Source organism: Nocardia sp. NPDC019219 (assembly GCF_040632645.1).
Taxonomy (GTDB): Bacteria; Actinomycetota; Actinomycetes; order Mycobacteriales; family Mycobacteriaceae; genus Nocardia; species Nocardia sputorum.
The window spans coordinates 1-57280 of sequence record NZ_JBEYCG010000012.1 but is presented as its reverse complement, the minus strand read 5'-3'; the positions used below and the strand labels follow the sequence as shown (position 1 = coordinate 57280).

The 57280-nt window shown below is 68.1% G+C and carries 52 protein-coding genes and 2 pseudogenes (1 of these 54 cut by a window edge); 31 read left to right on the top strand and 23 right to left on the bottom strand.

All coding sequences use genetic code 11. The features are described 5' to 3' along the window. The 4 genes in view from lpdA to ABZ552_RS21925 are tightly spaced (at most 19 nt apart) and all read left to right on the top strand, a layout consistent with a single transcriptional unit that may run on beyond the window. On the top strand, positions 1–430 hold the 3' portion of the coding sequence (gene lpdA / locus ABZ552_RS21940; RefSeq protein ID WP_357439357.1) for a dihydrolipoyl dehydrogenase. The gene continues 1022 nt to the left of window position 1, outside the view; only the last 430 of its 1452 coding nucleotides appear in the window; the start codon falls outside the window, past its left edge; its stop codon occupies positions 428–430. Between the two features lie 11 nt (positions 431–441). Then, complete coding sequence (gene pdhA, locus ABZ552_RS21935) at positions 442–1587, top strand: pyruvate dehydrogenase (acetyl-transferring) E1 component subunit alpha (RefSeq protein WP_357439354.1); 1146 nt, start codon at positions 442–444, stop codon at positions 1585–1587. A 19-nt stretch (positions 1588–1606) separates the two neighbouring features. Continuing rightward, on the top strand, positions 1607–2590 hold the full coding sequence (locus ABZ552_RS21930; RefSeq protein ID WP_281880175.1) for an alpha-ketoacid dehydrogenase subunit beta: 984 nt from the start codon (positions 1607–1609) through the stop codon (positions 2588–2590). 19 nt (positions 2591–2609) lie between these two features. After that, entirely contained in the window at positions 2610–3878 is a 1269-nt protein-coding gene (locus tag ABZ552_RS21925) for a dihydrolipoamide acetyltransferase family protein (protein ID WP_357439350.1), read from the top strand. A 162-nt stretch (positions 3879–4040) separates the two neighbouring features. Here ABZ552_RS21925 and ABZ552_RS21920 read toward each other — a convergent pair whose 3' ends face one another. Next, entirely contained in the window at positions 4041–4514 is a 474-nt protein-coding gene (locus tag ABZ552_RS21920) for a DUF1801 domain-containing protein (protein WP_281880173.1), read from the bottom strand. Positions 4515–4562: 48 nt separating this feature from the next. Next, positions 4563–4919 (bottom strand): VOC family protein, encoded by a 357-nt coding sequence (locus tag ABZ552_RS21915; protein ID WP_357439346.1) that lies wholly within the window; start codon positions 4917–4919, stop codon positions 4563–4565. A 216-nt stretch (positions 4920–5135) separates the two neighbouring features. Here ABZ552_RS21915 and ABZ552_RS21910 point away from each other — a divergent pair, with 216 nt between their 5' ends. Continuing rightward, entirely contained in the window at positions 5136–7934 is a 2799-nt protein-coding gene (locus ABZ552_RS21910; protein WP_357439343.1) for a LuxR C-terminal-related transcriptional regulator, read from the top strand. A 21-nt stretch (positions 7935–7955) separates the two neighbouring features. Here the strand turns inward: ABZ552_RS21910 and ABZ552_RS21905 are convergent, their stop codons facing one another. Continuing rightward, on the bottom strand, positions 7956–8204 hold the full coding sequence (locus ABZ552_RS21905; RefSeq protein WP_281880170.1) for a hypothetical protein: 249 nt from the start codon (positions 8202–8204) through the stop codon (positions 7956–7958). 18 nt (positions 8205–8222) lie between these two features. Here ABZ552_RS21905 and ABZ552_RS21900 point away from each other — a divergent pair, with 18 nt between their 5' ends. Continuing rightward, positions 8223–8879, top strand: coding sequence for a hypothetical protein (locus tag ABZ552_RS21900; RefSeq protein ID WP_281880169.1), 657 nt, complete (start codon positions 8223–8225; stop codon positions 8877–8879). Between the two features lie 257 nt (positions 8880–9136). Further along, on the top strand, positions 9137–10375 hold the full coding sequence (locus ABZ552_RS21895) for an MFS transporter (RefSeq protein WP_357439341.1): 1239 nt from the start codon (positions 9137–9139) through the stop codon (positions 10373–10375). A 13-nt stretch (positions 10376–10388) separates the two neighbouring features. On the opposite strand, the gene ABZ552_RS21890 is transcribed toward ABZ552_RS21895, so the two are convergent. From ABZ552_RS21890 to gabD2, 3 genes and pseudogenes are all read right to left on the bottom strand, one after another. Continuing rightward, entirely contained in the window at positions 10389–11408 is a 1020-nt protein-coding gene (locus ABZ552_RS21890) for an ABC transporter substrate-binding protein (RefSeq protein WP_281880166.1), read from the bottom strand. Between the two features lie 282 nt (positions 11409–11690). After that, positions 11691–12374 carry a type 1 glutamine amidotransferase domain-containing protein gene (locus ABZ552_RS21885; RefSeq protein ID WP_357439338.1) on the bottom strand — a complete coding sequence of 228 codons (684 nt, stop codon included), beginning with the start codon at positions 12372–12374 and terminating at the stop codon, positions 11691–11693. Between the two features lie 73 nt (positions 12375–12447). Then, positions 12448–12645 (bottom strand): annotated as a pseudogene (gabD2, locus tag ABZ552_RS21880) (succinic semialdehyde dehydrogenase); the annotation flags it as partial. Positions 12646–12876: 231 nt separating this feature from the next. Between gabD2 and ABZ552_RS21875 the strand changes: the two are divergent. From ABZ552_RS21875 to katG, 5 genes are all read left to right on the top strand, one after another. Continuing rightward, positions 12877–13638, top strand: a complete 762-nt coding sequence (locus ABZ552_RS21875) for an enoyl-CoA hydratase (protein ID WP_357439336.1) — start codon at positions 12877–12879, stop codon at positions 13636–13638. A gap of 430 nt (positions 13639–14068) precedes the next feature. Further along, on the top strand, positions 14069–14590 hold the full coding sequence (locus tag ABZ552_RS21870; protein ID WP_281880160.1) for an SRPBCC family protein: 522 nt from the start codon (positions 14069–14071) through the stop codon (positions 14588–14590). Positions 14591–14602: 12 nt separating this feature from the next. Continuing rightward, on the top strand, positions 14603–15772 hold the full coding sequence (locus ABZ552_RS21865) for a zinc-dependent alcohol dehydrogenase (RefSeq protein ID WP_281880159.1): 1170 nt from the start codon (positions 14603–14605) through the stop codon (positions 15770–15772). A 448-nt stretch (positions 15773–16220) separates the two neighbouring features. Beyond that, positions 16221–16664: a Fur family transcriptional regulator gene (locus ABZ552_RS21860; protein WP_281880158.1), complete on the top strand. Its 444-nt coding sequence runs from the start codon at positions 16221–16223 to the stop codon at positions 16662–16664. 35 nt (positions 16665–16699) lie between these two features. Then, positions 16700–18931, top strand: coding sequence for a catalase/peroxidase HPI (gene katG, locus ABZ552_RS21855; protein WP_357439332.1), 2232 nt, complete (start codon positions 16700–16702; stop codon positions 18929–18931). Positions 18932–19126: 195 nt separating this feature from the next. On the opposite strand, the gene phoU is transcribed toward katG, so the two are convergent. Further along, entirely contained in the window at positions 19127–19792 is a 666-nt protein-coding gene (gene phoU, locus ABZ552_RS21850; protein ID WP_281880156.1) for a phosphate signaling complex protein PhoU, read from the bottom strand. 271 nt (positions 19793–20063) lie between these two features. On the opposite strand from phoU, the gene ABZ552_RS21845 reads away from it, so the two are divergent. Both ABZ552_RS21845 and ABZ552_RS21840 read left to right on the top strand, forming a co-directional pair. Continuing rightward, entirely contained in the window at positions 20064–20900 is an 837-nt protein-coding gene (locus ABZ552_RS21845; RefSeq protein ID WP_281880155.1) for an MBL fold metallo-hydrolase, read from the top strand. Positions 20901–21475: 575 nt separating this feature from the next. Further along, positions 21476–21730: a hypothetical protein gene (locus ABZ552_RS21840; protein ID WP_281880153.1), complete on the top strand. Its 255-nt coding sequence runs from the start codon at positions 21476–21478 to the stop codon at positions 21728–21730. 14 nt (positions 21731–21744) lie between these two features. On the opposite strand, the gene ABZ552_RS21835 is transcribed toward ABZ552_RS21840, so the two are convergent. Beyond that, positions 21745–22716: a YafY family protein gene (locus tag ABZ552_RS21835; RefSeq protein WP_281880152.1), complete on the bottom strand. Its 972-nt coding sequence runs from the start codon at positions 22714–22716 to the stop codon at positions 21745–21747. A 62-nt stretch (positions 22717–22778) separates the two neighbouring features. On the opposite strand from ABZ552_RS21835, the gene ABZ552_RS21830 reads away from it, so the two are divergent. From ABZ552_RS21830 to ABZ552_RS21780, 11 genes and pseudogenes are all read left to right on the top strand, one after another. Continuing rightward, positions 22779–23915 (top strand): epoxide hydrolase family protein, encoded by a 1137-nt coding sequence (locus ABZ552_RS21830; protein WP_357439326.1) that lies wholly within the window; start codon positions 22779–22781, stop codon positions 23913–23915. A gap of 82 nt (positions 23916–23997) precedes the next feature. Beyond that, a complete protein-coding gene (locus ABZ552_RS21825) occupies positions 23998–24354 on the top strand; it encodes a hypothetical protein (protein ID WP_357439323.1) in 357 nt (118 codons plus the stop codon). 10 nt (positions 24355–24364) lie between these two features. Then, on the top strand, positions 24365–25360 hold the full coding sequence (locus ABZ552_RS21820; RefSeq protein WP_281880147.1) for an NAD(P)H nitroreductase: 996 nt from the start codon (positions 24365–24367) through the stop codon (positions 25358–25360). Positions 25361–25448: 88 nt separating this feature from the next. Further along, positions 25449–25859: a hypothetical protein gene (locus tag ABZ552_RS21815; RefSeq protein WP_281880146.1), complete on the top strand. Its 411-nt coding sequence runs from the start codon at positions 25449–25451 to the stop codon at positions 25857–25859. After that, positions 25856–26863, top strand: a complete 1008-nt coding sequence (locus tag ABZ552_RS21810) for a hypothetical protein (RefSeq protein WP_281880145.1) — start codon at positions 25856–25858, stop codon at positions 26861–26863. Before ABZ552_RS21815 ends, ABZ552_RS21810 begins: the two co-directional genes overlap by 4 nt. Before the next feature lie 164 nt (positions 26864–27027). Next, positions 27028–27684 carry a DUF2267 domain-containing protein gene (locus ABZ552_RS21805; protein WP_281880144.1) on the top strand — a complete coding sequence of 219 codons (657 nt, stop codon included), beginning with the start codon at positions 27028–27030 and terminating at the stop codon, positions 27682–27684. A 192-nt stretch (positions 27685–27876) separates the two neighbouring features. Then, a complete protein-coding gene (locus ABZ552_RS21800) occupies positions 27877–28533 on the top strand; it encodes a response regulator transcription factor (protein WP_281880141.1) in 657 nt (218 codons plus the stop codon). 145 nt (positions 28534–28678) lie between these two features. Further along, positions 28679–30451: a GAF domain-containing sensor histidine kinase gene (locus ABZ552_RS21795; RefSeq protein ID WP_281880139.1), complete on the top strand. Its 1773-nt coding sequence runs from the start codon at positions 28679–28681 to the stop codon at positions 30449–30451. A gap of 46 nt (positions 30452–30497) precedes the next feature. Then, a complete protein-coding gene (locus ABZ552_RS21790) occupies positions 30498–31526 on the top strand; it encodes a methyltransferase (protein WP_281880138.1) in 1029 nt (342 codons plus the stop codon). Between the two features lie 334 nt (positions 31527–31860). Further along, entirely contained in the window at positions 31861–34425 is a 2565-nt protein-coding gene (locus ABZ552_RS21785; RefSeq protein ID WP_281880136.1) for an AAA family ATPase, read from the top strand. Further along, positions 34308–34583: pseudogene (locus ABZ552_RS21780) on the top strand (epoxide hydrolase N-terminal domain-containing protein); the annotation flags it as partial. The gene ABZ552_RS21785 and the pseudogene ABZ552_RS21780, both read left to right, overlap by 118 nt. Before the next feature lie 29 nt (positions 34584–34612). On the opposite strand, the gene ABZ552_RS21775 reads toward ABZ552_RS21780, so the two are convergent. The 14 genes from ABZ552_RS21775 to ABZ552_RS21710 all read right to left on the bottom strand — a co-directional run bounded on the left by ABZ552_RS21775 (position 34613) and on the right by ABZ552_RS21710 (position 49072). Further along, on the bottom strand, positions 34613–35653 hold the full coding sequence (locus ABZ552_RS21775; RefSeq protein ID WP_281918336.1) for a hypothetical protein: 1041 nt from the start codon (positions 35651–35653) through the stop codon (positions 34613–34615). Then, the gene (locus tag ABZ552_RS21770) at positions 35650–37041 is read right to left on the bottom strand and encodes a cytochrome P450 (RefSeq protein WP_357439316.1); all 1392 of its coding nucleotides are present in this window, start codon (positions 37039–37041) and stop codon (positions 35650–35652) included. The genes ABZ552_RS21775 and ABZ552_RS21770 overlap by 4 nt, the downstream gene beginning before the upstream one ends. A 410-nt stretch (positions 37042–37451) precedes the next feature. Further along, positions 37452–37766 (bottom strand): hypothetical protein, encoded by a 315-nt coding sequence (locus ABZ552_RS21765; protein WP_281880133.1) that lies wholly within the window; start codon positions 37764–37766, stop codon positions 37452–37454. 910 nt (positions 37767–38676) lie between these two features. Next, positions 38677–39108: a hypothetical protein gene (locus ABZ552_RS21760; RefSeq protein WP_281880132.1), complete on the bottom strand. Its 432-nt coding sequence runs from the start codon at positions 39106–39108 to the stop codon at positions 38677–38679. Between the two features lie 33 nt (positions 39109–39141). Further along, positions 39142–40479, bottom strand: coding sequence for a hypothetical protein (locus ABZ552_RS21755; protein ID WP_281880131.1), 1338 nt, complete (start codon positions 40477–40479; stop codon positions 39142–39144). Further along, positions 40476–40862: a hypothetical protein gene (locus ABZ552_RS21750; protein WP_281880129.1), complete on the bottom strand. Its 387-nt coding sequence runs from the start codon at positions 40860–40862 to the stop codon at positions 40476–40478. The genes ABZ552_RS21755 and ABZ552_RS21750 overlap by 4 nt, the downstream gene beginning before the upstream one ends. After that, positions 40862–41050: a hypothetical protein gene (locus tag ABZ552_RS21745; RefSeq protein ID WP_281880128.1), complete on the bottom strand. Its 189-nt coding sequence runs from the start codon at positions 41048–41050 to the stop codon at positions 40862–40864. The genes ABZ552_RS21750 and ABZ552_RS21745 overlap by 1 nt, the downstream gene beginning before the upstream one ends. Continuing rightward, a complete protein-coding gene (locus tag ABZ552_RS21740; RefSeq protein WP_281918335.1) occupies positions 41047–42909 on the bottom strand; it encodes a hypothetical protein in 1863 nt (620 codons plus the stop codon). Before ABZ552_RS21740 ends, ABZ552_RS21745 begins: the two co-directional genes overlap by 4 nt. A 90-nt stretch (positions 42910–42999) precedes the next feature. Beyond that, the gene (locus ABZ552_RS21735; RefSeq protein ID WP_281880125.1) at positions 43000–43875 is read right to left on the bottom strand and encodes a lysophospholipid acyltransferase family protein; all 876 of its coding nucleotides are present in this window, start codon (positions 43873–43875) and stop codon (positions 43000–43002) included. 18 nt (positions 43876–43893) lie between these two features. Beyond that, positions 43894–44574, bottom strand: a complete 681-nt coding sequence (locus ABZ552_RS21730) for a hypothetical protein (protein ID WP_281880123.1) — start codon at positions 44572–44574, stop codon at positions 43894–43896. Continuing rightward, a complete protein-coding gene (locus ABZ552_RS21725; RefSeq protein ID WP_281880121.1) occupies positions 44574–45134 on the bottom strand; it encodes a hypothetical protein in 561 nt (186 codons plus the stop codon). The genes ABZ552_RS21730 and ABZ552_RS21725 overlap by 1 nt, the downstream gene beginning before the upstream one ends. A gap of 151 nt (positions 45135–45285) precedes the next feature. Then, positions 45286–46632, bottom strand: coding sequence for a glucarate dehydratase (gene gudD / locus ABZ552_RS21720; protein WP_281880120.1), 1347 nt, complete (start codon positions 46630–46632; stop codon positions 45286–45288). Then, the gene (locus ABZ552_RS21715; RefSeq protein ID WP_281880119.1) at positions 46629–48023 is read right to left on the bottom strand and encodes an MFS transporter; all 1395 of its coding nucleotides are present in this window, start codon (positions 48021–48023) and stop codon (positions 46629–46631) included. The genes gudD and ABZ552_RS21715 overlap by 4 nt, the downstream gene beginning before the upstream one ends. 125 nt (positions 48024–48148) lie before the next feature. Continuing rightward, entirely contained in the window at positions 48149–49072 is a 924-nt protein-coding gene (locus ABZ552_RS21710; RefSeq protein ID WP_281880118.1) for a LysR substrate-binding domain-containing protein, read from the bottom strand. Between the two features lie 104 nt (positions 49073–49176). Between ABZ552_RS21710 and kdgD the strand changes: the two genes are divergently transcribed. Together kdgD and ABZ552_RS21700 are read left to right on the top strand one after the other, a co-directional pair. Next, on the top strand, positions 49177–50091 hold the full coding sequence (kdgD, locus tag ABZ552_RS21705) for a 5-dehydro-4-deoxyglucarate dehydratase (protein WP_281880116.1): 915 nt from the start codon (positions 49177–49179) through the stop codon (positions 50089–50091). Further along, positions 50091–51692 carry an aldehyde dehydrogenase (NADP(+)) gene (locus tag ABZ552_RS21700; RefSeq protein WP_357439306.1) on the top strand — a complete coding sequence of 534 codons (1602 nt, stop codon included), beginning with the start codon at positions 50091–50093 and terminating at the stop codon, positions 51690–51692. Before kdgD ends, ABZ552_RS21700 begins: the two co-directional genes overlap by 1 nt. Before the next feature lie 119 nt (positions 51693–51811). Here the strand turns inward: ABZ552_RS21700 and ABZ552_RS21695 are convergent, their stop codons facing one another. Further along, positions 51812–52069, bottom strand: a complete 258-nt coding sequence (locus ABZ552_RS21695) for a hypothetical protein (RefSeq protein ID WP_281880114.1) — start codon at positions 52067–52069, stop codon at positions 51812–51814. A 326-nt stretch (positions 52070–52395) separates the two neighbouring features. Between ABZ552_RS21695 and ABZ552_RS21690 the strand changes: the two genes are divergently transcribed. The 4 genes from ABZ552_RS21690 to ABZ552_RS21675 form a co-directional block, all read left to right on the top strand. Then, on the top strand, positions 52396–53142 hold the full coding sequence (locus ABZ552_RS21690; protein WP_281880113.1) for a GntR family transcriptional regulator: 747 nt from the start codon (positions 52396–52398) through the stop codon (positions 53140–53142). Positions 53143–53145: 3 nt separating this feature from the next. Then, positions 53146–53871, top strand: coding sequence for a cache domain-containing protein (locus ABZ552_RS21685; RefSeq protein ID WP_281880112.1), 726 nt, complete (start codon positions 53146–53148; stop codon positions 53869–53871). A 217-nt stretch (positions 53872–54088) separates the two neighbouring features. Next, positions 54089–54304 (top strand): hypothetical protein, encoded by a 216-nt coding sequence (locus tag ABZ552_RS21680; protein WP_357439302.1) that lies wholly within the window; start codon positions 54089–54091, stop codon positions 54302–54304. Positions 54305–54766: 462 nt separating this feature from the next. Further along, positions 54767–57280: amino acid adenylation domain-containing protein (locus tag ABZ552_RS21675; protein ID WP_357439299.1), on the top strand; the 2514-nt coding region annotated here is incomplete at its 3' end.

The following is a 57280-nucleotide window of genomic DNA, read 5'->3' as shown; positions in this document are numbered from 1 at the left end:
CACCGCCGCCGATGCGATCGCCGGTCAGCCGGCGCGCATCGACTACACCGCGATCCCCGCCGCCACCTTCACCCACCCCGAGATCGCCGGCGTCGGGCTCACCGAGGCGAAGGCCCGCGCCGCCGGGCACGACGTCGTCACCGTGCGTTTCCCCTTCGCGGCACTCGGCCGGGCCCAGACCTTCGGCGACACCGAGGGCTTCGTCAAGATCGTTGCCGGACGGCGGCATCGCGAAGTGCTCGGCGTGCACATCATCGGCCCGTCGGCCAGTGACCTGATCGCCGAAGGCGCACTGGCCATCTCGCTGGAGGCGACCCTCGACGAACTCGCCGACACCATCCACGCCCACCCGACCCTCGGCGAGATCGGCATGGAGGCGGCCATGGCCGGACTCGGACTGCCCGTGCACATCGCGCCCAGGAAGCGTTGAGGAGACCCGCCGTGACCACCAGCACCACCTCTCGCAAAACGAGCCGCAAGACGACGCGGCCCGAGGCCATACAGTCCCCCGCACCGAGCCGGACGAACGGCGGCCCCGCGCGAACCTCGATGGATCAGGCCGACGCACGCCTCGCTGCCGAGGATCCCGATACGCTACGCGGGCTCTACCGCGACATGCTGTTCGTGCGCCGCTTCGAGGAGCGCACCGCGCAGAGCTACCAGCAAGCCAAGATCGGCGGATACTGCCATCTCAACCTGGGTGAAGAGGCCACCGTGGTCGGGCTCGGCGCGGCCATGCGCCCCACCGACTATCTGTTCACCAACTACCGCGAGCACGGCTACGCGCTGGCCAAAGGCATCGAGCCCGGCCGGGTCATGGCGGAACTGTACGGCCGTTCCACCGGCACCTCGAAGGGCTGGGGCGGTTCCATGCACATGTACGACACCGCCACCCGCATGCTCGGCGGTTATGCCATCGTGGGCGGCCAGGTTCCGCTGGCCGTCGGCGCGGCGCTGGCCATCGACTACCGCGGCGGCGACGACGTGGTGGTGTGCCAGATGGGCGAGGGCACGACGAACATCGGTGCCTTCCACGAGTCGCTGAACATCGCGGCCCTGTGGAACCTGCCGGTGGTGTTCCTGGTGATCAACAACCAGACCGGGATGGGCACCACGGTCGAACGCTCCTCCGCGGAACCGGATCTGTGGAAGCGCGCCGCCTCCTACCGCATGCGTGGCGAGCGCGTGGACGGCACCGATGTCCTCGCCGTCCGCGAGGTAGCCGGTGAGCTGATCGAAACCGCGCGGCGGGAGCGCAAACCCGCGCTGCTCGAGGCGGTCAGTCACCGTCTCAAGGGTCATTCCGTGGTCGACCCGGCGAAATATCGCACCGAGGAAGCGGTGGCGACCGCCCGGAGCAACGATCCCGTCGACCGCTGGCGTGACGCACTGCTGGCCGCCGGTGTGCTGGACGATCAGTCCGTGGCCGCGCTCGACGCCGAGGTGGCCGCCGGGGTCGCCGCGGCGGTGGAATTCGCCGACGCCAGCCCGCATCCCGAGCCGTCGAGCCTGTTCGACTTCACCTACGCGACGCCCGTGGCCGGCGACTCGCGCCGCCTGCCCGCCGACCCGATCTTCACCGCTTAAGGACCTCACCGTGGCTGTCATGACCTATCGGGAAGCGCTGCGCGAAACCCTCCGCGAGGAGATGCGGCGCGACGACGATGTCTTCCTCATCGGGGAGGAGATCGGCGTCTTCGAAGGCTCCTACAAGATCACCGCCGGACTGCTGGCCGAATTCGGCGAGAAGCGGGTACGCGACACTCCCATCGCCGAAGAGGGCTTCGTCGGCGCCGCCATCGGTGCCGCCATGCTCGGCCTGCGTCCGGTCGTCGAGATCATGACGATCAACTTCTCGCTGCTGGCGCTGGATCAGATCGTCAACCACGCCGCGAAGATCTACGGCATGTTCGGCGGCCAGACCAGCGTGCCGATGGTCATCCGCACCCCGGGCGGCGGCGGCCAACAGCTCGGCGCGACGCATTCGCAGAACGTGGAGCTGTACTACGCGTTCGTGCCAGGCTTGAAAGTGGTCGCGCCGAGCACCCCGGCCGACGCGCGAGCGCTGCTCAAGGCCGCCATCGAAGACGACGATCCGGTGCTGTTCCTGGAAAACCTCTCGCTCTACAACACCAAAGGCGAAGTGCCGGAGGATCTTCCGGCCGCGCAGATCGGCAAGGCCGCGGTTACGCGGACCGGCTCCGACATCACGCTGATCGGCTACTCCCGTATGGCCACGGTGTGCTCGGAGGTCGCCGAACGCCTCGCCGCCGACGGTTTCTCGGCCGAGGTCGTCGACCTGCGCAGCCTTCGTCCGCTGGACCGCGCCACCCTCGTCGAGTCCGTCCGCAAGACCGGCTGCGCCGTGATCGGCGAGGACGACTGGCTCACCTACGGTATCGGCGCAGAGGTCGCCGCCTCCATCTCCGACGGCGCCTTCGACTATCTGGACGCCCCGGTGCGCCGGGTGGCCATGGCCGAAGTGCCGCTCCCCTACGCCAAGCCGCTCGAACGGCTCGCCCTGCCGTCGGCCGATTCGCTGTACACCGCCGCCGTGGAAACCCTCACGGCCGTCGGCAAGCGGCGCTGAGACACCAGAGGACGCATACATGCCCGAAATCACCATGCCCCGCCTCTCCGACACCATGGAGGAAGGCGTCATCGTCTCCTGGCTCAAGCAGGTGGGCGAGCCGGTCGAGCGAGGCGAAGTCCTCGCGGAGATCGAAACCGACAAGGCCCTCATGGAACTGGAGGCCTACGACGACGGCGTGCTCGAGCAGATCCTCGCCGCAGAGGGTGCGCGGGTGCCGATCGGGACGCCCATCGGGCTCATCGGCGACGGCAGTCGAGCCGCCGCGAACGGCTCGAGCGTTAGCGCACCCGCCCCGGCCGTCATCGCGCAGGCTGCCCGCGATAGCGGGGCCGTGCCGGATACTCGTGCGGTTGCGGCTGCCCCCGTCCGCGAATCCGTCGCCGACTCCCGCGGAACGGCGGACCGGAAGAAGTCGTCGCCGCTGGCGCGCAAGATCGCCGACGAACTCGGTGTCGACATCTCGCGCGTGGTGGGCACCGGTCCGGGCGGACGTGTCATCCGCCAGGACGTCGAGTCCGCCCACCGCGCAGCCCAAGTCGACCCACCGACCCCAGCCGCCCCCGCTCCCACGGCGAAATTCTCGGCTTCGGCCCAGGGCGACTACGAGGAAGTTCCGCTGACCGGCATCCAACGGGTGTCGGCCACGCGACTCACCGAGAGCAAACAGCAGGCTCCGCACATCTATCTGACCGCCGCGATCGATGTGACCGAGCTGTTCGGGTTCCGTGCCCAGGTGAACGACACCCTGGCACCGACCGGCACGAAGGTCAGCGTGAACGATCTGCTGATCAAAGCCGTCGCCGTGACGCTGCGGAGCAATCCTTCGGTCAATGTCTCGTTCGCGGGTGAGAAGCTCTTGCGGCACCATGGCGTTCACCTCGGCATGGCGGTCGCGACGCCTGCAGGGCTCCTCGTCCCGGTGTTGCGCGACGCGGATCGAAAGAGCGTGTCGCAGATCGCCGCCGAAAGTCGTGACAAAGCCGAACGCGCCCGCGAGCGCAAGTTGCGCGCCGACGAAATGAGCGGCGGCACCTTCACCATCTCCAACCTGGGAATGTTCGGTATCGAGCACTTCACCGCCGTGATCAACCCGCCGGAGGCCGCCATCCTGGCCGTCGGGGCCGCCACCGACGAACTGCGCCTGGACGACGGCCAGGTGGTGACCCGGAAGATCCTGCGCGTCACCATGTCCGCCGACCACCGCGTCATCGACGGAGCCGTGGCCGCGCAGTTCCTGCAGCAGCTGAAAGAGCTGCTCGAACATCCCCTCCGCATCGTGACCTGACGTCGGCCGACCGTTCGCCCGCCGCGGTTCCAGCGAACGCCGCACCGCAGCGATCGCCCTCTTCCATAGCTACTCAGTAAGACGCGCGGCGCGCAAGTTCGGTTCCATCCAGGCGTGAGAGTGTGGAACCGAACAGCGCTGCGGCAGTGGCGGGCGCGGTGGTCAGCTCACCGCCTTCTTCACCAGATCGCCGATCCTCGCCTCGTCGGCCGCGGTCAGCTTCGTCAGGGCGAAAGTCGTCGGCCACATGGTGCCGTCGTCGAGGTTGGCGATGTCGTTGAAACCGAAGGTGGCGTAGCGCGATTTGAACTTCGCCGCACTCTGGAAGAAGCAGACGACCTTGCCGTCCTTGGCGTACGCGGGCATGCCGTACCAGAGTTTCGGGGACAGGTCCGGAGCGCTGGCTTTGACGACGGCGTGCAGCCGCTCGGCCATGACACGGTCGGATTCCGACATCCCTGCGATCTTCGCGAGCACGTCGTTCTCCCCGTCCGCCTTCGCCGCCCGCGAGCCCCGGCGCGCGGCCGTCTTCAGCTCTGCGGCGTGCTCTTTCATCGCGGCTCGTTCCTCGTCGGTGAATCCGACGGAGGCCTTGGTCTTGGCGCTGGTGCGTACGGTGGTCTTCTGCGCGGTCATGAGCTGGTTTCCTTCGTGGCGTTCGGATGAGGGGGTGGAGTTCGGCGCTCAGCGGTCCTGGATGAGCCCGAGGACGTTGCCGTCGGTGTCGGTGACAGTCGCCACCAGGCGGCCGCCGCCGACGTCGTGCGCGGGCTCGGTCACGGTGGCGCCCGCCGCGGTCACCTCCGCGAGCTTCGCCTCGATGTCCGGCACGTGCCAGTAGGCCACCGGCGCCGTCATCCCTTGCGGCCCGGCGTCCGGTACCAGCCCGATGTGCTGGCCTTCGGCGTCGAAGCCGACGTAGTAGGACGTGTCGGTCTGCGGCGCCACGCCGAGCAGGGCGGTGAACAGCGTCTTGGCCGCCGCCAGGTCCGACACGGGATGCAGCACGGTCTTGATTCCCTGCGTGGGAGAGCTGGGCACGATCACTCCTTCGAGTCGTCGGTCAGGTGGTCCCGGTGCTCGTCTGCCGAGGTGAACCGGACGTGCTCACAGCATCTCCTCCGGCGCCACCGATCCACATCCGTGGCGACCACGGAACCGGCCACGGATCGACGCACGGATCGTCCACGGCAATATCCCCAGGGCAGAACCGACCGCACAGTCTGAGCGCGACGGGAATACGGCAGAATCGGTGCCATGGCGGCGACGGTGGAGATCTCGGCTCGGGAAGCCGAGGTGCTGACGCTGGTGGGGGAACATCTCAGCAACGCGGAGATCGGTGCGCGTCTGTTCATCTCCGTGCGCACCGTCGAAAGTCATGTCTCCTCGCTGCTGCGCAAGCTGGAGGTTCCGGATCGGCGGGCGCTGGCCCAGCGCGCGGCCGCTCCGGCTCGCCCCGACCGGTCACAGCCGGCGCCGGTGCTGCCGACCCCGCTGACCACGTTCGTCGGCCGCGGCCGGGAGCGAGCCGAGCTCACCGAAATGATCAGGAAACACCGGCAGGTGACCGCGGTGGGTCCCGGCGGAGTCGGCAAGACCCGGCTCGCGCTGACGGTCGCCGCGGAGCTGGCCGGCGAGTATTCCGACGGCGTGTGGTTCGTCGACCTGGTCCCCGTCACCAGCCCCGACACCTGCGCGGTCGCAGGCACGGTCGCCCTCGCCCTCGGACTCGGGGAGCAGCCCGGCCGCGCGATGGACGAATCGGTGCCTGCCGCGCTGGCCGACCGGCAGGTCTTGCTCGTGCTGGACAACTGCGAGCATGTGCGAGACGGAGTGGCGCCGTTCCTCGAACGGTTGCTCGCGACGTGCCCCGGCGTGACGGTGCTTGCGACCAGCCGGGCGCGGCTGATGGTGCCGTTCGAACGGGCGTACACGGTCCCACCAATGTCGCTGGCCGGCGAGGGTGCGTCGGATGCGGTCGAGTTGTTCATGCAGCGCGCGGAGGCGGGCGGCTGGCCGCCGAACAACGCGCTGCGCGACCAGGTGGCCGCGTTCTGCGCGCGGCTGGACGGCGTCGCGCTGGCGATCGAACTGGCCGCCGCCCGCTGGACCACACTGGGGCTGGACGGCCTCGAAGCCGGGCTCTCCGATCAACTTCGGATGCTGGCCGGGGGCTCGCGCACCGAGGAGCGGCACCGCTCGGTGCGAGCGGCCTTGGACTGGAGCCACGCTCTGCTGGAGCCGGACGATCGCGCGCTGCTGCGGCGGGTGTCGGTGTTCAAGACGTCGTTCACCGTCGCGGCCGCCGCGCAGGTGGCCGCGACCGGGAAAGGCGTTGTCGCCGACGGACTGGCCCGGCTCGCCGAGCAGAGCCTGCTGGCGGTGACGGAGGGCCCGGACGGTACCGAATACCGGGCGCTGGAAACCATTCGTCAGTACGGAACGGAGCAGCTCACCGAAGCCGGTGAGCTCGCCGATATCCGGTCCCGTCACCTGAGCTGGTGCCTGGCCGTGGCCGCTGATCTGACGGTGGTACGCGCGGAGTGGCGGCCGCGATTCGACGCGGTGGCCGACGATTTCCGCGCCGCGATGGCGTGGGCGGCCGACCGGCCGGAGCGGCGCGCGGATGCGTCCCGCCTGGCCCAGCACATGGCGCAACTGTGCTTCACCCGGAATCTGATCGGCGAGTCCCAGATGCGCTACGAGCAGGCGGCCGCGCTCGCGGAGGACCCGGCCATCGCCGCCGTGCTGTTCCGGCACGCCGCGGCCGCGGCCGGATGCCAGATGCGGGGCGACGACATGCATCGCCTCCACCGCGCGGCCGCGGAGGCCGCCCTCCGGTCCGGTGATTCCGCCGGCGCGGCCCGCGACCTGGCGACCGCCGCCGCCAACGCATACCGGTTCGCCGGCAAGTTCGTCCGTCCCCTGCCACCGGAGGAAGCGGTCGCACTCATCACCGAGGCGCGGCAACTCGCCGGTGACCACCCGGCGGCTATAGCCGCTGTGGCCCTGGCCGATGCCGGGCGGGCGCTCACCGATGCGCTCACCGACCAGCACTCGTCCGGCGACCGCGTGCCGGCGACCGTGGCATGTGCCGAGCGTGCGGTCGAACTCGCGCACCGCACACGCGATCCGCTTGCCGAGTCCGCCGCACTCGACACACTCGCGGGCGCCCACAGCCTGGCCGGCGACACCTTCACCGCCGCGGCCATCGCACGGCGGCGAATGGCGCTGCTGGAGTCCACCCCGAATACTCCGGTCGGCACCCCTGAGCTGATCGACGCGCTCGGCGAGGCCGCCGAGGCCGAACTCGGCGCCGGGGACCTGCGGGGCGCCCGCCGATGGGCACAACAGCTCGCGGATCATCCCTTGCTGGCCGAGGTCGGACATCGTGCGACGAGCTGGCTGCTGGTGACCGACGCGCTGGCGGGCAACGTCGATGACGTTCGCACCCAGAGCGTCCGTTTCCTCGAGACGTGGCAACGGATCGGCGACCCCGCCAAGTCCGGCCTCGGTCCGGCGGTGGCAGGTGTGGCGATGATTCACGACCTCCGTGGCGACCACGAAGCTCGCGGCGAATGGGACGCGCTCGTTCGTGGGCTCGGTACGTCACCAGCGCGCACGCACGGGTACGGCGCCGTCTTCGACGCGCTCGCCCTGCTCCACCGTGGGCAGGTGCACGAGGCGCTCGAACGGATGGCGACCGAGCCGCGGGAGGTGTGGCGATGGGTCACCTGGATCTGGCTGCACTGGTATGTGGCGCTGCGGGCCGAAGCCGGTGTGCTCACGGGGGCCTCCGATGCCGTCGAGCGCTTGGCCGAGGCCAGGACCGTCGTCGCCGGAAACCCCATCGCAGGCGCCATCGTGGAGCGAGCCGAAGCACTGCTCTCCGCGGACCACGAACGGCTGCTCGCCACGGCGGATGCGTTCGAGGCAGCCGGTTGCCCCTACCAGGCGGCGCGGACCAGGGTGCTGGCCGGCGGCGACCATGCCGACCGCGGCGCGGCCGCGCTCGCCGATCTCGGCTTCGCCCCGATGGCTCGCATCGCCTTGTAGGGCCTCGACGCAGCGGCGCAGCTACTTCCGCTGCCGTGCCCGGCGACGGAACAAGCGGCCGACCAGCCCACGGACAGCGAACGCGCCCCGCGGTTGCGCAGCGGCGGATTCGACGGTCTCCGGAGTCACCTGGGCGAACCGCGCGTGCAGTTGTTCGCGCACTTGGTCCGGGGTGTAGGCACGGCGGCGGCGCTCCGCGCGCACCACCACGACACCGGTGGCAACCACACCGGCCACACCCGCCAATCCCACTGCCTTCCACCACCTCATACCGCATAGGCTACGACCATGACGGGGACGGGCATCAGTCTCGACCGTGCGGTCGAGGTCACCAGAACGGGCGACATCTGGCTGTTCCGTGGACATTCCACGGCCGACCGGGTGATCCGCATGACGACCAACAGTCCGGTGAACCATGTGGGGATGTCCGTCGTGATCGACGATCTGCCCGCGCTGATCTGGCACGCGGAACTCGGACGATCCTTACCCGACATGTGGTCGGGAACCGCGCACCGCGGCGCCCAGTTGCACAACCTGCGCGACGCCGTGCTGGTGTGGGCCCACCGCTACGGTCAGCAGGCATGGTTGCGGCAGCTGAACCCTCCTGCCGGGCGAGAGATGGAGGACAGCGTGCTGCGCGCCATCGCCCGGTTCGACGGCACCCCGTTCCCCTCCACCGCGGGCATGGCGGGACGCTGGCTACGCGGCCGCGCACGTCTCCCCCGCCGCACGAGGGACCGATCGGCCGCGCGGGAACTGGAGAACGCGTACTGCGCCGAAATCGTCGCCGCCACCTATCAAGCCATGGGACTGCTGCCCCAGCACCGCAGCCCGGATTGGTACGACCCAGGCCGATTCTGGAGCGGAGACGGGCTGCGGCTGTCCGGCGACTACACACTGAGTGGCGAAATCGCCGTCCGGACGCCGCCTCGGACGGATTCCTGATACCGGGGATCGCACGGCGAGGAAAGGGACCGGAGAACAGCTCTCCCGAGCTGTTCCGGCGGTCTCCGGTTGGAATCACGCCGATTTTCACAATGTGGCAGCGATAAGGATATCCGTACAGTTGCGGACCATGTGGTCCCATCATCCTATCTCTGAAGGTTGTGAAGCTTTGACGCCCAATACTTTCGGGTCTCGATGAGTCCTCGGCATGACCCGAAATGCGGCACAGTTCTGGCCGCGAATATCCGAGTTCGCATATGACCGCATCGCGGCAGGATGAGACTTCGGTCGAAATCGCTTCGCTTCGACCATTGTTGTTCACCGTCTACGTACCCGCGGCGGCGTACGGGATCGGCATGGGAGCCGCGGCGCCGGTCATGGCGCTCACCGCCCTCGACCTGGGCGCGTCGTCGGCCGTCGCAGGCCTGACCGTCGCGCTGGTCGGCCTCGGCCAGATCCTGGGCGATATTCCCGCCGGACAGATCGTTGCCCGGCTCGGCGAGCGGATATCGATCATCGCCGCCAGCGCCGCGGGTGCGATCGGGGTGCTGTTGTGCTTGTTCGCGCCGACCGTGCCGGTCTTGTGCATCGGTCTGGCAATTGCCGGATTGTCCAACGCGGTGTGGGGACTCGCCCGGATGAGTTATTTGTCCGAGGTCGTTCCCTTCGAGCGAAGAGCGCGCGCGATGTCGCTGTTCGGCGGAGCCATGCGCCTGGGCTTCTTCGCTGGACCGTTTCTCGGGGCGGCCGCGATCATCGGCTTCGGCACACGCGGCGGATTCGTGGTCCAGGTGATCGCGATCGTGGTCGCCGGATGGCTGATGGCCCGGCTGCCGGACCCGCAGAGTTCGGCAGCCGGAGTGAATCCGCACCCTCCGCTGTCTCTTGCCGGAATCGTCCGCACCCATCATCGACTGTTGCTGACATTGGGCAGCGGTTCGTTGTTGATGGGTGCGGCGCGTTCGTCGCGGGAGGCGGTGCTGCCCCTGTGGGCCGATCACCTCGGAATCGACGCCGCCACCGCGAGTCTGATCTTCGGTATCGGGGCGGGGCTCGATGTGGTGTGCGCCTATCCGGCCGGCCATTTGATGGACCGCTTCGGCAGGCGATTCGTCGCGGTGCCTTCGCTGGTTATTCTGGCACTCGGGTATATCGCTGTGCCGCTGACGGATTCGGCGCTGCCGCTCAGCATCGCGGCCATTGTCATGGGGATCGGCAACGGAATCGGCAACGGGGTCATCATGACCATCGGCGCCGACATCGCGCCGGCCGTCGGCCGTGCCGAGTTCCTCGCGGCGTGGCGGCTCACCCATGACGGCGGCTATTTCGTCGGGCCGTTGGCGATCAGTGGACTGACAGCGATCAGTCCACTGGCCGTAGCGGTCCTGACCATCGGCGGCGTATCTGCGCTCGGGGCCGGGGTTATGGCTCGATACATCCCGATATATATCCCATGGCCTGGCCACAGATCAGGCTCTCGCGGCAGCGGAGCCTGATCTGTCTCACGCACTACTTCGCGTAGGGGTTGTACTTGTTCGTGTAGAACTTCGACGGCTCGAACGCGCCGTTGATCGCACCGGTATCCCGCAGCCAGTCCTCCCAGCGCAGGAAGTCGGCATCGACGATCACGCCGTTGGTGGCGGGGACGCCGACCGACAGCCAGTACTTCACCGACGAAGCGTCCTCGCCCGAACGCTTGCGCTTCTCGATGATCTCGGTGAACTTCGCGATGACCTGGTCACGGGGAGTCGTCTTCTGCCATTCGATGGCCTTGGCGACCCCGTCGACGAACGCCCGGACGCTGTCGGGATTCTTGGCGATGAAGTCGTTGCGGAAAACGTACTGCCCGCCGTTGAACGGGCCGAACTCCTCGTAATCGGTGAACACCGGGCGCAGTCCGCCATTAGCGATCGCACGCTGCTGGAACTGCCCGCTCAACGCCGCGACGTCGACCTGCCCGCGCCGGACGGCGTCCTCGGTATTCGGCGGGGGCAACACCACCAGCTGAACCGATTTGATCTGCTGGTCGGTGAAACCGACCTTCTTCAGCGCGGTGTGGATATCCGCCTCGGACTGACCACCCAGTGTGTTCACCCCGATCTTCTTGTCCAGCAGATCCTTCGGAGTTCTGATCGGGCTGTTCTCGGGAACGTAGAACCCGGTGAAGGTCTTCTCGTCGGATCCGTAGTAGTTCACCACCGCCGTGATCGGCGCACCACCCTGTGCCAGCTTGGCCACCGCTCCCCCGAACGCGCCGCCGAAGTCGACCTGCCCCGTGGCCGCCGACTGGATGTCCTGCGGGCCGCTGATGGTGTTGCCCTGCCATTCCAGCTTGATTTTGCCGTCGAAGAAGCCGAGCTCCTCCGCGAGTTCCGGAATGACGACTTGCGAGGCCCAGCCCTGATATCGCAGAACCGGCACGCCGCCGGACTTCCGGACCTCCCCTCCGCCGCATGCGCTCAGGAGCATCGCCACGGTGGTCGCGACTATCGCGCCTACTAGAAATCTGCTGCGCGCTTTCACGCTCACTCTCCCTCATAGATCAGCAACGCACCGGCGCGTCGCAGTCCAGCGATCGTTGAGCATGCGCAATTTCGTGTCGAGGGTTGTCCTCGGCACGATCCGAAAGGCTCGCCGACACCTTTCTGCCCTATAGGCAGCAACCGTTCGACTCGGTGCGAATCGAAGAGGTCCTATGAAGTGACTGCCCGCCTACCGGCGGTTGGTCCGGCTCCGCGACAGAATCCGCCGGGCGGTCCGTTGCCGGCACCGTCCGCATGGGCCACAGGTGGGCCGGGCGGCTATGCGGAGTCACAGGAGAGAGGCGACTTTCTTCGCGGTCTTTTTGGCTGATCCGGGGTTCTGCCCGGTCACGAGATTCCCGTCGACCACGGCGTAGGGGACGAACGGCAGCTTGGCCTTCTCGTAGAGCGCGCCGCGCTTCTGCACCTCGTCCTCGACGTTGTAGGGCACCAGCTTGTTTACTCGCGCGAGGACTTCCTCCTGCCAGGCGAACCCGGTGACCTTGCGTCCGGCGACGAGGTAGGTGCCGTCGGAGAGCTTCGTATTGAGCAAGCCGCAGTAGCCGTGGCAGACCGAGGCGACGATGCCGCCGCGTTCGTAGATCTCTCGGGTGATGCGCTGCAGGCCCTCGCTGTCGGGGAAGTCGTACATCACCGCATGCCCGCCGGTGAAGTAGATGGCGTCGTAGTCGGCGGAGTCGATCCGGTCGGGGCTCGCGGTGTTCTCCAGCAGCGCCATCCGCGCCGGATCGGCCCGCCACGCCTTCGCGGTCTTGTCGTAGCTGGGGAACTTCAGCGACCGTGGTTCCAAGGGACAGCGGCCGCCCGCCGGACTGACGATGGTCTGCTCGAATCCGTGCTCTTCGAAGACATGCCAGGCATGGGTGAGCTCGGACAACCACAGTCCGGTCGGGTGGGACGGGTCGTCGTAATGGCCGACGTTGGTGACGACGTTCAAGATGCGCTTGGTCATGCGTGATCTTCCTTCGTGCGTCGTTGGTTCTACTTCTTCACGTGGTCTCATCGCCGGTGCGCACTCGGTCGATTCAGTGTGCGCCCACTCGTCGCAGGGTCTGGAGTGCGACGGTGCGGATCCGGGACCACCGGTCATGAGTGACACCGCGCGGTGGGCTGAAACCTTGCAGGCGCTGCTGCGCGACGCTCCGGGGCTCGGTGTACTTCAGCAGCCTGTCGGCGCCGTGCCTGCGACCGCGTCCGGAGACGCCCATGCCGCCCATGGGAGCGTCGATGCGAGCGCGGTCGCATCCTTGGCGACGGCGTCGGCCACGTGCGCGGTGACCGTCTCGAGCTGCGCGGAGGTGGTCAGCGAACCCCCTGCCGAACAGGTGGCGCGCGGCAACAGCTTCGCCGCCTCGGCGCCGGCCCGGCGCACGCGCTACGCCGCTACCGCTCCTGGCTCGACAACCGTGCCGCCGTGAACCGATCGGCCGAGCTGAGACGGTTACCATCCGGTCATGGCGGAGATCAGGAGTGAGCGGCGGGACAAGGTCGCGGTCATCACCGTGCACGATCCGGATCGGCGCAACGCGTTGACACCGGCGCTGAACCGGCAACTCGCCGCCGCGGTGGCCGAGGCCGAGCGCGATACCGGCGTGCACGCCGTAGTCGTCACCGGAACCCCGCCCGCGTTCTGCGCGGGCGCCGATCTGAGCGCGCTCGGCGCGGCCCGCGAGGAGGGTCTGCGGGTGATCTACGACGGATTCCTGGCGGTCGCGCGCTGTGCACTGCCCACCATCGCCGCGGTCGGCGGTGCCGCGGTCGGCGCGGGACTCAATCTGGCGCTGGCCGCCGACGTCCGGATCGCCGGGCCCCGCGCCCGGTTCGACGCGCGGTTCCTGCGGCTCGGCCTCCATCCCGGCGGCGGAATGACGTGGATGCTGCAACGCGCCGTAGGGCCGCAACGGGCCGCCGCGATGACGCTGTTCGGGGAGATCCTCGACGCCGAGGCCGCGCTCGACGCCGGATTGGCGCACCGGGTGATCGACGGCGATCACGATGCGCTGCTCGCCGGAGCGCTCGACTTCGCCGCGGGCGCCGCCGAGGCGCCGCGCGACCTGCTCATCACCACCAAGCGCACCATGCGTCACACCGCGAACCTGGACGCCCACGCCGCCGCCGTCGACGCCGAGATCGTGCCACAGGTCGCGTCCCTCGAATCTCCCGAGTTCACCGCGCGGCTGGCGGCGAAGAAGGCCCAAATCGGCCGTCCTCGGTGATCGGCAACCGAATCGTCTGATCGCGCGCACACCCGCGATCGGCGCCCCGAACGCAACGGTGCGAAGCACCCATACGGCGACCGGCGCTTGCCCCTGCACGCCGCGCAGCCCGCGAGGTCGGCCGACGCCCGGAGTGGTGCCACGATCAGGCTCCTGACGTGTTCGCCGGAGCGGCAGGTCCTGCCGCTATCGGTCGGCTCGAAGCCTCATCGGTCTCGACGCGGTGTAGTGGCGTCGCATGCTCCCGGATTCGACGCTTGCCGCGAATGCGGTTTGGCGTCGGCAGCCGGGGGTAGCCGCTCCGAGACCGCATAGGACTTGCGCAGCGGCGTTTCCTCTGCGACCGATACTCCGTGTCCGCGCAAGCGCAGGGCACGGCGCTTTTCGAGCGCGCGAGGCCCTGCGACGACGGAGAGCGAGAGGAGGGCTCATGCACTACATCGATGACACCAAACACCTGCTGAGCGATCTGGTGGGACGGGTGATCGAGTCGGCGAGCAGCTACTCGAGCAGTCAAACGGTGACCATCGCCCGTCCGCGGGCCGAAGTCGAGCAATTCTGGCGCGACCCGGCGAAGCTGTCCGAGGTGCTGGGCGACGTCGCCGAGGTGCGGGCGACGGAACCCTCGACCTACGAGTGGACGTTGCAGTCGGGCACCGACGGCCGCACAACCTGGAAGACCACGCTGCGCGAGGAGGAGGGGCACCTCCGGTTCGTCGGCTCGGCCGGGGAAGACGCACCGTCCGCCGAAGGCCTCGAGATCGAGCTGTGCTTCCGGGACGCGCCGCAGGACCTCGGGACGGAGGTGACGATGCGGGCGCGCACCCCGCTGCCCGATCTGCTGACCGGTGCGGCGATGTTCACCGCTCTCTACCGGGCCCGAGCCCGCCTGCAGACCGGCGAGATACCCACCCTGGCCCACAATCCGAGCGCGCGTTCTTCCGCTCGGTGAACAGGAGGCGACATGCATGCGCTCTGCTGGAACGGCGTCAACGACCTCGCCGTGGAAACCGTCCCCGACCCGGGTCTGGTCAATCCGCACGATGTCATCGTGCAGGTCCGTCTGACCACCACCTGCGGTTCCGACCTGCATTTCATCGACGGCTATCTGCCGGGAATGCGGGAAGGTGATGTCTTCGGACACGAGTTCATGGGCGAGGTCGTCGAAATCGGCGCCGAAGTCACTTCGACAAAGGTGGGCGACCGCGTCGTCGTCCCGTCGTTCATCGGATGCGCCTCGTGCTGGTACTGCGACCACGAACTGTATTCGCTCTGCGACACGACCAATCCCAACAGCGCCCTGCAACAACCGCTCTTCGGTTACCCGACCGGCGGCATCTACGGTTACACCCACCCCTTCGGCGGCTATCAGGGGTCCCACGCGCAATATGTCCGTGTCCCGTTCGGTGACGTGAACTGTTTCCAGATTCCGGAAGGCGTTACCGACGAACAGGCATTGTTCTTGTCCGATGCGGTGCCGACGGGCTTGATGGGCGCCGAATTCTGTGACATCCACCCGGGTGACACCGTCGCGGTCTGGGGCAGCGGCGGCGTCGGCCTGATGGCCGGACACACCGCCCGCCTGCTCGGCGCCGACCGTGTTTTCGTCATCGACCGTTTCCCCGAGCGGCTGAGCATGGCGAGTGAGCAGTTCGGTGCGGAAACGATCAACTACACCGCGGTCGACAGCGTCCAGGAGACCCTGCGCGAGAGCACCGGCGGCCGCGGTCCTGACGCCTGCATCGATGCCGTCGGGATGGAAGGACACGGCACCGGAATCCAGCAGCTCTACGATCGAGCCAAACAGCTGCTCCGGCTCGAATCCGACCGCGCGACCCCACTGCGCGAAGCGATTCTCGCGTGCCGGAAAGGCGGCGTCGTATCGGTGCTCGGCATCTACGGTTTGACCGACAAATTCCCCATGGGCGTGGTGACCAACAAAGGCCTTACCATTCGCACCGCGCAGCAATCCGGCCAGCGGTTCGTGCCCCGGATGTTCGATTACATTCAGCAGGGCGACCTCGACCCCTCCTATCTGATCACCCACGACATGCCGCTCACCGATGCGGTATATGGCTACGACATCTTCAAGCACAAAAAAGAAGGGTGCATCCGTTCGGTGTTCCGGCCCTGATGCCGGGTTCCGGGCGGGAAGAGCGGGGCACCAACCGTACATGGCGGGACGGATTGTGCGGTGTGCCCCTTTCCCGGGCTCGGCTGGCCCGCTTCCCGCACGTCCCGTGGAGCGAGGCGCTGTGGTTGGCCGACACGTCCGGCCACGTGATCGTGACCTGTCGCCGCTGTGCCGCTGCCGGGGGGCGGGAAAGCCGGCGGTGGACCCGCAGCGACCCCCGTCCTTGACCGACGCCGCACCGCAGCGCTCCTCCCGGGGAGCAGTTCTTGGCGCCCGTCCGGTCCGGCAACTACGTGCAGCGGCGGCAAGATCGAATCTCCGCAAACGCGCCCGGGCGTAAGGCGTCCCTGGGTACGCTGCGCGGCAGTCGCCCGGCGCCGCACAACGGGTATCGCGACTTCGAAACAAACTCTTGACTCGTTCCAGAAAACGGACGAGACTTCCGTGCATGCCAACGGCCTCGGACTTCCAGCAGATGCTGCGAGGAGTTGCCCTGCGAGTGACCCGCCCCCGGGTCGCGGTGCTGAGCGCGGTGCACGATCATCCGCACGCCGACACGGAGTCGATCATCCGCGCCGTGCGCTCCGAGCTGCCCGAGGTGTCCCATCAAACGGTGTACGACTCGTTGAACGCGCTCACCGCCACCGGCCTTGTCCGGCGTATCCAGCCGTCCGGATCGGTCGCCCGCTACGAATCGCGGGTCGGCGACAATCACCACCACGTCGTATGCCGGGCGTGCGGGGTGATCGCCGATGTCGACTGCGCCATCGGCGACGCCCCCTGTTTGACCGCGTCCGACGACAGCGGGTTCTCGATCGACGAGGCCGAGGTCATCTATTGGGGCCTGTGCCCCGACTGTGTGGAAAGACAAGCTTCCCGATCACATCCGTGATCGCAGCCCACATCACTCATTCAGGAAGGAATGCTGTGTCATCCGATAGCCGCCCACCCAATCCTGACACCCAGACGCACAGCGCGAGCGAGAGCGAGAACCCGGCGATCCCGTCCCCCACCGCGAAGACGGACCATCGCCCCCGCAGCAACAAGGACTGGTGGCCGGAGCAGATCGATGTCTCGGTGCTGCACGCCCATTCGTCCAAGTCCAACCCGCTGGGTGAGGATTTCAACTACCCCGAAGAGTTCAAGAAGCTCGACGTCGACGCCCTCAAGGCGGACGTCGCGGCAATCATGACCAACTCGCAGGACTGGTGGCCCGCCGACTACGGCCACTACGGCGGCCTGTTCATCCGGATGAGCTGGCACGCCGCGGGCACCTACCGCATCGCCGACGGCCGCGGCGGCGGCGGTCAGGGTGCGCAACGTTTCGCGCCGCTGAACAGCTGGCCGGACAACGCCAACCTGGACAAGGCGCGCCGCCTGCTGTGGCCGGTCAAGCAGAAGTACGGCAACAAGATCTCGTGGGCCGACCTGCTGGTGTTCGCCGGCAACGTGGCTTTGGAGTCGATGGGCTTCCAAACCTTCGGCTTCGGCTTCGGCCGCCCGGACATCTGGGAGCCGGAAGAGGTCTTCTGGGGTCCGGAGGACACCTGGCTCGGCGACGAGCGCTACAGCGGTGACCGCGAACTGGCGGGCCCCCTCGGCGCCGTCCAGATGGGCCTGATCTATGTGAACCCGGAAGGGCCCAATGGCCGCCCGGATCCGGTGGCCGCGGCGCGCGACATCCGTGAGACGTTCGGCCGCATGGCGATGAACGACGAAGAGACCGCCGCGCTGATCGTCGGCGGCCACAGTTTCGGAAAAACCCACGGTGCCGGCGATGCCGGCCTGGTGGGCGCCGAGCCCGAAGGCGCACCCATCGAGCAGCAGGGCCTCGGCTGGAAGAGCGCCTACGGCTCGGGCAAGGGGAAGGACGCCATCACCAGCGGTCTCGAGGTCGTCTGGACGTCCACCCCGACCAAATGGGGCAACGGCTTCCTGCAGAACCTCTACGGCTACGAGTGGGAGCTGACCAAGAGCCCCGCCGGGGCATGGCAGTGGAAGCCGAAGGACGGCGCGGGCGCGGGCACCATTCCCGACCCGTTCGATGGGCCTGCACGGACGCCCACGATGCTCACCACCGACTTGGCGCTGCGCGAGGACCCGATCTACGGCGAGATCACCCGCCGCTGGCTGGAGCACCCCGAGGAACTGGCCGAGGCGTTCGCCAAGGCGTGGTACAAGCTGCTGCACCGCGACATGGGCCCGATCACCCGTTACCTGGGTCCGTGGGTCCCCGAGCCGCAGCTGTGGCAGGATCCCGTTCCCGAGGTCGATCACGAATTGATCGACGAGTCCGACGTCGCGGCGCTCAAGAGCAGGGTGCTGGAGTCCGGCCTGTCGGTGGCGCAGCTGGTCAAGACCGCGTGGGCCGCGGCGGCGAGCTACCGCAGCACCGACAAGCGCGGCGGCGCCAACGGCGCTCGGATCCGCCTCGAGCCGCAGAAGAACTGGGAAGTCAACGAGCCGGACGAGCTGGCGAAGGTGCTGCCCGTGCTGGAGCAGATCCAGCAGGACTTCAACGGTTCGGCCTCCGGCGGCAAGAAGGTCTCGCTGGCCGACCTGATCATCCTGGCCGGTTCCGCGGCGGTCGAGAAGGCGGCCAAGGACGCCGGTCACCAGATCACGGTGCCGTTCTCGCCCGGGCGGACGGACGCGACTCAGGAGAACACCGACGTCGAGTCCTTCGCGGTTCTGGAACCGCGGGCCGACGGGTTCCGTAACTACGTGCGGACCGGCGAGAAGGCTCCGCTGGAGCGCCTGCTGCTCGACCGGGCGTACATGCTGGACGTGACCGCTCCGGAGCTGACGGTGCTCATCGGCGGCCTGCGCGCCTTGGGCGCCAACTACGGCGGCACCGACCACGGTGTGTTCACCGACCGGCCCGGCGTGCTGACGAACGACTTCTTCGTCAACCTGCTCGACCAGAACACCGAGTGGAAGCCGTCGGAGTCGGCGGAGAACGTCTACGAAGGGTTCGACCGGGCCTCCGGCGCCGCCAAGTGGACCGCCACCGCCAACGACCTCATCTTCGGGTCGCACTCGGTGCTGCGCGCGGTGGCCGAGGTCTACGCGCAGGACGACGCCGGGGCGAAGTTCGTGAACGACTTCGTCGCCGCGTGGGTCAAGGTGGTCGAGAACGATCGGTTCGATCTCGCCTGATCGGCATCGATGGGAGTCCAGGCCGGCCCTGAAGGGCCGACCTGGACTTCTTTATGCGCAGCCGATCGGCGGGTGGCTGTGGGCAGGCACATCGGGTCCGGCGTGTGATCTGCCCCGTGGCGGGTGATCAGCGTGTACCGGGCCGCGGGCTTGCGGGGCGGGCGGTCACGGTTGCCGAGAGAGCTGGGACCCGACCTAACCGGAGTGCGCGGGTGTGTCGCCGGGGCGGTGACCGGTGGTCATATAGAGAGTGCGGCGGCCGACCTCTACGGCATGGTCGGCGAAACGTTCGTAGTAGCGACCCAGCAGGGTGACGTCCACGGCCGCGGCGGTGCCGTTGTCCCATTCGTCGGCGAGGATCGCCGCGAGCAGGTCGCGGTGCAGGTCGTCCATGGTGTCGTCGCGCGCGTCGAGATCCGCAGCGTCGCCGGGGTCGGCGGTGGTCAGCACGCCGACCGCGGCATCCGCCAGGTCGACCGCGGTCTCCCCCATGTGGGTCACCAGATCTCGGACCGGTTCGGGGACCGCGTCGGCGGGATGCCTGCGCCGCGCGGCGCGGGCGATGTGCTCGGTCAGTGCGCTCATGCGGGTGAGGTCGTCGACCATTTGCAGCGCGGTCACCACCCGCCGGAGTTCTCCCGCGACAGGGGCTTCGAGCGCCAGGAGCGTCATCGCGGCATGCTCGGTGTCCTCGCGCATCGCGACGGTTTCGGCGCAGTAGTCGATGGTGCGCTCGGCCAGTTCCAGGTCCGCGCCGAGAAGGGCGTCGGTGGCCATCGCGATGGCTTCGCGATTGCGTGCGCACATCACCCGCAGTTGATCGGCCAGCTGCTCGAGGTGATCGTGATAGCGGGTGCGCACCCTTCCATCATCGCGCGCATCGGGGCAGCGCGCTGCAGGCTCGCGGGGGCCGACAGCAGCACGGCCGGCCGCCGCGCCGTCGATAGCACGTTGCCTCAGTAAGCTGTTCGTCGACCGTGTCGCTGTCGGGCCGGAAGGGGCGAATGTGGGATTGCCATCTGCCGGACCATTGACGGCGCGGACCGGGGCCGCCGAGACATGGTGGTCGTGTTGCGCTGCCGGGGTGTCGATGCCGTGGCGTACGTTGCGCCCACGCCGCCACGACACACAGTTGCTCGATTCGATCACAGACGCGGACCTGCCCCCGGCGCGGGCCAGGGTCCGGTTGACCGCGCTGGTCCACGGCGTGCGCCCGGTCCCGGCCTACGGAGTGATCGAAGGAGCGCTGCGGCCGTCCACGGTGGCGATCGCGATGACCAGTTTCCTGGTCGAACATCCACAGGCTCGCTTCGTGGTCGATCCATCGATGTGCACCGACGTGCACGCCCGGGTCCTGCCGCAGCTGCGCCGCCCGTATCGCGGGCTCGTCGCTCCTCCGGACGCGCTTGTCGGCCTGGCGGATTCCCTGGCGATGTCGGCCGTCGCCGTCGAGGGCATCGACTTCGCGATCGCGACGCACATCCACTGGGACCACGTGGCCGGCCTGCTCGATCTACCGGAATCACTCGCGCTGCGGGTCGCCACGGCCGAACTGGAATGGGCGACGAACCCCGCGACGGCCCCCATGGGAGTCGCCGAGTCGATCGGCGCACGGCCGATGCCCTGCTTCGACCTCGACGGTCCCCCCGTGCTGAGTTTCGCCCGGAGCCACGATCTGTTCGGTGACGGCTCGGTCCTGGCGGTGGACCTCGCCGGACACACCCCGGGCAGCATCGGGCTCGTGCTCGCGGTGCAGGACGGCGGCTACGTGCTGCTGGCAGGCGACGCGGTCTGGCGCCGGGAGCAGATCGCGCTGCTCCGTCAGAAGCCGCCGCTGCCAGGGCTTCTCGTCGATCACGATCGCTCCGCCGCCTTCGCCGCCATCCACCGCCTGCACCGTCTGCCCCCGGGGATCGAGGTCGTTCCCACACACGACCACGCTGCGGCGAAGAGATGGGCGCCACGCTGAAATCCGGCGGGGCCCGCGAATTCGGCGAAGGTTTCAGAGGTACCGCACCTGGTGCTCGAGGTATGGCGAAACGCCCGACGGCCCGGCCTGCGGCAGCGTTTCGAACATCCGCGCGCACCGCAAGTGCCGGTGCGGCGACTGATCCGAGGGCGAGAGCGTTCTCGGAGTAGGTCAGCTGCCGAAAGATCGCGCCCGGGTGACGGTGGCCTCAGCGCTCGACCGCAGCGCGGCGGCGACGGCTTCCACGACCTGGATGTGCTGCAGGCGCCGCGATTCTCCGTCCGATGCCCGGGAAGCTCCCGTGCATGCCTGGCTGCTCCAGCGGCGCGACCAGAAACGGACCAGCCGGAAGAGCGCCGGGCCACCGTCGACCACATCGCCGGAGCCCGCCACTGCGGAACCGGCCGTGGCCCGGGGGATACAAGTGGCCCTTCCCGGCCCGCTACACAGGAGGCGGCGATGTCCATCGTTCTCAATCACACGATCGTCCCGGCGACCGACAAGCACTCCTTGGCAACTCTTTCGCCGAGCTGATGGGGCTGGCGGTATCCGCTCCGAGCGGACCTTTCGTGCCCGTGCGAGTCAATGACGATCTCACGTTCGACTTCGACGACCGTGGACAAGTCGAGCCCGGTCATTACGCCTTCCTCGTCGACGACGACACCTTCGACGCCGTGCTGGGGCGGCTGACGAAGTGGCCCGCCGTCGAGTACGGCTCCGGCCCGGAACGCGGATGGGACCGTCGAATCAACCACCTGGCAGGCGGGCGCGGGATCTACGTTCGCGACCCCGACGGCCACAGCTATGAGCTGTTCACCGCCGTTCCCTGAAGGCGAGGCACTGCCTAGTGCGATCGCCGATCTTCTGAAGAGACGGCCTCGGCGACGCGGTCCGCCAGGGCGCGCAGGTGGTCGATGAGTTCGGGTGGTTCGTGGACTCGGAATCCGAAGCCGAAAAGACCTATATAAACGGCCAATTCGTCGAGCGAGTTCGAGCCGGTGTGCAGCAGACAGTGCCCGTCGTCGATCGCCTCGACGAGGCCGACGGTGGGTGCGATGCGCGCGGCCGCCACGGTTGCGGGTACGTCGAGGGTGACGCGTGCCCGGTACCGGTAGGGAGCGGTGCTGACGCCGTGGGAGACGAAATCGGACAGGCCCGGCTCCGGCGCCTCGCGCGGAGCGAACCGCGGGCCGTTCGGGATGCGCGGACGCAGGCGGTCCACCCGGTAAGTGCGCCAATCGGCCCGGTCGACATCCCAGCCGACCAGGTACCAGTGCCGTCCGGTGTGCACGAGCCGATGCGGTTCCGCCGCCCGGCGGATCTCGGTGCCGCTGTGCGTGCGGTAGTCGAAGCGGAGCTGTTCGTGGTCGCGGATCGCGGCGGCGATAGCGGTCAGCACGTCCGGGTCCACCGCCGGGGTTCCGGCCGGCATGCTGACCGTGGCCGCCTGCAGTGCCGAGACGCGGTGGCGTAGCCGGGTCGGAAGGATCCGCTCCAATTTGGCCAGCGCCCGCAGCGAACTCTCCTCTATGCCCGCGATGGTCCCGCCCGCCGCGGTCCGCAGCCCGAGGACGACTGCGACGGCCTCGTCATCGGTCAACAGCAGTGGCGGCAGCTGCGCTCCCGCGCCCAATCGATATCCGGCCGCGCCCGCGACCGCGTGCACGGGATAGCCGAGGGTGCGCAGCTTCCCGATGTCGCGGCGGACGGTCCGCACATCGACCCGCAGGCGTTCGGCGAGTTCCGCGCCGGTCCAGTCGCGGGGTGTCTGCAATAGGGACAGCAGTTCGAGCAGTCGGGCCGAGGTTTCCAACACACCGAAATTCTGCCCGAAAGCTAGGGCGGAAGCTGTCCTAGCTGGGTTCTAGGGTGGTTTTCATGAGCACAGAGATCACTCCCTTCCGGATCGACGTCCCCCAAGAGCAGCTCGACGATTTGAATCGACGGCTCGATGCCACCCGCTGGCCCGATTCGGCTCCCGGAGTGGGCTGGGCCCAGGGCATCCCGCTCGACTACACCAGGGAGCTGGCCGACTATTGGCGCAACATCTACGACTGGCGCGCCCAAGAGGCCCGGCTGAACTCCTTCCCGCAGTTCCGTACCGAGATCGACGGTCACGACGTGCATTTCATCCACGTCCGTTCGGCTGAACCCGACGCGTTGCCGCTGGTGCTCACGCACGGATGGCCCGGTTCGATCGTGGAGTTCCTCGACGTGATCGGGCCGTTGACCGACCCGGTGGCGCACGGCGGCAACGCCGAGGACGCCTTTCACGTCGTGGTGCCGACCATCCCCGGGTACGGGTTGTCCGGCCCCGCGGTGGGCTGGTCGACCACGCGGGCCGCCCGGGCCTGGGCGGTGCTGATGGATCGCCTCGGCTACGACCGATACGCCGCGCACGGTGAAGACACCGGCGCAGCCATTTCCCGTGAACTGGCGGTGATCGACGCCGAGCACGTCGTCGCCGTACACCTGACGGATATGGCCTCGGCCACCGTCGAGACCGCCGACCCCGACGATCCGGCCGAACAGCGTGCCGTCGAGCTGGCCCGCCGCTACGAGTACGAACTCGGCGCGTACGCGATGCTGCAAGCCACCCGCCCGCAGACGCTGTCCTACGCGCTCACCGATTCACCGGTCGCGCAATTGGCCTGGATCGTCGAACGATTCAAGGACTGGACCGACTCCACGAACGCGCCCGAGGACGCCGTCGACCGCGACGCGATGCTGACCAACGTCATGATCTACTGGCTCAACGGCACCGCGGGCTCCTCGGCACGCTACTACTACGAGGGCGCCGCCACCTGGGGCATGCCCGAGCCCTACACCGACGTTCCGGTCGCCGTAGCAGTTCTGCCGCACAACATCGGCGTACCCGTGCGCCGCATCGCCGAACAGAACAACAACATCGTGCGCTGGACCGAATTCGACCGGGGCGGCCACTTCGCCGCCATGGAAGAACCCGACCTCATCATCGGCGATCTGCGCGCCACGTTCAGCGCATACCGCAAGTAGGAAGCCGGGCGGCGCGCTCTTCCCGAGGATGGCGGCAGTAGCTCCGATATTCTCCGAGCTACTGCCGTCATCCAGGAGATACATGCCCACGGGAATTCGCTCCACGACACGCACGCTCGCACGGTTCGCGGCGGGAGGACTGCTCGTCAACACCGTCCCGCACGCCGTCAAGGGCCTGGCCGGAGAACGGTTTCCCACCCCGTTCGCGAATCCGCCCGGGGTCGGCCTGTCCTCCCCGACCGCTAACGTCGCGTGGGGTGCGATCAATCTCGTGATCGGCAGCGCACTGTTGCGCGGCGGACTGCGGACGACGGGTGAGAAGGTCACGACAGGGGCCGGTGGCGCGCTGATGGCGTTCGGGCTCTCCTACTATTTCGGTCGTCTCGACCACACGAATCGGGGACCAACGACTCCTTTCCTCGCGGCGCCGGACACCTAACGTCGGCCATATGAACGAGCTACCCACCGGAGACACCATCGAGAAGGCCGTCCTCCTCGCCGGCCGGGCGCCGTCGCTGCACAACAGCCAGCCCTGGCACTGGACCTTCGACGGCCACGCGCTACGGCTGTTCGCCGTGCCCGAACGCAGGCTCCCGGCGACCGACACCGCCGGGCGCCAGATGCTGATCAGCTGCGGCATCGCACTGGGCCATCTCCGCGCGGCCATGGCCGCCGCAGGCTGGCGGATCGTCGTCGCCCGCTTCCCGGATCCGAACCGTCGCACTCATCTGGCCACCATCACGTTCCAACCGGCCGGCTTCGTGACCGAGGGGGACCGTGCCCGCGCCGATGCCATCCTGCGCAGGCACACCGACCGGTTGCCGTTCGCGGCGCCCACCGGATGGTCTGATTTCGAAACCGTGTTGCGCAGCACCTTCGACCCCGCCGACGCCACCTTGACCGTGCTGCACGACGACAGCCGCCCCACGCTGGCCCGGGCATCCGAGATGAGCGCGTCCCTGCGCCGCTACGACCCTGGCTACCACGCCGAACTGCAATGGTGGACAGGGCACGTCATCGCCGACGCAGGGATCCCCGAGGAAGCTCTGATCTCCGAGCAGGAACGGCAGCGCGTGAGCGTGGGCCGCAAGTTCCCCACCGTCACCGGCGACCGGCGTGCGGAGGTCGCCGACGACCATTCGGTCGTCCTCGTCCTGTCCACCGGCGACGACACCGCCGACGACCTGGTGCGCTGCGGCGAGGTGCTCTCCACGGTGCTCTTGGAATGCACCCTCGCGGGATACGCGACCTGCCCGCTCACCCACCTCACCGAAGTCCCGCAGAGCCGCGCCGCCGTCCGCACGCTGCTCGCGGGCTCCGAGGTCCCCCAAGTATTGGTTCGTGTCGGCTCGACACCCGCGACCGCGGAACACGCTCCTCAGACGCCGCGCCGCGCGCTCGATGAGATCCTGGACATGCCCGAGTCCGCGGAGCGCGCGGACTGAGGTCCCACCGGCATCGGGACGTTCGGCACACGCTTTCCGGGCAGCAGTACCCTCCCGTCGGCCACGCTGCTCGAGCAAGCTGTGCTCTATGCCACCGCGTCTCATTCCCCGATGGCCGCCGGACGGAGCAACGGACCCGGAGGCCGTGCCCCTGGCGGTTCCCGCGGTGGTGCTCGCTTCGATCATGTTGCTCGGGATGCTCGTGGCGCTGGTCGTGATGCTTCCCGACTGGGCCCGCGACTACGGCGCGGGCCTGGTGTACTTCGCTGTCGTGATCTACTCCGCTCTCGCGGTCCGGCTGTTGTGGTGGGGGTTGGCGATGCTGCGTGCCCGTGTGCCGGAGACCGACGAGGAGGGCGCCATGAAGAACACCACGGCGGCGACCGCACCGGCCCGGCCCGGCGAAGCCATGACGGACGCGAGAGGGACCAAGGACCTCGTATCCCGGGCGGAACGCCCGTATTCTCGCGGCGCCGGCCCGCGAAGGCTGGGAGCATGACCGCGAACGATGAAGCACCCGCTGTCTCGGTCCCCGGGCACCGAGACCTCCTGGCTGCGCTGCGTCTCGCCTGCCGGGCGCCTTCGGTCCACAACACCCAGCCGTGGCGCTGGGTGTTCGACGGCAGGCGCCTGCATCTCTACACCGACGCGGATCGCCTGCTGCCCTCCACCGACCCGCACGGCCGCCAATTGGTGATCAGCTGCGGAGCCGTGCTGCATCACGCGCGCACCGCCTTCGCGGACCAGGGTTGGCACACCGACACGACGCGCGTACCCGACCGGCAGCGACCCGATCATCTCGCGGTGATCGAATTCCGGCACTGGCCCGACCCACCCGAGGCCATCCACACCCGGGCACTCGTCATCAACCGGCGCCGCACCGATCGGCTGCCGATGACCGAACCGGAAGGCTTCGCCGACCTTCTCCCCCGGCTGCGGATGCTGACCTCCCCGCACGAGGTGGAACTCAGCGTGCTGGACGACAGCGCCCGGCCCCGGCTCGCCGCCGCCTCCCAGCAAGTCGGCGCACTACGCCGTCACGACCTGCTCTATCAAACCGAATTGGAATGGTGGGCAGGGCATTCGGAGGCACCCGACGGCGTCCCCGCCTCCGCGCTGGTGTCGGACGCGGAACTCGCCCGAGTCGGAGTCGCACGCGCGTTTCCCCCGGCCCCGCATGCGATGCGACGCGCCCGACTCGACGATCACGCGCGGCTGGTGGTGCTCGCCACCGAAGCGGACTCTGTGACGCAGTGGCTGCGCACCGGCGAAGCATTGTCGGCCGTGCTGCTGGAATGCACCGCCGCGGGGCTGGCGACCTGCGCGCTGACCCACGTCACCGAACTGCCCACCACCCGTGGGTTGCTCAGCAGCCTCGTTCCCCGGCCGGCGATCTCGCAGGTACTCCTCCGGGTCGGCTCCGCACCCGACGACACGGACACGATCCCGCCGACCCCCCGCCGACCGGTGACGGAAATCTTCACGGTCACGGGCTCCCACTGAACCCGCTGCCACTGCGGCGGTACCCGGCAAGGCCCGCGCCGACGTGATCGGCCTCGGTGTGACCATGGTCCCGTCGGTGCGGGTACGACGCCTCTCACCGGTCCGGGGCCGGACGAGAAGTCTCGTCGATATCAACCGCGATCCATCCGTGAAAGGCACACGTCATGAGCTACCACCGCGACCCTCTCGCACCCGCGGTGCACACCGCGCACGAGTGGCTGCGCACTTTGAGCGACGGACTCGCCACCGAAGACCGGGCGTTCGCGCACCGTGCCCTACGGGCGTGGCTGCACACCGTGCGTGACCGCATCGGCGTCAACGCGGCCGCGCACCTGAGCGCCCAGCTGCCCGAACTGCTGCGCGGGATCTTCTACGAGGGCTGGGTGCCCGCGCACGTGCCCGTCGCGCACGACGTGCCCTCGTTCCTCGATCAGTTCGCGCGGGAAGCGGGCGTGTCCCGGGACGAGGCCTACGCCCTGGCCGGCGCGGTGACCGATGCGCTGGCCGATCTGTTCTCGCCCGGGCAACTCGATCACGTGTTCGCGCTGCTGCCGGAGGATCTGCGCGCGGTGCTGCGCGGAAGCGACCTCGCGGGGACGTTGCAGGACGCGGCGCCGGTCACGCAACCGGAATCTTCTCGTCTCGACGAGGTCGACGCCCGGCTCCAGGCACTCACCGACGCGGTGGCGGTCCTGGCGCACAGCCTCGAAGGACTTTCCGGTGGCGCGCCACCCGACTCCGCGCAGGTATCGGCCGCCCAGCAAGTCCACCGGATCCTCATCGGAGAAGGACTCACCCGCTCCGACGCGACGACGCCCTGACCGATCGCTGCCGGTCTCGGTCCGACGGCGTCCCCGGCGCGCCGCACGTCCAGCTCTCCGCGGCTTCGCGCCGGTAAGGTGACCACGCCCGCGCGAACCCGCGGCGGGCGCGGGAAAGGACTTTGGTCCGTACCGGGCGACCCGCCCGGTACGTAGTGTCGACTCCACACCTGCTCCCGGATTGGACACTCGATGATCACGGTGTTTCTGGTCGACGATCACGAGATCGTCCGCCGCGGCCTCGCCGACCTGCTCTCCGGCGACCCGGAACTCTCCGTGGTCGGCGAAGCCGGGAATGTCGCCCAAGCCCTCGCCCGCATCCCCGCGCTCCGACCGGACGTCGCCGTTCTCGACGTGCGCCTGCCCGACGGCAACGGCATCGAATTGTGCCGGGAACTGCTGTCCAGGCTCGATGATCTGCGCTGCCTGATTCTCACCTCGTTCACCGACGAACAGGCGATGCTGGACGCGATCCTCGCCGGAGCCAGCGGCTATGTGGTCAAGGACATCAAGGGCATGGAGCTGGCCGAAGCCATCAAGGAGGTCGGCGCAGGGCGTTCGCTGCTGGACAACCGCGCAGCCGCCGCCTTGATGCAGCGGTTGCGTGCCAACACCCACCACGACGGGCCGCTGGCCGCGCTCACCGACCAGGAACGCAAACTTCTCGACCTGCTCGGCGAAGGACTGACCAACCGCCAGATCGCTCAGCGCATGTTCCTCGCCGAGAAGACGGTGAAGAACTACGTATCCCGCCTGCTGGCCAAGCTCGGCCTGGAGCGGCGCACACAGGCTGCGGTCTACGCGTCCAAACTGCGGTCCCGGCCGTCCGGCTCCACCCTCGACTTCTGACCGTCGGCCACGGTCGGGACGATTTCGCGCGGGGCCGGACCGGTCCGTGTTTTGTTCCGGGCCACTTCGATGCCGAGAAACGCCGCGTATTCTTCCGCTTCCCGCCGGCGTTCATTTCCGGAACCAGGTGAAATATTCTGGACCCATGGCGAGCAGTCGCGCTGACGACGTTCCGGTAGCAGCGGAGACGACTGATTACGCGTCGGCCGATGCCTATTCCGTGCGCGATACGCTCTCGCAATTGCGGCTGCGCGAACTGCTCGGCGAGGTCAAGGATCGCATCGAGCAGATCATCGACGCCCGCGACCGGATGGACGGCCTGATCGAGGCCATGCTCACCGTCACCTCCGGCCTCGACCTGGACCGCACCCTGCGCACCATCGTGCACACCGCGATCTCCCTGGTCGACGCCCGCTACGGCGCCCTCGGCGTGCGGGGCCACGACCAGCAGCTCACCCAATTCATCTACGAGGGCATCGACGAACCCACCCGCGAGCAGATCGGGGACCTGCCCCAAGGCCACGGCGTGCTCGGGTTGTTGTTCAGCCAGCCCAAACCGATCCGGCTCGACAACCTCGCCGATCACCCCTCCTCGGTCGGATTCCCCGCTCATCACCCACCGATGCGAACCTTCCTCGGCGTGCCCGTCCGTATCCGCGACGAGGTCTTCGGCAACCTGTATCTCACCGAGAAAGCAGGCGGGCAGCCGTTCACCGAGGACGACGAAGTCATCGTGCGCGCCCTGGCCGCCGCTGCCGGCATCGCCATCGACAACGCCCACCTCTACGAATCCGCCCGCACCCGCCAGGCCTGGATCGAAGCCACTCGCGACATCACCACCGAATTCCTCGCAGGCACCGCCTCCGGCCGCGTCCTGACCCACCTGGTCGAGGCCACTCAGCGGCTCACCGGGTCCGAGCGGACCTTGCTCGCGGTCGTCCCGGATCCCGAGAGCCCGCCCGAAGAGATCACCGAACTGCTGGTCACGCACGCCGCGGGCGCTCCGCATGACCAAGGGCTGCTCCAGCTCCCGTTGGGCGATACCACGATCGGCCAGGCTTTCCGGCAGCGTTCGCCCCAGCGGGTGGACGACGCGCGCCGCGCCGATCTCGGCAAGATCTTCCCCGATGCCGGGCCCGCCCTTGTGCTGCCGATGCGGACCTCCGACTCGACCGTGGGCGTGCTGGTGGCGTTGCGCGCGACCGAGTCGGCTCCCTACGACGACGAGATCCTCGCGTTGACCGCCGCCTTCACCGACCAGGCGGCGCTGGCGATGCAGCTGGCCGACGCGCAACGGCGCATGCGGGAACTGGACATCCTCTCCGACCGCGACCGCATCGCCCGCGACCTGCACGACCACGTCATCCAGCGCCTGTTCGCCGTCGGGCTGAGCCTGCAGGGCGCCGTCCCCCGCACCCGCGTCCCCGAAGTGCGCGAACGCGTCACCGAAGCGATCAACGACCTGCAAGATGTCGTCCAGGAGATCCGGACCTCGATCTTCGACCTGCACGGCGGCGACGGCCACAGCACGGGAGTACGCCGACGCATCGAGGAAGCCATCCGTCAGCAAACCGCTCCCAGCGACATCCGCACCTCCGTGCGCATCAGCGGACCGCTCTCGGTGATCGAACCGGAACTGGCCGACCACGCCGAAGCCGTCGTCCGCGAAGCGGTCAGCAACGCCGTGCGCCACTCCGGCGCCGAGGCCGTCTCGATCGACGTCACGGTGGCCGATGATCTCACCGTCGTCGTGGAAGACGACGGATGCGGTGTGCCCACCGACATCACCCCGAGCGGTCTGACGAATCTGGCCCGGCGTGCCGAACAGGCGGCGGGAACCTTCACCGTCGCTGCCGCTACCGGGCCGGACGGGAGCCCCGCGGGCACCAGGCTGTGCTGGCAAGTGCCGTTGCGCTGACCGCGAAGCCCAGTCAGGACCAGCTGTCGTCGAGCGAGGAGACGCCATGGCGGAGGAGTCGGTCGAATGGGGTGGGGCGCTGTGGGCTGCAGCCGACCTCGTGACCCCGATGGCGATCCGGGTGGCGGCGACGTTGCGGCTCGCCGACCACATCGCCGCGGGGAGACAGACCACGGGTGCGCTGGCCGCGGCGGTGGATGCGGACCGGGACGCGCTGGGCCGCCTCCTCGACCATCTGGTGACCGCCGGAGTGCTGTTTCGTGCGAGCACCGGCAAGTACGGCTTGACGGCGTTGGGTGAGCGCCTGCGCGACGATGATCCGGAAGGAGTGCGACGCTGGATCGATCTCGACGGCGCCATCGGCCGCGCCGATCTATGCTTCGTCCAGCTGTTGCACACCGTTCGCACCGGTGAGCCCGCTTTCCCGCGCCAGTTCGGCCGGACGTTCTGGGACGATCTGTCGGCGGACTCCGTGCGGGGCGCGTCGTTCGACGCGCTGATGGGGGCCCGCCTGGTGGAGGACGCGCCCGTGGTGGCCGCGGCCTACCCATGGGGCGCGCTCGGTCACCTCGTCGACGTGGGTGGCGGCGCCGCCGACTTGCTGATCGCCATCCTGCGCGCCCATGGCGAACTGCGTGGGACAGTCCTCGATCTGCCCGGCCCGGTGGCACGCGCCGAACAGGCCATCGCCTCCGCCGGGCTGGCCCATCGAGCCCGCGCGCAGGTCGGCAGCTTTTTCGATCCCCTTCCCGCGGGAGCGGGTGGCTATCTGCTCTCGGGCATCCTGCACGACTGGGACGACGACGCTGCCGCCCGGATCTTGCGATGCTGCGCCGAGGCGGCCGCGGAGACCGGAAGGGTACTGGTCCTCGACCACATCGGCGCTGTCGACGGAAACGCACTCGACACCGAGGGAGACCTGCGAATGCTCTGCTACGTCCGTGGCCGGGAACGCACCCTCGACCAGCTGCGCGAACTGGCCGAGTCGGCCTCCTTGCAGATCAGCTCCGTCGTACCGGCTCGCTCGCGCTCGCTCATCGAGTTACGCCCCTGGCGCCGATCCGATCACCCATAGAACCGACACCACCTCCGAGCGCCGTATTGTTCCGGCCGCTGTCATTCCGTCCAGCAGATTTCGGCACGGATTGCGCTGCGCCGCAGCGGATCCCGCAGAACCCTCAGGACTCGAACAGCAGGTAGAACACCTTTCCGTAGCGAACTCGCAACCCGCCAGGCGCTCTACCACCGTTCTGACACCTCACGCCAGGGGCTGCTGCCCGGCCGCACGGCGGCCACCAAAGCGCCGGTTCCCCAGGACAAGGGACGACGATCGCGCTACACCCAGCGTCCGTACCGGAATCGTATTCTCACCCGGGACCGTCGATTCCTGGTTCCGCTAGGCTGCCTGTGTGTCGGCAGGACGAACTTCTGTCAGCGGATTGCCGCCGGCGGCGGCCAACGATTTCGTGGGCCGCGATCGGGAGCTGGAGAGAATCGGGCTGGCGTTGCTGGGCGGTACTCGCCTGGTGACGTTGATCGGTGCGGGTGGCATCGGAAAGACCCGATTGGCGACCGAGGCTGTGCAGCGCTTCCAACGGGCGCGGCGCGTCCCGGTGCACTGGGTACGGCTGGCAGTACTGCCTCGGGGCGCGGAGGCGACAGCAGTGGAGGAACAGATCGCGGGCTCGGTGATCGAGGCCGATTTCTCCGGAAGGTCGGCATGGGACGCCGTACTGGACACGCTGCGCCGCCGCGACGCAGCCGGGCGGAATGTGCAGACGATCCTGGTCATGGACAACTGCGAACATGTGCTCGACGGCGCGGGCGCTGTGATAGCCGGCCTACTCGACGCGGTACCCGGGCTCACCGTGCTGGCCACCAGCCGCGAGGCGATCGGGTGGGTCGACGAGCAACTGGTGCCGGTGCCCGCGCTATCGCATGAACAGGCGCTTGCTTTATTCCGCTCCCGCGCCGACCTTGTCGGGCATACCCTCGCCGACGAGGAAAAGGACCTGGCCTCAGCGATCTGCCGGCATGTACACAATCACCCGCTCTATATCCGGCTGGCGGCCGCCCGACTGTCCCGTCAGCCGCTGCCCCTGATTCTGCGTGACCTCAGCGGTGCGGCGGGCGACCGGCGCTTGCAGTGGCAGAACGGACCCAGAGTCGGAGCGGACGTCCGGCATCGTGGCATCCGCGATGTCATCGCTTGGTCCTATGACCTCTGCCGGGACAAGGAACGGCTGCTGTTCGACCGCCTGTCGGTGTTCGCGGCCGGGTACGACATCGGCAGCGACAGCCCCGACGCGGCCGGACAGGATGTCGGCGCCGAGTTGGAAGCCATCGAAGCGGTCTGCGCCGACGACGAACCCGGCCGTGCGGACGGATTGGCCCGGGCCGAGATCGAAGGCCTGCTGGTCCGGTTGGTGGATCAGTCCTTGGTCTCGATCCACTTGACCGAGACCACGGTGCGTTATTCGATGGCCGAAACCATTCGCCTCTTCGCCCAGCAACGCCTCCGGGACCACGGTGCGGAAGCCGAGCGGCTGGCGCGCAGGCACCGCCGCTACTACCGCGACAAGGTGGCTGCGGCCCGTGCCGGTTGGTTCGGGCCCGACGAGCAGGCGCTGCTCGATTGGGCGCGGGCCGCTTGGGACAACCTGCTGTCGGCCATGGAGAGCAGTATCGCCACGCCGGGCGAGGCGGCGGTCGGACTCGAGATCGCCGCCGGGCTGATCGCCTTGCGCATACCGTTCTTTACCGGCTCACTGCGGGAACCGCGCCGGTGGGCTGAGCGCGCGCTCGCGGCAACCCGGGACCTCGATCCCGAGCCGGTACCGCTGCAGGTCGTGGCGATGTCACTGATTGCCTGGATCAGTATGTGCCAGGGGGTGCACCATGATGCCGAACACCTGCTCGACGAATGCGTCGCCCGCTGCGTGCCCGGCGGCGCAGACCGATTGCGCTGGCGCGAGGAACCCGACGTGGACCTCGGGCTCCCCGCTGCGGTCGAATTCGCCCGAGGTGCGGAATTGATGCTGATTCGCTGCGATACGCGGGCGATCGACGTCCTGGCCCGGGCGCGGGCGCGTTTCGCCGCCGAGAGTGACGGGGGCGGTGCCGCGATGAGCGAATTGTTCGAAGCGCTGGCCGCCGCGTTCTTCGGCACAGCCGAACAAGCGTTGGAAACTTGCCGCGTCCACCTCGGCAATGCCGAGCGTTCGGGGGCCCAATGGGCGATCTGCTGGGCGAAGCTGGCATGGGTGATCGCGGCGAGTAAGCACGGCGACATGGACGAGGCGCTTGCCCTGGGACGCGCGACATTATCGGAACAGCTCGCGATGCGCGACCGGTGGGGCGCGGTATGGGCCGTGCACATGCTGGCATGGACCCTGGCTCGCATGGTCGGCGCCGTCGGCGATGAACCGTCCGCAGCCGTGACGGCACAGGCGCGTGATATCGCACGCCTGCTCGGCGGCGGGGCCACGCTTCGTGCAGGGCTAGGCGTGGATATCGCCCACCTCGGCCCGTTCGCCACCGAGACCGAACTCGCCGCAGACACCGCCCGGAAGATATTGGGGGACGACGCCTTCGCGGAGGCCGAACGAGAGGGTGCCCTGTTGCGGCCGGAGTTGGACGAAGTGGCGCAACTGGCACTGGGGAGCCTGTCCATGGACAAGCTGCCCGTCGAGCATCCGGTCCGGCGTAGCCGCCCCTCACCGTGGCCCCAGCTGTCGGAGGCCGAGCAGGAGGTCGCCGTACTCGCCGCGGCGGGGTGGACCAACACGGCCATCGCTGCCCGACGCGGCAGTTCCTACAAGACTGTCGACGCGCAAATGGCCGCTGTACTTCACAAATTGATGATCAGCTCCCGAGCAGCTATCCGCTCTTTCGTACCGGCCGATCGACAAGCCCACGTGAGCGCCGAAGCCGCGCGCAGGCCACAGCGCGGCCGTTCGAATCCTCGTCTCTGATCCCCGGCGAAAGTCCGCGTCACGCTCGGTGGCGAAGCCATCTGGCCACCGCCGGATCCGGCCATCGCTTGAACGCCTACCCGCAGTTCACCACTGAGATCGATGGCGAGAACATCTACTTTCTGCACATCCGGTCAGCTCGCGCGGACGCGCTGCCGCATGGACGCCCTGCACGAATCGCCTCGCGTCATACCTGCCACCACCAGTTGATCGATGACATTCCTGGGGCTTCGGCTGATGAATCGGTAGGTGAATCGTTGATGGTGAAACGGTCCGCCACGGTTCGACCGTCTACTTTGTACCGTTCCACGTCGAGCGCCCAATCGAGGTTTCCGCGGATCACGTGCCGTAGACCGTGGAGATAGTGACGGGTGTCTCTGCTCAGCCCGCGGGTCTGTGCTCCGGCGAGGAGGAACCGGCACATGATCCGGTCGCGCAACCGCACGGCTCGGGCGATGGTCTCGTCCGGCCCGCAGGCATGGCGCGCTGCGATCACCGTCAGCAGGTTGTATTGGTTGCTTTCGTTCAAAGCCACTGTCTTGGGGTGGGAGTGTAGGTCGTTGTCCAGTGCCGCGAGCACACGTGTCATCTCGGTCAGTGCCCGGACCCGAGGCAGCTCCAACTCTGCCGCGGGAGGTTCGTACTCGTTCACCAGTTCTGTGATGACGGTGACGACCTCGCCTGCCGCGTTGTTGATCCGGATGGCGAGATACTCGTCGACGCTCGGCGTCGTGGTCGTACTCATCTCGGCGCAGACTCCGAACAGCCAGGCACGGTGGGCCTGGATCCATCGACGATGCTGAACCGGTGTCACACGGCCGGCGAACCGTGTCGAGATATCGATGAGCCCTCGCACGAGCGGGTCTGCCTGCGCCAATTCCGAGCCGGGCGCCTCCAGCACGCGCACGAGCTTGTTGGCATAGGACACGAACCCACCGAGATCCTTCGACAGCGGACCACGGTCGAAGCGATCGTCGAACGCGAACCCCCAGTAGGCCCAGTCCGAAGCGATCTGCAGTCGATCGACGCAGCCGTGGGGTGCCATCCTCGCCATGAACTCGGCCGATCTGGTCGCGACCAGTGCGCGTCCCTGGTGGGGATCATCGAGGAACCCGCCGGCCCTCAACCAACCGATCGACCGGTTTTCCATCGTGCCGACTGCGGGATGGATGTTCGATTCGATCGGGCAGAAGATCCCGGGCAGAGCAGGCTGTTCGGGAACTTTCATCGGTCACCTTCTGCTGACGGCCGAGCAACGCCCCGACTGGCTGACTGGATACGTATCCGCAGTTCGCGAGGATGCAGGGCCATCGCCACCGCAGGACGGACCCGTTTGCCGACGCGATGGCGTATCCGCCACCGACTGGCGATCGTGGCCAGTGCCAGGGACAGTTCGGTGAGAGCGAAGGCCTCGCCGACGCATCGCCGCGGTCCGGCGCCGAATGCCATGAACGCCTTCCGCGGGACCGGCGGCTGCGTGGTGTCCCATCGGTCGGGATCGAAGCGATTCGGGTGCTGATAGAGATCGTTGCGCCGGTGCAGGAGGTAAGGGCTGTACACCAGAGAGGTTCCGGCGGGAAGGTCGTAGCTGCCCAGTCGCGTATCGGCCGTGACTGTTCTGGTGAACAACCAGCCGGGGGGATAGAGCCGTAATGCTTCGGCGATGATGTGCCCCGTCAGCGGCAGGTCGGGCAGGTCCCGGTAGCGAGCCGGAGCCCCGTGGAGCACCCGGTCCGTTTCCTTGTGCAGACGTTCCTCGATGTCGGGATGAGCCACGAGCAGATGTAATGCCCAGGCCAGCGCGCTGGCGGTGGTCTCTGATCCGGCGATGAAGAAGGACATGAGCTGATCGCAGATCTGGCTGTCGGTCATGCCGACGCTGATGCGGGTGGTTGTGGTCGTCTCGGTGGGGACTCGGGCCGCGAGCATGGCCGAAATCAGGTCCCCGTGGTCGGTGTCATCGATCCGCCGTTCGGCGACGATTGCCGTCATCAACTCGCGGAGACTTGCGTGCGCTCGCCCATACCGGCGATTCCCGGGAGTCGGTAGCCGATTCAGCAGTGGCGGCGACAGCATCTGTCGGTACAGCCCGTTGACGATAACCGCGACATCGTCCAATGCCCGATCGCGGACGTGCGGCGCGAGCGCACCGGAGAACATAGTCGCCATCACCGTTTGAGTAGCCAGGCGCAATGCCTCGGCCAACATATCCACGACCTGACCGTCGCTCCAAGCAGCGGTCATGGCATCGGCCTCGGCCGTCATCGCTCGGCCGTAGTTTTCGAGCCGGGAGCGACTGAACGTCGGCTGGATCAAATGTCGCTGCCGACGATGCATACTGTGCGGGCAGGTTATCACGTTGTCACCCACCACTTTTCGCGCTATGTCGAATAATGGGCCACCCTTGTCGAAAGTACGATCGTCACGAAGGACTCGATCGGCAATGTCCGGGTCACAGACCACGACCGCGGCCCCAGGACCGATTCGTATCTTCACGAGTTCATCGCCGGCATCGGCCAGAGACGACAAAAACGCCAGCGGATCTCGCAGCAACGCCACAGCATGACCGACCGGCCAGACCGAACCCGACGCCGGTGGGATCCCTGACTCAGCCATTGCGGGCGCCCAACCGGCGACGAGTGGCGCCAATAGCACTCCAGCTGAATACGCGGACGTCCCTCGCTTCCTCTACTCGCATATCTGCGACTCGCTCACCTTCGTATTTCGATCTTCAATACCGTCGAGCGGTGATACGGAAGCACGCGGAACCGGTCACTCCGCCCCCATCCAACCCTCGAGCGGAGTGCGGCCCGGATCGAGCCAACCGGCCACCGCTCTCCAATCGGCGGGAGTCAGGCACCGACCCGGGTCCGGACCGGAATCCGACGATGTGAATTCGGGGTATGAGCGCAGCGTGGCTTTCGAACCTGCGGCGGGGGTGGGCTTCGCCGCTGCGGGCGCGGCGGGCGACGGGCAGGTGGACCCCGCCGAAGCGGGGCGGCAGATCCTGTCGGGTCCGTTCGACATCAGGAGCCGACCTCGTGTACGACCAACTCGCCACGCGCTGTCAGGGCCGACTGCAAGACGGTTCGGAATACTGTCTCCGACAGATGGCCCTGCGGTGTGATCACCGCCTCCGCGGCTGCCCGCCGACATTCGGCGAGCAGATCGACGAACGCCGGCGGCAGCCCCTCGCTCCCGCACCGTGGCTCGTGGAACACCGTTCCCAGCTCGTAGCCGAGCGCGTTCGCGGCAGCGCGTAATGTGTCTTCTGCCGCGTCGCGTTCGCCGAGCAAATCGTCGCGCAGGTACCCGTAGGCAAGGGGCAGTACGTCGGTCATCGCAGACACCGTTTCTGTTCATGTCGGCCGGCTCAGACAAGCGTCTGCCTCGACCGACGGCAACCCTTTCCACCGGTCTCCCTCGAGCGCGAAGGCCGGCCTTCGAACGTCCGAACCCGGCGATGGAGTGCCGACCGGGTCTTTTCGCCGGCATCACCGCGCGTTCCGCGGCGCAGTTGGCGATCACACCCGGCGAGAACCCCTCGATCCCGCTGGGCGTAGCCGCCGACCACCGACAAACCGAGGATTCCGGGATAGGTAGAAAAGACACATCGGTAGCCGGAGTGCCTGCACTACGTATGGCCGCAACTACGGTTCTCCACCTGTCCCGAGGAGACGCTCGGCGACGATCGCCTTCGGACTCGTCGCAGTAGCCGACCTCGACGTTGCGCTCGTCGAACTCCATCGATTGCCCGCGGATCGAAGCACGGGGGCACCGTGCGGATGTGGCCGGATAAGCACCTCGGCGTTTTCGCGCGAAGCGCCAGCGGTGGTGACTACAGGCAAATGGTTGATCGCGAACTCGGCGAGCATTCCGCGTTGGTTCCTACACACGGCGGCGCCGATCACCAACATTCTCAACGATTTCGGCGTCCCGTCCTTCTCGCTGCTGGACGTCGTCTGCTGGATGGTGGCGATCCCGGCGACCCTTGTCCAGCCGACGGAGACTCGCTACCGCCACCCCAGGGCAACGCTGACGCCATTACGCCGAACCCGCCACCTCCGTCGAAACTGGACCCCGGTTCGATCACCGCCCTCATGCAGGCTCTGAACAACAACGGCGTGGTGCCGATATCGGCTGCGCGGCCGCCCCGCCGGAGTCACCGAGATAACCCATCGCCATCTTGGAAGAGATCACAAGTCGATCCGAATTCGAAGCCGAGTTGGCGCAGCAAGCTCAACCAGCAGGTCAGTCCCCGTCCGGATAACCCCATTCGAGATCGATGTCCGCTTCAGGCGCAATATCGCGAATGACATTTGTGACGTCGCGTTCGAAGATCTTGCTCCACTCGCCGAACCCGCGGACGATGATCGGGCCGTTCTCGCTGGTTGCCTTCACCCAGGGCGGGTTGTGAAAGACGCTGACCACCGTCCACGGGTCGATCCCGTGCTCCTTCAACACCTTTTCCACCGCCACCTCGATGGCGTCGGCCTCCGCTGGAGAGGAGAGCTTTTCGACGTACAGCGAGAGATGAATGTTCACGGACATCAGCGGTACCCTCCTGCGATCCCTATCGATCTGGACTGTATCCGCCGCCGATCCGCAGAGCCGAGCGGCGGCATCCACTGTGCCCGCAATCTGCACAGCGCGAACGCGGCGTTGGCGCTTGCTCGACGTCATCGAGGCACTGGTCGCCTTGACTGGCCAGGCCCCTCAGGACTCGAACAGCAGGTAGAGGCCGGTGAAGGTGAAACCGACCATGGTCAGCATCAAAGCCAGTTGGCCGGTGACCCGATGTGCCGGCGGCAGCAGTCGCAGGCAGCGGTCGTGCGCGGCGGCGACGCCGAGGATGTGCCCGATCACCACGGCCAGCACCTTGATCGTCCCCAGTGCCGCGGGGTGGGTGGACAGAATGTAGGCGACATCGCGGTCGGCGAGACCGGCGAGATTCCATCCCCGCCCGAGCGGATCGGCGAGCAGGAGCGCCGTGGCCTGGCCTTTCTCGACCAAGAACGTGAGGTAGTGGGCGATCAGATAACCAGCGACGATCGGAGTCAGGCTGTGCGCGAGGCGAGCCGGAAGACGTCTGCGCTCGGCTTCGGGCAGGCCGCCGGTCGCCCGGGCGGCGGTGCGGAAGACGCCCCCGACGACGACGATGAAGCCCAGCAATCCCACCGTGTTCAGCAGGGCGGGAAGGACGTCGGATCCGCTGCTCCCGGCGTCGGCCAGCAGCCCGCGCCATGAAGGAAACGTGGTGAAGCTGTCGAACGCGGTCGAGCCGAGCAGAGTGGCGGCCACGGCCACCCCGCCGATCCGGGCGGGAGTGCCCGCCAGGTTGTTCAACGGCGATCGCAGCACGAGTTCGCCGGTATCGCGACGTCCGAACGGGCTCAGCCTGCCCAGCAGACTGCTGTACACCTCGAGCGGGTCGGCGCGCTCGGCCCATATGCTGCCGCACACGAGCAGTCCGGTCGTGTTCACGACGAGGTATGCCACGAACCAGGTGGTCACCGCGGCGACCGAACCCGGTTCCGGATAGGCGAGTTCGAGCCATACGAACGAGAACAGGCCCAGCACCGCGGGCCACTGCCCCCAAGAACTGCGATAACGGATCCAACCGTGGCTGGGCTGACGCCGCCACACCAGACAGACGGCGCGATGCACCGCCCGCACCGGGGACAACACCCGCCAGACGGGTCCGGCGACCAGTGAGGCGACCATGACTCCGACCCACAGGAAGATGTAGACGACGCCGGGAACGGGATTGCGCGCCGGGTCGGAAGGACCGAAGAGGCCGATCACGACGACGGCGATGGTGACGGCCACGCTGATCGCCGAAATCGCGGCCCGGACCACCCTGGCGTCCACGACGGCCCGCACCGGCGCCGGGAGCGCGTATCCCGGTGATCGTGGCTCCAGCCGCGGTTCACGCCAGGCCAGCACCAGCACCGCGAACGAGAACGTCAAGGCCCAGGCTGCGCCGACGAGCGCGAACGACAGAGGAATCGGCAGGTCGGTGGCGCCGCCGATGCCGTGGGCGAGAACCGTCATCCGCGCACGAGCAGCGTCGCCACCGTGCGCCGGGCGTGGTGCAGTTCGATCTCCACCCGCCCTGGCACGTCCACGGCGAAACGGAACCGCTGGCCGGCGCCCGGGGTGATCGCGAAGGTGTGCTCGGGCGCGGCATGGACATGCAGTTCGTCATCGGTGTCGCTGTCGACAACGACCTCGATCGGTCGTCCCACCCGTGTCTCCAGACGGGCGTCGGCCGGGGTCACCGAGCCTGCGGCGATCCGCACGGTGACGACGAGCGCGTCCGAGTCTCCGGCCGTCACGCTCGTCGACGGGGCGGTAGCGGGATCGGAGGCAGCGCAGCCGGTCACGAGCAGACCACTCAACAGCACGAGCGCGCCCCAGCGGCGCACGGACGCCATCATTCCTCCTTCTCCGCGCCGTGCTCGGACGGCGAACCGGGTGCCCGATCGCGCTCCTCGGCGCGACGATCACGCAGAGCGACGACAACGACGACAGCGACCACGACCAGGGCGGGCAGGAATGCCGGTATAGCGAGCAGGATCGAATGATCGGCCAGCACGTCCACGCCGTCGGCGCCTCGGGTCATCGCGAAACCGCCGGTTCCGCCTCGGTCCTACGGCTCACACGTGGATACCGATCGTTGATCCGCGCCGCGCCCCAGGACAGCGCCCCGACGAGGACGAGGCTGCACACCAGTACGACCAGCGATGCCGCGCCGAACAGCCAGGACGGGTAATCGAACGAGCGTTCCCGCTGCAGCACGGAGATCTCGCCGATGAACGGGCGGGTGAACGAGGCGAGTGCGGGGACCTCTTCCACACCGATGCCGGGGTCGGCGGCCATGAAGATCGGCGCTGCGGTCAGGACGCGCCCGTCCTGCATACGCAGGACGGTCTTCCACGAGCCATGAGCCGGGACGGGTTCGGTGGAGACGTAGTGCCCGGGACCCACTCGCTGCAAGTGGTCGACGACCAGACCCCGGCCCGGACTGTCGGAGCCGATTCCGCCCTGCCAGGACAAGATCTGCATCCATTCGGGGTCGGAGCCGACGAGATCGGCGGGCGTGACGCGGACGTCCGCCAGCACCATCCGGCCGTCCGGCCCCGGCTCGGCGTCGCGCAGCGTGACCGTCGCGGTGGCCTGCTCCGGAACATCGATCAGCAGCCCGTTGGCGGTCGTGGCCGCCACGACGAGGACCGCGGCGACCATCAAGCCGCGCCGCACCGGCGGACGCGGCAGCGGTTCGCCGCGCAGCGTCATGGCCAGCAGCGCGCCGACGACACCGCCCGCGATACCGGTGGGGACGGCCATCGCGAGCAGTTCAGGCCACATCGCCGCAGGCCACGGATTGACGAACATCGCACGAACCCAGAGGGATTCGAGCCACAGCCCGACCGTCGCGATCGCGAGTCCGCACACCGCGCCCCACCAGATGGGTCGACGGGTGAGCGGCAGCAGCGCGAGCAGTTCCACCACGATCGCGCAGCCCAGGTAGAGCGGGAAGACATTGCGTGGCGCGTCGATGATCGGGCCGCCGACCAGCACCGCCACCACCGCACGGACCGCGGCGGCGAAGCCCACCACCACCAGGGTGCTCAACGGCCCCAGGCTGGCGCGAGCGGCGACCAGGGAGACGGAGGCCGCGGCGGCGATCAGCATCGGCTGCAGGACGAGCCGGAACTGCTGCACTCCGAAGTCGTATTCCACCTGGAAGACCGACAGTCCGATGAGCAGGCCGCCGAAGGCGAAGGACCGCAACAGCCACATCAGTCTGCCGTCGGCTCGGTCCGGGTCGGGTCGGCTGTGCCTGCCCTCGAACTCGAGCAGCAGCACACCGACCAGCGACAGGCCGGCGCCGCCGATGAGCATCAGATGCGTCGGCCCCCAGAGCGTGACGTCCTGACCGAACAGCCGATGCCAGACGTCATCGAGCGGGAAGCCGATCAGAGCGTAGAGGCCGGATCCCGCGATGAGGATGCCGCCGACGGGTGCGTACCAGCCGCGGGTGATGCGCACCGCCGCGGCGCCGGGCTTTTCGTCCAGTGGCAGCACGATGGCCGACATCCCCGCGGTGAACAAGAAGAACAAGCCCGCCAGGATGAAGTAGTGCGCCGGATTGGCCAGCGGCCCGTTGTCCCGGCCGTTGCCCACGTGCAGGCTGACGTCCCAGATGAAGCCCAACAGGGCGGTCAGGATTGTCGCGAGGAACATCGCGAGCGGCAGGGCCACCCAGCCGGGGCGGTTGAACAGCCGCCCGAGGCGGTCGGCGAGCCGCTGCAGCCAGGTGATCCGCCGGGTGCGATGCAAATAGCCGACCCACAGCAACACGAGGGCGACGAGCCCGGCGGCGCCGGTCATGATCGCCACTTGGTCCAGCGCCGCTCCGCCGCCCTCTGCGCCCGGCGCGGCGAACCATGCGACCGTTTCATGCGCCGCATCGCGCATGGGAGACCTCCATCACACGAAAGGGATATATGTTACGAACGGTACCATGAAAATCCGGAGTAGCGGCCGGAATTGCCCCGCCACCCGTGGTCACCCGACGATCGGCAGGTCGCGTTCCTCGTCCAGCCTGCTCAGCGCGCCCTGCATTATTCCGGTGACGTGCTCGTAGGCCGCCTCGACATCGAGTTCGGCATCGAATTCGGCCCGCAGATCGATCGGGTCCAGGAACTCGACGATGATCTTGCTGGGCAGGGGCAGATGTCCCGCGAGGTCACCGATGTCCAGTCCCCAGGGAAGGGCGATCGAGATCGGGAACACCTTCAGGCGCAGCATCCGGTCCAGCCGCAGCAGGCGGGCGATCCGGTCCCCACGGGTGAGTACCAGCTGGGTCTGCTGCGCACCGATGTTCACCACCGGCACGATCGGCACCCGCTCCTTCCAGGCCAGGCGGAGGAAACCGGTGCGCCCGGCGAAATCGACGCGATCCTCCTCCCAGGTCGGGCGGTGCACCTCCCAGTCACCGCCGGGATAGACCAGCACCGCAGCGCCGGCGCGCAACGCTTGCGTGGCGTTGCCCGGATCGGCGCTCACCGTGCCGAAGCGGCGCAGCAACGAGCCGATCACCGGGTAGGCCATCACCATGTCGTGGGCGAGCTGGAAGAACGGCCGGTCCGGGCCGAAACGGCGGACGAATGCCAGGGTGGTCACCATGACCTCCGGCGACACGTTTCCCCCGGAGTGGTTGCTGACCAGCAACACCGGCCCCTCCGGGGGTATTCGTTCCAGGCCGCGGACCTCCGCCCGGAAATAGAGGCGGACCAGAAGCCAGCCGATGTCCATGGTGTCGGCGATGAACCCGGGGTCGCGATCGGCGGGGTCGGCGGTGGGAACCCGCGCCTTCACCTGCCGCGCGACCCAGTTCGCCGCTTGATCGACCGTTCCGGCGGCCGTTCGAAAGACGCTCATGGACGACAACTTCCGCGGCTAGCCGCCGATCGAGAGCAGCTGGTCGAAGAACGACCGGTACCCGCGCAGCGCCTGCCGGAGACCTTCGGTGTCGGACGTGTCGCCGCGCCGCTCGTCGAGTTCGCGTTTGCGCTGCTCGTAGGTGGTGGTCAGCTGGTGGATGATGTCGTCGAGCAGTTCGTCCGCCCGGTGGACGGCGTCGCGCGGGCTGTCGACGAAGGTGACCTGAACCTCCCGCCACTGCGTGCGCAGGCGATCGCGATCGGTTTCGGCGAACAGCGGCACAGGCTGCTCTTCCGCCGCGGCGGCGGACGGGGTGACACCGGAGCCGGTCGCCGGGCCGGCGGGAACCGCTTGCTCCGACGTCGCGACGCCGCTGTGCCCGGAGTCGCCGACGTGGTCGGGGCGTTCGGCGCCTGTCGCGCGCGGCCCTGCCGAAGCGTGCTCGCCGAGGGGTTCGGATTCGCCGACCTCGTGAACGGGCGTCTCCTCAGTGGCCGGTGCGCGCCCGGCCGGATCGACCGACTCCGGGTTCGCCGTACGCTCGGCGTCGTGCCGGGCCGCGCCGGGCTCGACTTCGGGACCACGGCCGGTTTCGGCGGCCCGGTCGTATCCGGACTCGGCGCGGGTCTCGCCCGCCTTCGCCGAATCACGTTGTGCGTCAGTGGTGTAGGTCCGCCGCTCGGACTCGGTGCTCATTACTTCACGTCCTTGTTCTCTTGGCCGGACACGCCGACCAAGTCCTGAAACAGTTCCCGGTAGTGCACGATCGCCGAGCGACGGTCCTCGGTGGACACCGCGCTGCCCGCCGGGCGGGTGGCGATGTCGTGCGCCGCGCGATAGTGGCCCAACGGCTCGGCATGCTCGACGGAAAGATCCGCCAGTTGCTGCTCGTAGTTCTCCGTGGGATAGCCGCGCTCGGCCATGATCGTGGTGACGAGGCGGTCGGCTTCGGTCAATGCCCCGGCGGGGTCATCGATGAATCGTTCCTGCACCTCTACCCAACGGGTGGAATAGACCCGCTTCTCGTCCTCCGACAGTTCGCGTAAGCGCAACTGCGCATGCCTGCGTTCGCGTTCGGCGAGTTCCCGCTCGGCGGTCTTGCGGTCATCACGTTCCTGGACCGTCCGGTCGTACTCGGGTCCGAACCTGCGGCGTAGTCGCTGCCTGCGCAGCATCGGTACCACCAGGAACGCGACAAGGGCCGCGAGGACGACTATGGCGATGACGACGATGATCACCCATGCTCCAGTCGACATCTGAACCTCCTTGTCGAGCTTCTTCGCTCGGGTAATGCCTCCCCACGGTGATTCCAAACACATGTCCAGCAAGGGGTTCGACGAACGCCGACGGGCCGGCCGGCACGCTGCGAAGCGAATCCAGCCGGCCTGTCGGATGGGTCGAGCGAGGTCAGCGCACCAGCGCCGGGCGTTTGCTGTCGAAGCGCCAGCCCGGCACCAGGTACTGCATGGTGGCCGCGTCGTCGCGATCGCCCAAGCCCTCCCGGTGATAGAGCTCGTTCGCGGCGGCCACCTGCTCCTCGTCGAGGTCGACGCCGAGACCGGGTCGCGACGGCAAGGTGAGCAGGCCGTCGGCGATGCGGTAGGGCTCGCGGGTGATCCGCTGGCCGTCCTGCCAGATCCAGTGGGTGTCGATCGCGGTGATGGTTCCTGGGGCGGCCGCGGCGACGTGAGTGAACATCGCCAAGGAGACGTCGAAGTGGTTGTTCGAATGCGACCCCCAGGTCAACCCCCACGCATCGCAGAGCTGGGCCACCCGGACCGAGCCTGCCATCGTCCAGAAGTGGGGATCGGCGAGAGGGATGTCGACCGCGCCCGCGCGGACGGTGTGGCCGAGTTCGCGCCAGTCGGTGGCGATCATGTTGGTGGCGGTGGGCAGACCGGTGGCCCGTTTGAACTCGGCCATCACCTCGCGACCGGAGTAGGCCCCCTCCGGGCCGACCGGGTCTTCGGCATAGGCGAGCACGCCGGTCAGTTCGCGGCACAGTTCCACGGCCTCGCTCAGCAGCCATCCGCCGTTGGGGTCCAAGGTGATGCGGGCGTCCGGGAACTCCTCGGCGAGCGCGCGGACCGCGGCGGCCTCCTCCCGCCCGGCGAGCACGCCTCCCTTGAGCTTGAAGTCCCGGAAGCCGTAGCGCTCCCGCGCGGCACGGGCCAGCGCGACCACCGCGTCCGGGGTCAGCGCCGCCTCGTGCCGCAACCGCTGCCAGGTGTCCGCGTCGGCGGGCTCGTCGGCGCCGGAGCGATACGGCAGGTCCGTGCGCGTGCGGTCGCCGACGAAGAACAGGTAACCGAGCACCGGCACCTCCGTGCGCTGCACGCCTTCGCCGAGCAGCGCGGCCACCGGCACCTCCAGGTGCTGCCCGAGCAGGTCCAGCAGTGCGGATTCCACCGCGGTGACGGCGTGCACCGTGACTCGCAGATCGAACGTCTGGTTGCCGCGCCCGCCCGCATCGCGGGCGGCGAAGGTGCGGCGGATGTCGCCGAGCACAGCGTGGTACTCGCCGACGGACCGGCCGAGCACCAGTTCCCTGGCGTCGGTGAGCGTGGCGCGGATGCGTTCGCCGCCGGGCACCTCCCCCACCCCGGTCCGGCCTTCGGAATCGGTGAGGATCACCAAGTTGCGGGTGAAGTACGGAGCGTGCGCGCCGCTGAGGTTGAGCAGCATGCTGTCGTGGCCCGCGATCGGCACGACGCGCATGTCGATGACGCGAGGAGTGCGAGGCGAGGATGTCATGACCGAGTCTCCAGAGGGGTAGCGAGGGCGTTCGGGGAGGCGACCGGCGCGGAATCGTCGGCGACCTCGGAAACGATGCGGGAACCGGTGCCCTCGGCGGTGCGCGTACGGCGCACCAGCAGCACCGAGGCGGCGGCGAGCACCGAGGCGGCGGCCAGCGCGTACAGACCCCAGGTCACCTCGCCGGTGGCCGACTTGACCAGCCCGAAGCCGTACGGTGCGACGAAGCCGCCGAGGTTGCCGATGGAGTTGATGATGGCGATGGCGGGCGCGAGGACCAACGGGTGCAGACCCGACTGCGGGATGGACCAGAACAGCGGGCTGGCGCTCTTGAAGCCCATGGCGGCGATGCACAGGAACACCAACGCGAGCCACGGCGAGGCGATCGCGGCCAGATAGGTGCCGACCGCCGCGGTCAGCAGCGCGATGATCAGCAGCGGCTTCCGGTTTCCGGTGCGGTCACCGATCCGGGCCGACAGATACATGGCGACCACGGCACAGATCCACGGCAAGGAGGCGAGCAGGCCGACGGTGATGTCGTTCACGCCGTCGATGCGGCGGATGATCGAGGGCAGCCAGAAGGTGTTGGCGTAGATCGACAGCTGGATCGCGAAATAGATCCAGCAGAACAAGAGGAGCTTCGGATCGGCCAGCATCCGCCAGCGCGACACTTTGTGCGCCACACCCGAATTGACTGCCTTGTCGATCTCCTCGTCGGCAATGGTTTCGCTCAATGCTTTCCGCTCCCCCGCCGTCAGCCATTTCGCGTCCTCGATCCGGGAATCCAGGAAGAGAAAGGCGATACAGCCGACGATTACCGACACCATCCCCTCGATGCCGAACATCCACTGCCAGCCGTGCAGGCCGGCGCCACCGTCGAGCGAAAGCAACGGTCCGGACAGCGGCCCGGAGATCGCCGCCGCGATCGACGACCCGGCGACGAAAAGCGCGGTGGCGCGGCCGCGGTGGCTGTTGGGCAGCCACTTGGCCAGATAGAAGATCACGGCGGGGAAGAAGCCCGCCTCGGCGGCGCCGAGCAGGAAGCGCAGGACGTAGAACATCGTCGCGTTCTGCACGAACATCATCGCCGCGGAGATCAGACCCCAGCTCACCATGATCCGGGTCAGCCAGATGCGGGCGCCGAATTTCTCCATCATCACGTTGCTCGGCAATTCGAACAGCGCGTAGGCGATGAAGAACACCCCCGCGCCGAACCCGTACGCGGCAGCGCCGATGCCGACGTCCGCCTCGAGATATTCGCGGGCGTAACCGATATTCGCTCGGTTGATTTGGTTGCAGATCAACATGACGATGAACAGCGGAACGACGCGTCGAAAGAATTTCGATACGGCCGCATCCAGTTCTGCCGTCGGCTGCCGAGTGAACGACATCGTCCACTCCTTTCGGTCGAACCACCACCGCGCGCCGCGGTGCCGTGGGAAAAGATCGTCGTGGCGAGTGACTCGCCTCACAGCACCGAACTTAGAGAACAGTGACGATTCCCGTCCAACACCAATTACGGATGAATCGATACAGGAAAGGTATCGGACGCTGTGCCCGTCCGTTGGCCCAGCCCCGAGAACAAGCGGGCCAGCGCGGGGTTCTCGTTGTCCTGCCGCCAGACGAGATCGAGCTCCACTACCTTGTCGACTTCGGCCAGCGGCCGGTACCGGACGTTGTCGAACCGCATGCCCGCCGCCGATTCGGGCACCAGCGCCGCGCCCCAGCCCAGGTTGACCAGAGCCAGGATGCTGTGCACCTGGGTCATGTACTGGGCGACCACCGGCACCACCGAAGCGGCGTGCAGCACGCTGGTCACCAATTCGTGGAAGTAGCGGGCCTCGACCGGGGCGTGCATCACCATATCCGCGCCGTGCAGCGCCGTGACCGGAAGCGGCTCGGCCGAAGCGGCGAGCGGATGACCGCCGGGCAACGCGGCGATCAATCCTTCCCGCACGAAGGTCCGCGTGGTCAGATCGGGGCGGGTGATCGGTGGGCGCACCATGCCCAGATCCAGTGATCCGTCCGAGAGCGCCTCCACCTGGTCCATCGTCACCAGTTCGCGCAGCTCCACGTCGACGTCCGGCAGCAGTGAGCGCGCGGTCGCCAGCACCAGGGGCAGGCCGGAGTGCACGCTGGCGCCGGTGAAGCCCACCCGCAGCACCCCGCCGGTGCCCGCCGACACCCGGCGCACCGCCAGCGTCGCGCGCTCGGCCTGCTGGAGCAGGCGGCGAGCGTCCACCAGGAAGGCCTGACCCGCCCGGGTGAGCCGGACGGTGCGGTTGGCGCGATCGAACAGCTCCGCGCCCACTTCTTTCTCCAGCAGCTGGATCTGCCTGCTCAGCGGCGGTTGCGTCATCCGCAGACGCTCCGCCGCACGCCCGAAATGCAGTTCCTCGGCGACGGCCACGAAGTGGGTGAGCTGCACGAAGGTGAACATTCGATACCGACCTTGTATTGATGGATATGCAAACAGTGTTGGACGTGAATCATAAGTCGTTCCTAGGGTGGGCTCAGCCGGCCCATCGAACAGGAGAAGCCCCCATGACCACTGCCGCACCGCAGGAGATCGCCCGGAAGCTCGGCTCCGGACTGTTGTCCTTCCCGGTCACCCATCTGCGCGCCGACGGGTCGTTCGACGAGGCCGCCTACCGGGAGAACATCGCCTGGCTCGGCGGCTACGACGCGTCCGGTCTGTTCGCCGCGGGCGGCACCGGCGAGTTCTTCTCGCTCACCCCCGCCGAGGTGGAGCAGGTCGTCACCGCCGCGGTCGCGGAAGCGCCCGAAGGACTGCCGGTGATCGCGCCCGCCGGTTACGGCACCGCCACCGCGGTCGAGATGGCGCGGGCAGCGGAACGGGCGGGCGCGCACGGGATCCTCTTGTTGCCGCCGTATCTGACCGAGGCGAGCCAAGAGGGGCTGGTCGCGCATGTCCGGCAGGTGTGCGCCGCCACCGATCTCGGCGTGATCATCTACTCGCGGGCCAATGCCGCCTACACCGAGGCCGCCGTCGCCGAACTCGCCGACCGGTGCCCGAACCTCATCGGATTCAAGGACGGCATCGGGAACATCGAGCAGATGACCCGCATCTACGCCGCCCTCGGCGACCGGCTCACCTACGTGGGCGGCCTGCCGACCGCGGAGATGTTCGCGCTGCCGTATCTGGCGCTCGGCGTCACCACCTACTCCTCGGCGATCTACAACTTCGTCCCGGAGTTCGCGCTCGCCTTCTACCGGGCGCTGCGCCGCGGCGACACCGAATTCGTACGCACCGCGCTGAACGAGTTCGTGATCCCCTACTGCGACCTGCGCAACCGGAAGCCGGGCTACGCGGTGAGCATCATCAAAGCGGGCATGAAAGTGATCGGACGCCCGGCAGGGCCGGTCCGCAGCCCGTTGACCGATCTCGACGAGGTGGAACTCGCCGAGCTGGCCGACCTCGTGAAGAAGGTGAGCTGATGACCACCGCACGCATCGACACCGCGCGACTGACCGGCGACAACTTGGTGGGCGCGGCCGACGTCCGCGGCGCGGCGGAGTCGTTCCACGCGACGAACCCGGCGAACGGCGATGCCCTCGACCCCGTGTATGGCGAGGCCGACGCCGCGACCGTCGCCCGCGCCGCCGAGCTCGCCGCGGCCGCCTTCGAGGCGTACCGGCACACCGGTTTCGGTCCGCGCGCGGCCTTCTTGGAGAGCATCGCCCGGGAGATCGAGGGCCTGGGCGATGTTCTGGTCGACCGCGTGATCGCCGAGACCGGTCTGCCCGAGGCGCGGGTGCGCTCGGAGATCGCTCGCACCACCGGACAGCTGCGGCTGTTCGCCGAGGTGGTGCGCGAGGGCAGCTGGACCGGTGCCCGAGTGGATCGGCCGGACCGGATGCGCAGCCCGCTGCCAAAACCCGACCTGCGGCAACGCCGGATCCCGCTCGGGCCGGTCGCGGTGTTCGCGGCGAGCAACTTCCCCCTCGCCTTCTCGGTAGCCGGCGGCGACACCGCCTCGGCCCTCGCGGCGGGCGCACCCGTCGTGGTCAAGGCCCACCCCGCTCATCCGGGTACCTCCGAGCTGGTGGGCCGGGCGGTGCGCGCGGCCGTACGCGAGCACGACCTGCCCGAAGGCACGTTCTCGCTGATCCACGGCGGCGTGGACACCGGCTCGGCGCTGGTACGCGACCCGCGGATCCGGGCGGTCGGCTTCACCGGCTCCCGGCGCGGCGGACTCGCGCTGGTCGCGGCAGCCGCGGCCCGGCCGGTGCCCATCCCGGTCTTCGCCGAGATGTCGAGTGTCAACCCGGTCTTCGTCCTGCCGGGCGCCCTCGCTGAGCGCGGCGCACAACTCGGCGCCGACTTCGTCGCCTCGCTGACCACCGGTGTCGGCCAGCTGTGCACGAGCCCTGGCTTGGTCTTCCTGGCCGACGGCCCCGGCGCCGACGACTTCGTCGACGCGGCGAGCGCGGCGGTCGCAGCGGCGTCCGGTGCACCGATGCTCAACCCCGGCATCGCCGCAGCGTTCGCCGCCGGGGTGCGCCGCTTGGCCGCCACCGAGGCCGTGCGGACAGTCGCGACGGGCGGCGACGCCGGGGCCGCCTGCACCGGCGTTCCGCAGTTGTTCGTCACCACCGGCGAGCGGTTCCTGGCCGACCGGCAGCTTCAGGAAGAAGTCTTCGGACCCGCCTCGGTCATCGTGCGGGTGAGCGCTGCGGAGCAGTTCGCCACTCTCGTCGACGAACTCGAGGGCCAGCTCACCGCCACGGTGCACACCACGTCGGCGGACCGCGAGCTGGCCCGGACATTGCTCGGCAAGCTCGAACTGATCGCGGGCCGGGTGCTCTTCGACGGCTGGCCGACCGGCGTCGAGGTGGGCCACGCGGTGGTCCACGGAGGCCCGTTCCCCGCGACCAGCGCACCCTCGACCACCTCCGTGGGCAGCCGCGCCATCGAGCGCTTCCTGCGTCCGGTCGCCTACCAGAACGTCCCCGACGACCTTCTCGCCGACGAGATCCGCGCGGACAACCCGCTCGGCATCTGGCGGCGCGTGGACGGGGCGGTCACGCGGGACTGAGATCCAGTCCGCGCGGGTACGAAGCCGCGCGCCCGGCTCTGCGACCGGGCGCGCAGTCGTCTGGGTCGCCGGCCGAGTCCAGCACGACGCCTATCGCGCGGAGCGGGGTTCGGTCGAGTTCACGCCCATGCGGGCTGCCCGCACAGGGGCGGGATGAGTTTCGCCCAGAATTCGCGGCGCACCGCGTCCCACAGCCTCGTCAATTCCGGAAGTAGTTCGCGCGCCTGCGCGAGATCGGGGTAGTTCCCCGGGCCGAAGGAGGCGACCGGCGAGGCATCGCACGTTTTGTCCACGGCGACGATCGCGATCAGGTGGTGCTGGACGAAACGCCACGTCACGCGCACGCCGTCGACTTCCGTGTGGTGCGTATCAGGCATGTTCGACACCCCGGGCCGACGACTCGCGACGGTCGCGGAGACGCCGTCGTGGATGTTCGCTATGACTGCTCTGGCTCTCACACATGGAGAAATCCTGCTTCGATCGTGACATCAACGCGTCCGGGTGCCCTGGTGGGCAGCTTCACGACCTATAACATAAGACATTAGATGTCATAGCTCAATGGGGGGCGGGCAACGATTTCGTCGCGTTCGCCGCCTCGGCGGCCACCGACCGCGGCATCACCGCAGGTGTACCTCTAATTTCAGAGTTCATATTTCAAGTGTTCGGGACTAGGATCGGGAGGTAAACCCATCGAGGAGTCGCGTTGTCCAAGCAGGAGAGCGCCGGTCTGACCGCTCTCGGCGCCGTGCTGTCACCGCTCGAGGGCGGCGGCCCGAAAACCGAGGCCGTGGTGCAGCGTCTGTGCGCTGCCATCAGCCTGGGCCTGATGGCAGACGGCCAGCAGTTGCCGAGCGAGACCGATCTGGCCAACCAGCTCGGCGTCTCGACCATGACCCTGCGCGAGGCACTGGCCGTGCTCCGGCAGCGCGGCATCGTGCACACCAAGCGCGGACGCGGCGGCGGGAGTTTCATCCGTGGTGCGGCGGACGTCCTGGAGGGCGCCTCGGTGGCGCGGTTGCAGCAGATGAGCATCCAGGAGCTGCGCGACCTGGGCGACGAACACTTCGCCGTCACCGGAGCGGCTGCCGTGTTCGCCGCGCGCCGCGGGGTGCGGGCCGATATCGCTCGCCTCCGGTCCCTGGCCGATCGGCTGAAAGACAGCAGTGAACCCATTTCGGCACGCCGGGCCGACAGCCGCTTTCATATCGAGATGGCGGTGTGCGCGCAATCCACCCGGCTGACGCGCGCGCAGGTCGCTCTGCAGGCCGAACTCTCCGCCCTGCTCTGGCTGCCCCGGCTGAATCTGGATCCGGCGGCCGAAGCCGTCGCCCATCGCGATCTGGTAGACGCCATCGAACAAGAAGACGACATCCGGGCGAGAGAACTGGCAGAATCACAAACCGAATCACGAATCCGCCGCCTCGTCGCCCTACGCTTGGAACTCAGTTGATCGATGCGGGATACCGATAGCTTTTCCACCCCGGTGACCGTCGAGTCGCTCGCCGAGGCCGTCACCGAACTCGCCGACGAGGTCTATCAATCGCTCGGGACGATCGGGGCCGGGCTGGCGGCGCTGTGGGAAGGCTTGGCCGAGAGGCCGCGGCACACGCCCCGATCGACCGATCTGGCACCGCTGCGCGACACTATCGTCGCGGAACTCGAGCGGCGCGGAAAACTGTTCGCAGGCGCGGGCTTGGTGATGGCCGACGCCGTTCTCGCCGATCGCCCCCGATATCTGGAGTGGTGGTCGATCGACGCGGAACGCGGACCGCAACGCCTCGTCCTGGAATTGAATCCGCAGAACGAGTACTTCTACGACTACACGGTTATGGAATGGTTCGAGATCCCGCGCGACCAGGCACGGCGCTGGGTGCACGGGCCGTGCCTCGATTACGCCTGCACCGATCAGTACGTCTGCACCTTCGCTCTACCGGTGACGGTCGGATCGGGCGCCTTTCTCGGAATCGCCGGGGCCGACGTTCCGGTCGCGTCGATCGAGGAGTGCCTCCTTCCACGATTCCGGGCATTCGAGGACCGGGTGCTGCTGGTCAACAACGAGGGCCGCGTCATCATGGGAACCGATCCCGAATTCACCACGGGATCCAGGACGAGCCGGATGAACCCGCCTGCCGCCGCGGTGCCCATCGAAGCGATGCCGTGGTCGTTGCAACCGCTGTGATCCCCCATGCGCACACACGTCGGTGCTCTCGCCGCTCGGACACACCGCGACGGATTCAGGGGCATAGGCTCCGTCCACAACGGCCGTGACCTGCCGGAGAACTGGGTGCGTCAGTCCGGGCCATCGGTGAGCAACGACCCGCAGGGCGGCGTCGTGCCGGTGCGCCCCGATGAATGGGGTCGTGCGGCGCGGTGGCATTCGCCGAATACTCATGCCCATGAAGGCGATCACCGCGAGCCTCCTCGTGACGGCCACACTCCTCGCACCGCTATCGACCGCGTCCGCCGCGCCGTTCGAGCAGCAGGCGACCATCGCGGATACCGGGTCGGCCTCGACCGGACCGGCCACCCAAGCGCTGTGCCTGCTGCTGCGCATGTTGCGCGCCGGATACGTCGACAGCTCCGGCGGCGGTCCCGCCTGCACCTTCCCCTGATGCCGCGGGCGGCGACCGGTCCGGGCGCAGCCTGGAGGTTCGCGGTGGCCGAGACACGAGCACGAACCTTCTGATACGGCCGGGATGCCGCCGCGATCGTTTCGTGCGGCGGACATCTCGTACACACGCCGCACCTCGTCCCCCGCCCCGGAGCGGAGGGGTCGCGTACGCCGGACGAGCAGGCCGATCGAGGCGCATCATGGGGTTTGCGCTGCATTTCAGCACTTGGTCGGCGAAAGGTGTGAAACACAGCATAATTCGCCAGGCGCTGCAGTATGCCGTGGCGTGGGCAGGTGACCGGCTGTGTACTGTCCCCCGACGGGGGCAGAGGGTCTGGTGCTTCTCGTGCGAGGAGCACCGGTCTGTCTGCGACACCATTGCGAGCAAGTAGCGAGGTTGTGGGTTGGATCGATGGTGTTCGGCCAGAGGAGCCGGCGCCACCTGAGTGAGAAAGCACGGGAAATGAAGATGGACCGCCGTTCCGCGCGTGGAAACCGCCGTCGCCGTTCCGGCGGTCTGCTCTTCGGGCAGCTGCTCACCGCCGCGGTCGAATCCGCCGCAGACACGGTCGCGATCCGATTCAGCCCGACGGGTGATTCCGCCGATACCGTCGAGCTGACCTACCGGCAGCTCGACGAATCGTCGTCACGGTTGGCGCGCGAGCTGATCGACCGGGGAATCGGCCCCGGCGACGTGGTGGCCATCGGCATTCGGCGCTCCCTCGAGTCGGTGCTGTCGGTGTGGGCCGTGGCCAAGACGGGCGCCGCCTACGTGCCGATCGATCCCACCTACCCGCCCGAGCGGATCAGCTACATGGTGTCCGATTCGGGAGCCGCGTTGGGTCTGACCACGTCCGTATACCGTGCGGCACTGGGTACTTCCATCCCGTGGATCGAACTCGACGATCCGCGAGACAAGGAGCGGATCGCGGGGCGGACCGCACACCCGGTGTCGTACACCGATCGGGTGCGGCTGCTCACCGAACATCATCCCGCTTACGTGATCTTCACCTCCGGCTCCACCGGCCGGCCCAAGGGCGTCGTGGTCACCCACTCCGGATTGGGCGCGATGGTGGCCTCCGAACGGGAGCGCTACGACGTCACGGAGGGCTCGCGGGTGATGCACATCTGCTCGCCGAACTTCGACGTATCGGTGCTGGAACTGCTGCTCGCTTTCGCCACCGGATCGACGCTGGTGATCGCGCCGCCGACGGTGTTCGGCGGGTTCGAACTCACCGAACTCCTTCAGCGCGAACGCGTCACCCACATGCTGATCACGCCCGGCGCACTCGAATCGGTCGATCCCGCGGGCCTTACGGACCTGCGCGTCGTCATGGTCATCGGCGACCGGTTCGGACCCCACCTGGTGAACCGGTGGAGCAGTGACGGCCGCGCGATGATCAACGGCTACGGTCCCACCGAGGCGACGGTCATCGCGACCAGCAGCGCGCCGCTCGTCCCGGGTGAGACGATCACGATCGGCAACGCGATACCCGGATTCGGCCTGTTCGTACTCGATTCCCGCCTGCGCCCGGCCCCGGCCGGCGTGGTCGGCGAACTGTATCTGTCCGGCCCCGCGCTGGCGCAGGGCTACCTCAACCGGCCGGGCCTGACCGCCGAGCGATTCGTGGCCAATCCCTTCGGCGGCGAGGCCGGCAATCCCGGCTCGCGCATGTACCGCACCGGCGACTTGGCGCGCCGCCTGAACACGGGCGGCATCGAGGTCCTGGGTCGCTCGGACTTCCAGGTGAAGGTCCGCGGTTTCCGCGTGGAACTGGGCGAGATCGATGACGCGCTGAGCCGCCATCCGGATGTCGAGTTCGCGGCGACGCTGGGCAAGCGGCAACCGAACGGTTTGACCATGTTGGTCTCCTACGTGCTGCCGAAGGACGACATGGCAGGCATCGACACCGCCGCGTTGGTCGACTTCATCGCCGAGTCGTTGCCCGCGTATATGATTCCGGCGTCGATCATCGTGCTGGACGAGATTCCGTTGACGCCGGTGGGGAAGTTGGATCGGGCGGCGTTGCCGGAGCCGGTGTTCGCGGCGCGGGCGTTCCGGGCGCCGTCGACGCCGGTGGAGGAGATCGTCGCGGAGGTGTTCGCGGCGTTGCTGGTGCCGGAGGAGGACGGCCGCGTCGGCGCGGATGACGACTTCTTCGAATTGGGCGGGAACTCGCTGCTGGCGGCGCAGGCGGCGGCGCGGATCGGTGCGGCGTTGGATGTGCGGGTGCCGGTGCAGTTGCTGTTCGAGGCGACGACGGTCGCTGGGTTGGCGGCGCGGGTGGAGCAACATGCGGGGTCCGCGGCGGGGCGGGCGCTGGTTGCTGGGGTGCGGCCGGAGCGGGTGCCGTTGTCGTATGCCCAGCAGCGGATGTGGTTTCTGAACCGGTTCGATCCCGCGAGTGCGGTGAACAATATTCCGGTCGCGGTGCGGTTGAGCGGCGCGTTGGATATGGCGGCGTTGCGGGCTGCGGTAGCGGATGTGGTGGCGCGGCACGAGGCGTTGCGCACGGTGTATCCGGATGTGGACGGCGAGGGCTACCAGGTGGTGCTACCCACGTCCGATCCGCGTGCCGTGCCGGAATTCGTGGTCGAGCAGGCCGAGGAGTCCGAGGTGCCCGAGCTCGTGGCCGCCGCGGTGAGTGAGGGTTTCGATGTCACGGTCGCGCCGCCGGTGCGGGTGCGGTTGATCGTGGTGAGCGAGTCCGAGCACGTGCTGGTGTGCGTGGTGCATCACATCGCGGGTGACGGGTTCTCCATGGGGCCGTTGACTCGCGATCTGATGAGCGCTTATGTGGACCGGATGCGCGGCGGGGCGCCGCAGTGGCCGGCGTTGGAGGTGCAGTACGCGGATTACGCGTTGTGGCAGCGGGAGATCCTGGGTGCGGAGCAGGACCCGGATTCGGTTCTGGCGCAGCAGGTGGGGTTCTGGCGGCAGGCGTTGGCGGGGTTGCCCGAGCAGGTGGAGTTGCCC

Excerpts from the sequence above, each read along its gene's own strand:
- ABZ552_RS21905 (WP_281880170.1), bottom strand. The coding sequence starts at position 8,204 with ATGAGGTGGTGGAAGGCAGTGGGATTGGCGGGTGTGGCCGGTGTGGTT.
- ABZ552_RS21920 (WP_281880173.1), bottom strand. The coding sequence starts at position 4,514 with ATGACCGCGCAGAAGACCACCGTACGCACCAGCGCCAAGACCAAGGCC.
- ABZ552_RS21685 (WP_281880112.1), top strand. The coding sequence starts at position 53,146 with ATGCGGGATACCGATAGCTTTTCCACCCCGGTGACCGTCGAGTCGCTC.
- kdgD (WP_281880116.1), top strand. The coding sequence starts at position 49,177 with ATGACCACTGCCGCACCGCAGGAGATCGCCCGGAAGCTCGGCTCCGGA.
- ABZ552_RS21770 (WP_357439316.1), bottom strand. The coding sequence starts at position 37,041 with ATGGCTGAGTCAGGGATCCCACCGGCGTCGGGTTCGGTCTGGCCGGTC.
- ABZ552_RS21765 (WP_281880133.1), bottom strand. The coding sequence starts at position 37,766 with ATGACCGACGTACTGCCCCTTGCCTACGGGTACCTGCGCGACGATTTG.
- ABZ552_RS21750 (WP_281880129.1), bottom strand. The coding sequence starts at position 40,862 with ATGGCGTCCGTGCGCCGCTGGGGCGCGCTCGTGCTGTTGAGTGGTCTG.
- ABZ552_RS21930 (WP_281880175.1), top strand. The coding sequence starts at position 1,607 with ATGACCTATCGGGAAGCGCTGCGCGAAACCCTCCGCGAGGAGATGCGG.
- ABZ552_RS21910 (WP_357439343.1), top strand. The coding sequence starts at position 5,136 with ATGGCGGCGACGGTGGAGATCTCGGCTCGGGAAGCCGAGGTGCTGACG.
- ABZ552_RS21680 (WP_357439302.1), top strand. The coding sequence starts at position 54,089 with ATGAAGGCGATCACCGCGAGCCTCCTCGTGACGGCCACACTCCTCGCA.
- ABZ552_RS21805 (WP_281880144.1), top strand. The coding sequence starts at position 27,028 with ATGAGCTACCACCGCGACCCTCTCGCACCCGCGGTGCACACCGCGCAC.
- ABZ552_RS21885 (WP_357439338.1), bottom strand. The coding sequence starts at position 12,374 with ATGACCAAGCGCATCTTGAACGTCGTCACCAACGTCGGCCATTACGAC.
- ABZ552_RS21820 (WP_281880147.1), top strand. The coding sequence starts at position 24,365 with ATGAACGAGCTACCCACCGGAGACACCATCGAGAAGGCCGTCCTCCTC.
- ABZ552_RS21795 (WP_281880139.1), top strand. The coding sequence starts at position 28,679 with ATGGCGAGCAGTCGCGCTGACGACGTTCCGGTAGCAGCGGAGACGACT.
- ABZ552_RS21745 (WP_281880128.1), bottom strand. The coding sequence starts at position 41,050 with ATGACCCGAGGCGCCGACGGCGTGGACGTGCTGGCCGATCATTCGATC.
- ABZ552_RS21925 (WP_357439350.1), top strand. The coding sequence starts at position 2,610 with ATGCCCGAAATCACCATGCCCCGCCTCTCCGACACCATGGAGGAAGGC.
- ABZ552_RS21710 (WP_281880118.1), bottom strand. The coding sequence starts at position 49,072 with ATGTTCACCTTCGTGCAGCTCACCCACTTCGTGGCCGTCGCCGAGGAA.
- ABZ552_RS21815 (WP_281880146.1), top strand. The coding sequence starts at position 25,449 with ATGCCACCGCGTCTCATTCCCCGATGGCCGCCGGACGGAGCAACGGAC.
- ABZ552_RS21860 (WP_281880158.1), top strand. The coding sequence starts at position 16,221 with ATGCCAACGGCCTCGGACTTCCAGCAGATGCTGCGAGGAGTTGCCCTG.
- ABZ552_RS21800 (WP_281880141.1), top strand. The coding sequence starts at position 27,877 with ATGATCACGGTGTTTCTGGTCGACGATCACGAGATCGTCCGCCGCGGC.
- ABZ552_RS21700 (WP_357439306.1), top strand. The coding sequence starts at position 50,091 with ATGACCACCGCACGCATCGACACCGCGCGACTGACCGGCGACAACTTG.
- ABZ552_RS21865 (WP_281880159.1), top strand. The coding sequence starts at position 14,603 with ATGCATGCGCTCTGCTGGAACGGCGTCAACGACCTCGCCGTGGAAACC.
- ABZ552_RS21760 (WP_281880132.1), bottom strand. The coding sequence starts at position 39,108 with ATGACGTCGAGCAAGCGCCAACGCCGCGTTCGCGCTGTGCAGATTGCG.
- ABZ552_RS21730 (WP_281880123.1), bottom strand. The coding sequence starts at position 44,574 with ATGAGCACCGAGTCCGAGCGGCGGACCTACACCACTGACGCACAACGT.
- ABZ552_RS21695 (WP_281880114.1), bottom strand. The coding sequence starts at position 52,069 with ATGCCTGATACGCACCACACGGAAGTCGACGGCGTGCGCGTGACGTGG.
- ABZ552_RS21830 (WP_357439326.1), top strand. The coding sequence starts at position 22,779 with ATGAGCACAGAGATCACTCCCTTCCGGATCGACGTCCCCCAAGAGCAG.
- ABZ552_RS21735 (WP_281880125.1), bottom strand. The coding sequence starts at position 43,875 with ATGAGCGTCTTTCGAACGGCCGCCGGAACGGTCGATCAAGCGGCGAAC.
- ABZ552_RS21825 (WP_357439323.1), top strand. The coding sequence starts at position 23,998 with ATGCCCACGGGAATTCGCTCCACGACACGCACGCTCGCACGGTTCGCG.
- ABZ552_RS21895 (WP_357439341.1), top strand. The coding sequence starts at position 9,137 with ATGACCGCATCGCGGCAGGATGAGACTTCGGTCGAAATCGCTTCGCTT.
- ABZ552_RS21740 (WP_281918335.1), bottom strand. The coding sequence starts at position 42,909 with ATGCGCGATGCGGCGCATGAAACGGTCGCATGGTTCGCCGCGCCGGGC.
- ABZ552_RS21725 (WP_281880121.1), bottom strand. The coding sequence starts at position 45,134 with ATGTCGACTGGAGCATGGGTGATCATCGTCGTCATCGCCATAGTCGTC.
- ABZ552_RS21810 (WP_281880145.1), top strand. The coding sequence starts at position 25,856 with ATGACCGCGAACGATGAAGCACCCGCTGTCTCGGTCCCCGGGCACCGA.
- ABZ552_RS21870 (WP_281880160.1), top strand. The coding sequence starts at position 14,069 with ATGCACTACATCGATGACACCAAACACCTGCTGAGCGATCTGGTGGGA.
- ABZ552_RS21755 (WP_281880131.1), bottom strand. The coding sequence starts at position 40,479 with ATGACGGTTCTCGCCCACGGCATCGGCGGCGCCACCGACCTGCCGATT.
- ABZ552_RS21790 (WP_281880138.1), top strand. The coding sequence starts at position 30,498 with ATGGCGGAGGAGTCGGTCGAATGGGGTGGGGCGCTGTGGGCTGCAGCC.
- ABZ552_RS21775 (WP_281918336.1), bottom strand. The coding sequence starts at position 35,653 with ATGAAAGTTCCCGAACAGCCTGCTCTGCCCGGGATCTTCTGCCCGATC.
- ABZ552_RS21900 (WP_281880169.1), top strand. The coding sequence starts at position 8,223 with ATGACGGGGACGGGCATCAGTCTCGACCGTGCGGTCGAGGTCACCAGA.
- ABZ552_RS21715 (WP_281880119.1), bottom strand. The coding sequence starts at position 48,023 with ATGTCGTTCACTCGGCAGCCGACGGCAGAACTGGATGCGGCCGTATCG.
- gudD (WP_281880120.1), bottom strand. The coding sequence starts at position 46,632 with ATGACATCCTCGCCTCGCACTCCTCGCGTCATCGACATGCGCGTCGTG.
- ABZ552_RS21875 (WP_357439336.1), top strand. The coding sequence starts at position 12,877 with ATGGCGGAGATCAGGAGTGAGCGGCGGGACAAGGTCGCGGTCATCACC.